General features: G+C 66.0%; 38 protein-coding genes, 1 pseudogene and 1 CRISPR repeat array. Of the genes and pseudogenes, 12 read left to right on the top strand and 27 right to left on the bottom strand.

Annotation, left to right across the window (positions count from 1 at the left end; all coding sequences use genetic code 11):
- Positions 1 to 1,481: 1,481 nt before the first annotated feature.
- A CRISPR array of direct repeats spans positions 1,482 to 2,252; the repeat unit is 37 nt; unit sequence GTTGAGATTCTCGCCGGAGCTCGCGTTCCGGCGCTGG.
- A 58-nt stretch (positions 2,253 to 2,310) separates the two neighbouring features.
- A complete protein-coding gene (locus ON38_RS38295; protein ID WP_373281258.1) occupies positions 2,311 to 2,577 on the bottom strand; it encodes a CRISPR-associated endonuclease Cas3'' in 267 nt (88 codons plus the stop codon).
- 626 nt (positions 2,578 to 3,203) lie between these two features.
- Between ON38_RS38295 and ON38_RS28090 the strand changes: the two genes are divergently transcribed.
- Entirely contained in the window at positions 3,204 to 4,151 is a 948-nt protein-coding gene (locus ON38_RS28090; RefSeq protein WP_051165333.1) for a hypothetical protein, read from the top strand.
- Positions 4,152 to 4,385: 234 nt separating this feature from the next.
- Here the strand turns inward: ON38_RS28090 and ON38_RS36390 are convergent, their stop codons facing one another.
- The 4 genes and pseudogenes from ON38_RS36390 to ON38_RS28075 form a co-directional block, all read right to left on the bottom strand.
- Positions 4,386 to 5,099, bottom strand: a complete 714-nt coding sequence (locus tag ON38_RS36390) for a hypothetical protein (RefSeq protein ID WP_157181947.1) — start codon at positions 5,097 to 5,099, stop codon at positions 4,386 to 4,388.
- 30 nt (positions 5,100 to 5,129) lie between these two features.
- Complete coding sequence (locus ON38_RS34440; protein ID WP_051165331.1) at positions 5,130 to 5,444, bottom strand: nuclease-related domain-containing protein; 315 nt, start codon at positions 5,442 to 5,444, stop codon at positions 5,130 to 5,132.
- 1,037 nt (positions 5,445 to 6,481) lie between these two features.
- The gene (locus tag ON38_RS28080) at positions 6,482 to 7,840 is read right to left on the bottom strand and encodes a flavin monoamine oxidase family protein (protein WP_039828063.1); all 1,359 of its coding nucleotides are present in this window, start codon (positions 7,838 to 7,840) and stop codon (positions 6,482 to 6,484) included.
- 43 nt (positions 7,841 to 7,883) lie between these two features.
- Positions 7,884 to 8,306, bottom strand: a pseudogene (locus ON38_RS28075) (transporter); the annotation flags it as partial.
- Between the two features lie 11 nt (positions 8,307 to 8,317).
- Here ON38_RS28075 and ON38_RS28070 point away from each other — a divergent pair.
- Positions 8,318 to 8,974 carry an alpha/beta hydrolase gene (locus ON38_RS28070; protein WP_306306703.1) on the top strand — a complete coding sequence of 219 codons (657 nt, stop codon included), beginning with the start codon at positions 8,318 to 8,320 and terminating at the stop codon, positions 8,972 to 8,974.
- A gap of 257 nt (positions 8,975 to 9,231) precedes the next feature.
- Here the strand turns inward: ON38_RS28070 and ON38_RS28065 are convergent, their stop codons facing one another.
- From ON38_RS28065 to ON38_RS28050, 4 genes are all read right to left on the bottom strand, one after another.
- The gene (locus ON38_RS28065) at positions 9,232 to 10,242 is read right to left on the bottom strand and encodes a MaoC family dehydratase (protein WP_039828062.1); all 1,011 of its coding nucleotides are present in this window, start codon (positions 10,240 to 10,242) and stop codon (positions 9,232 to 9,234) included.
- Positions 10,239 to 11,093 carry an HpcH/HpaI aldolase/citrate lyase family protein gene (locus ON38_RS28060; RefSeq protein WP_373281256.1) on the bottom strand — a complete coding sequence of 285 codons (855 nt, stop codon included), beginning with the start codon at positions 11,091 to 11,093 and terminating at the stop codon, positions 10,239 to 10,241. Before ON38_RS28060 ends, ON38_RS28065 begins: the two co-directional genes overlap by 4 nt.
- A 15-nt stretch (positions 11,094 to 11,108) precedes the next feature.
- Positions 11,109 to 11,906 (bottom strand): SMP-30/gluconolactonase/LRE family protein, encoded by a 798-nt coding sequence (locus ON38_RS28055; RefSeq protein ID WP_051165329.1) that lies wholly within the window; start codon positions 11,904 to 11,906, stop codon positions 11,109 to 11,111.
- A 115-nt stretch (positions 11,907 to 12,021) separates the two neighbouring features.
- The gene (locus ON38_RS28050; RefSeq protein WP_157181946.1) at positions 12,022 to 13,290 is read right to left on the bottom strand and encodes an MFS transporter; all 1,269 of its coding nucleotides are present in this window, start codon (positions 13,288 to 13,290) and stop codon (positions 12,022 to 12,024) included.
- Between the two features lie 402 nt (positions 13,291 to 13,692).
- On the opposite strand from ON38_RS28050, the gene ON38_RS28045 reads away from it, so the two are divergent.
- The 9 genes from ON38_RS28045 to ON38_RS28005 all read left to right on the top strand — a co-directional run bounded on the left by ON38_RS28045 (position 13,693) and on the right by ON38_RS28005 (position 24,356).
- The gene (locus ON38_RS28045; RefSeq protein WP_157181945.1) at positions 13,693 to 14,334 is read left to right on the top strand and encodes a TetR/AcrR family transcriptional regulator; all 642 of its coding nucleotides are present in this window, start codon (positions 13,693 to 13,695) and stop codon (positions 14,332 to 14,334) included.
- Between the two features lie 426 nt (positions 14,335 to 14,760).
- Positions 14,761 to 16,344, top strand: a complete 1,584-nt coding sequence (locus tag ON38_RS28040; protein ID WP_245564286.1) for a class I adenylate-forming enzyme family protein — start codon at positions 14,761 to 14,763, stop codon at positions 16,342 to 16,344.
- Positions 16,341 to 17,309, top strand: a complete 969-nt coding sequence (locus ON38_RS28035; RefSeq protein ID WP_039828059.1) for a cyclase family protein — start codon at positions 16,341 to 16,343, stop codon at positions 17,307 to 17,309. The genes ON38_RS28040 and ON38_RS28035 overlap by 4 nt, the downstream gene beginning before the upstream one ends.
- Positions 17,310 to 17,385: 76 nt before the next feature.
- The gene (locus tag ON38_RS36385; RefSeq protein ID WP_051165325.1) at positions 17,386 to 18,513 is read left to right on the top strand and encodes a thiolase family protein; all 1,128 of its coding nucleotides are present in this window, start codon (positions 17,386 to 17,388) and stop codon (positions 18,511 to 18,513) included.
- Between the two features lie 7 nt (positions 18,514 to 18,520).
- Positions 18,521 to 18,931, top strand: coding sequence for a Zn-ribbon domain-containing OB-fold protein (locus ON38_RS34435; RefSeq protein ID WP_051165323.1), 411 nt, complete (start codon positions 18,521 to 18,523; stop codon positions 18,929 to 18,931).
- Positions 18,928 to 20,322 (top strand): FAD-binding oxidoreductase, encoded by a 1,395-nt coding sequence (locus ON38_RS28020; RefSeq protein ID WP_039828057.1) that lies wholly within the window; start codon positions 18,928 to 18,930, stop codon positions 20,320 to 20,322. The genes ON38_RS34435 and ON38_RS28020 overlap by 4 nt, the downstream gene beginning before the upstream one ends.
- 67 nt (positions 20,323 to 20,389) lie before the next feature.
- Positions 20,390 to 21,847 carry an aldehyde dehydrogenase gene (locus tag ON38_RS28015; protein WP_039828056.1) on the top strand — a complete coding sequence of 486 codons (1,458 nt, stop codon included), beginning with the start codon at positions 20,390 to 20,392 and terminating at the stop codon, positions 21,845 to 21,847.
- Positions 21,844 to 23,064: an acyl-CoA dehydrogenase family protein gene (locus ON38_RS28010; protein WP_245564280.1), complete on the top strand. Its 1,221-nt coding sequence runs from the start codon at positions 21,844 to 21,846 to the stop codon at positions 23,062 to 23,064. The genes ON38_RS28015 and ON38_RS28010 overlap by 4 nt, the downstream gene beginning before the upstream one ends.
- A 62-nt stretch (positions 23,065 to 23,126) precedes the next feature.
- Positions 23,127 to 24,356, top strand: a complete 1,230-nt coding sequence (locus tag ON38_RS28005) for a CoA transferase (RefSeq protein ID WP_039828055.1) — start codon at positions 23,127 to 23,129, stop codon at positions 24,354 to 24,356.
- 38 nt (positions 24,357 to 24,394) lie between these two features.
- Here the strand turns inward: ON38_RS28005 and ON38_RS34430 are convergent, their stop codons facing one another.
- Positions 24,395 to 25,525 (bottom strand): PucR family transcriptional regulator, encoded by a 1,131-nt coding sequence (locus tag ON38_RS34430; protein WP_051165321.1) that lies wholly within the window; start codon positions 25,523 to 25,525, stop codon positions 24,395 to 24,397.
- Between ON38_RS34430 and ON38_RS27995 the strand changes: the two genes are divergently transcribed.
- Positions 25,485 to 29,195 (top strand): indolepyruvate ferredoxin oxidoreductase family protein, encoded by a 3,711-nt coding sequence (locus tag ON38_RS27995; protein WP_245564278.1) that lies wholly within the window; start codon positions 25,485 to 25,487, stop codon positions 29,193 to 29,195. The two genes, ON38_RS34430 and ON38_RS27995, sit on opposite strands and share 41 nt — an antisense overlap.
- Positions 29,196 to 29,593: 398 nt before the next feature.
- Here ON38_RS27995 and ON38_RS27990 read toward each other — a convergent pair whose 3' ends face one another.
- The 17 genes from ON38_RS27990 to ON38_RS27905 form a co-directional block, all read right to left on the bottom strand.
- Positions 29,594 to 30,427: a TIGR03621 family F420-dependent LLM class oxidoreductase gene (locus tag ON38_RS27990; RefSeq protein WP_245564276.1), complete on the bottom strand. Its 834-nt coding sequence runs from the start codon at positions 30,425 to 30,427 to the stop codon at positions 29,594 to 29,596.
- A 38-nt stretch (positions 30,428 to 30,465) separates the two neighbouring features.
- A complete protein-coding gene (locus ON38_RS27985) occupies positions 30,466 to 31,536 on the bottom strand; it encodes a Vgb family protein (RefSeq protein WP_039828052.1) in 1,071 nt (356 codons plus the stop codon).
- Positions 31,537 to 31,704: 168 nt separating this feature from the next.
- Entirely contained in the window at positions 31,705 to 32,115 is a 411-nt protein-coding gene (locus tag ON38_RS27980) for a Zn-ribbon domain-containing OB-fold protein (RefSeq protein WP_039828051.1), read from the bottom strand.
- Positions 32,112 to 33,245, bottom strand: coding sequence for a thiolase family protein (locus ON38_RS27975; protein WP_039828050.1), 1,134 nt, complete (start codon positions 33,243 to 33,245; stop codon positions 32,112 to 32,114). The genes ON38_RS27980 and ON38_RS27975 overlap by 4 nt, the downstream gene beginning before the upstream one ends.
- Positions 33,242 to 34,180: an alcohol dehydrogenase catalytic domain-containing protein gene (locus ON38_RS27970; protein ID WP_169333306.1), complete on the bottom strand. Its 939-nt coding sequence runs from the start codon at positions 34,178 to 34,180 to the stop codon at positions 33,242 to 33,244. Before ON38_RS27970 ends, ON38_RS27975 begins: the two co-directional genes overlap by 4 nt.
- Before the next feature lie 329 nt (positions 34,181 to 34,509).
- Positions 34,510 to 35,430 (bottom strand): TIGR03620 family F420-dependent LLM class oxidoreductase, encoded by a 921-nt coding sequence (locus ON38_RS27965; RefSeq protein ID WP_039828048.1) that lies wholly within the window; start codon positions 35,428 to 35,430, stop codon positions 34,510 to 34,512.
- The gene (locus tag ON38_RS27960; RefSeq protein ID WP_039828047.1) at positions 35,427 to 35,624 is read right to left on the bottom strand and encodes a hypothetical protein; all 198 of its coding nucleotides are present in this window, start codon (positions 35,622 to 35,624) and stop codon (positions 35,427 to 35,429) included. Before ON38_RS27960 ends, ON38_RS27965 begins: the two co-directional genes overlap by 4 nt.
- A gap of 137 nt (positions 35,625 to 35,761) precedes the next feature.
- Positions 35,762 to 37,093 carry an MmgE/PrpD family protein gene (locus ON38_RS27955; protein WP_157181943.1) on the bottom strand — a complete coding sequence of 444 codons (1,332 nt, stop codon included), beginning with the start codon at positions 37,091 to 37,093 and terminating at the stop codon, positions 35,762 to 35,764.
- A gap of 1 nt (position 37,094) precedes the next feature.
- Positions 37,095 to 38,444, bottom strand: a complete 1,350-nt coding sequence (locus ON38_RS27950) for an MFS transporter (RefSeq protein WP_245564273.1) — start codon at positions 38,442 to 38,444, stop codon at positions 37,095 to 37,097.
- A gap of 426 nt (positions 38,445 to 38,870) precedes the next feature.
- Positions 38,871 to 39,593: a TSUP family transporter gene (locus tag ON38_RS27945; protein WP_281004639.1), complete on the bottom strand. Its 723-nt coding sequence runs from the start codon at positions 39,591 to 39,593 to the stop codon at positions 38,871 to 38,873.
- A 758-nt stretch (positions 39,594 to 40,351) separates the two neighbouring features.
- Positions 40,352 to 40,645 carry a hypothetical protein gene (locus tag ON38_RS27940; protein WP_373281257.1) on the bottom strand — a complete coding sequence of 98 codons (294 nt, stop codon included), beginning with the start codon at positions 40,643 to 40,645 and terminating at the stop codon, positions 40,352 to 40,354.
- An 8-nt stretch (positions 40,646 to 40,653) separates the two neighbouring features.
- A complete protein-coding gene (locus tag ON38_RS27935; protein WP_039828043.1) occupies positions 40,654 to 41,520 on the bottom strand; it encodes an oxidoreductase in 867 nt (288 codons plus the stop codon).
- A 212-nt stretch (positions 41,521 to 41,732) separates the two neighbouring features.
- Entirely contained in the window at positions 41,733 to 43,184 is a 1,452-nt protein-coding gene (locus tag ON38_RS27925; protein WP_039828066.1) for a dihydrolipoyl dehydrogenase family protein, read from the bottom strand.
- Between the two features lie 50 nt (positions 43,185 to 43,234).
- Positions 43,235 to 43,681: a VOC family protein gene (locus ON38_RS27920; RefSeq protein ID WP_039828041.1), complete on the bottom strand. Its 447-nt coding sequence runs from the start codon at positions 43,679 to 43,681 to the stop codon at positions 43,235 to 43,237.
- A 320-nt stretch (positions 43,682 to 44,001) separates the two neighbouring features.
- Complete coding sequence (locus tag ON38_RS27915; protein ID WP_039828040.1) at positions 44,002 to 44,430, bottom strand: SRPBCC family protein; 429 nt, start codon at positions 44,428 to 44,430, stop codon at positions 44,002 to 44,004.
- A 229-nt stretch (positions 44,431 to 44,659) separates the two neighbouring features.
- Positions 44,660 to 45,706, bottom strand: coding sequence for an alpha/beta fold hydrolase (locus tag ON38_RS27910; RefSeq protein ID WP_039828065.1), 1,047 nt, complete (start codon positions 45,704 to 45,706; stop codon positions 44,660 to 44,662).
- A 144-nt stretch (positions 45,707 to 45,850) separates the two neighbouring features.
- Positions 45,851 to 46,646 (bottom strand): LuxR C-terminal-related transcriptional regulator (locus ON38_RS27905; RefSeq protein ID WP_039828039.1); only part of this gene is annotated, 796 nt, incomplete at its 5' end.

The raw sequence follows: 46,646 nt of genomic DNA, 5'->3' as shown, positions 1-46,646 counted from the left end.
CTAAGTACCCTGTGCCGTAGCCGATTCCGTCCACCGAGCATGTGGCGAACAATAGGTCCGGTAGCTGATTCGAGTCACACACGGCCAACCGTGGAAAAGGCACCGACACGGGTTTCGAGGAGGCGAGCAGCGCCGTACCGCCGGTCGGCATCTCACTGGCAGCGAGCAGGCGAGCAGTCGAAGTACTCGGTCCGCCACAGCCGGGAATCGGAACGCGAGAAGGCCAGTCAAGCAGTCCATGCCTATGCCCGCACATGCCCCCCTCACCGGCACGCTGAACAATCTTGTGCTCACTCGCCGACAAACACATGCCACGTCGGTGTCCAATGCCAGCTTGGTCGCGATCCCTCCTCGGGTATGCACACAACATGGCTGAAATGGCGAGCGAATCCGTGCCCTTCTACTGGAGGCTTTGCACCAAAGCCTCTCCTTCGGTCATCTGACCTACTCCAACTCTGAGCACGCAGCCCGGACAGGCACAGGCATGCTGCCCGAACCAGCGGCAGGGCGGTGCGAAGGCGACAATCAGCCGCGGCTTCGCTCCCGCAGAAGAGCCTGCAGCATTGACACGGGAGCGACCTGCGCCCTCGGTTCCGGCAAGACGCCCCGCTCCGGGTCTATAGATACAACATGAACTCGGACTCCCGTAAAGCCAAGATCACTGTCGTGACCCCGGAAGACCCGCCCGTCCTGAACCAGGAAGCAGCTCAGGCGCTACTTCGCATAATTATCGGATGCGCTGAACGGCAAAACGAGAATCACCGCAAAACAGGCAGCCGCAGCGAAGAGGAGCGACCTGAAGCTTGACTGCACGGGTCGATCCCGGAATAGCGCGGGGCTGCGCCAGCCTGACCGCCCGGGCAGCAACAATCGAATGATGGGCTCTCCTGAGCAGGAAGCCGGAAGCGTGGTGTCCTCGACAGGCTCGGACCAACTGGTATCCCCGACACGGTCGGCACCATAGACAGTCGGGCCCGATAAACCCAGGTGTGTGGTCATCATGACCTGGACGCCGACGCAAGACCGCAGTGCAGAGTCGCTGCAGGTGGTAGCGGAATGCGACTGGATGCAAGCAGACGCTAGCTAAGCCTGGCGATATCCCCCACCGACTTGAACCCCCACGCCCCCGACCTGCGCCGATGCCATAATCGACATATTCACCCAACAAATAACTGCAGGTCAGAGCTATATGATTTGTGTCCGGAGGGGGAATCGACCACTACGCCCACGCACTCACCAGGCAACAGGTCCTGCATATCCGATAGACGACAGATACACATGTAGCAACAGCGAGAGAAGCTCCTCCGTGGCACGCCTCCTTTGCCTCTAGACCATCTCGGAGCCGCTTAGCCGCGCCGACACAACCCGGGGGCACCGCCCAGCGCCGGGTGACCGCTGGGCGGTGCCACAGGGATCTTCGCGGGAGCTCGCGCGTTCCGGCGCTCGCGGTTGTCCGAGACTATCCGGACTTCCTCACCGTCGTTGAGATCCTCGCCGGAGCTCGCGTTCCGGCGCTGGATCACGCGGCGACGCAGGGCATCCAGGCCGCCGAGGTTGAGATTCTCGCCGAAGCTCGCGTTCCGGCGCTGGCGATGTGATCGTCGGCGGGAAGAGTCCCGGGTGGGTGTTGAGATTCTCGCCGGAGCTCGCGTTCCGGCGCTGGGCGTCCAACATGGCGCGGATATTGCCGAGGTTTGCGCACGTTGAGATTCTCGCCGGAGCTCGCGTTCCGGCGCTGGGCGCAGCTCCTTGGCGGGTCTCACACGCGCCCCGGTGTGTTGAGATTCTCGCCGGAGCTCGCGTTCCGGCGCTGGAGGTAGGTCTGATTCGTGTAGAGGTCGTTGTCGATGTTGAGATTCTCGCCGGAGCTCGCGTTCCGGCGCTGGCCTTCGCTACTTCGAGCTGGTCCACTTCGCCCTCGATGTTGAGATTCTCGCCGGAGCTCGCGTTCCGGCGCTGGCAGCCCGGGGTCGGCCTGCGTCACGTTCCGCGGGCCGTTGAGATTCTCGCCGGAGCTCGCGTTCCGGCGCTGGTGAGCTCGTCGGCGCCGGTGAGGTCGACTGCGGGCATGTTGAGATTCTCGCCGGAGCTCGCGTTCCGGCGCTGGTGGAGCGACCGCGGGATTACACGTGGTCGCGGGAATGGTTGAGATTCTCGCCGGAGCTCGCGTTCCGGCGCTGGGTGGTCAGATCACCGGCACGATCCTCGCGAGCGGGTTGAGATTCTCGCCGGAGCTCGCGTTCCGGCGCTGGCATCTCGACCACCGCGATGCGGGCGAGATCGGGGTGTTGACCCGCGAGCAGGTGCCGGTCAACCAGCGCCGGAACGCGACGCCGCCAACCCCACCGAACCGAACACCGACCGCGCACCTAACTCCTTGTGCGGCACCCCCACACGACCCCCCGTACCCTCCACCACCAACAACCGCTGCTGCCACCCACACGACGCCTTGCCCGCATCGTGAAACAACCCCAACGCATACGCCAGCTCCCCCGCACCAAAACCCGCCGCGAACCACCCCGCCCACCATGCTGTCGACCGGCAATGCTCACCCAAACCATGCCGAACACCCGACACAACACTCCGGCTATGCGCCCACAGTTCCACAAACGCAACCTAACCGGACGCACTGACACAGGCGAGCCGTCGAGAGTTCGGCACCGCTGGCCGCTGATCGCCCAACCTCGACGGCTCGCCCCGTCCCATCTCCGGCATGGCAGAACACCGGGCGATGGAGGCGATTTTGGAGACGACCTGCTCGCGAATCTCGACATCGGCCGATCTTCGTGGTCGCCATCGGGCGTCGCCACAGCCAGTCGGCCCATACGACGCCGAGGGTGCGCCGACCAGTTGCGGAAGGTCGGCCCGGTACGACGGAAAGGCTCCCACCTTGCCTCGGTGGTATCGAGATTCGCGACCATTGCTACCCGGAAGTGTTATCGGAATTCGCGACCAGGCGGGCAGAACACCCGGGGTCGCGTTCATCCCTTCGTCCCCGACTGGGCTCGTCGTGCGCGGCGAATTACCCGGACTACATCGAGGACGGTCCACCAGGCAGCGACGAGCATGGAAGTCAGAAACCCGCCATCGCGCTGTGGAAGTCGCGGAACACGAGTGCGCCGAGCCGACCTCGATAGTCCCGAACGCACGCTTTCGAAGTCGATGTTTGCCGTGCCCACCTGCGGTAGGGAAACCTCTCGGGTATGGAAGAAGCGATCGAACCCTCAGCGTTCAAGGCGGTCAGCCAGGTCGAGCCCGAGCCGATCCGCGAGCACTGGGTGAACGTCGCGGGCATACACTATCCGCCCAAGCAAGTATACCAACTGATCACCGGTTTGCCCCGCTCGGCGTATACATCGCATCGAGCCCTCGCCGAGTTGCGCAAGTTGGGGCTGTCGACCAGCGTCTACACGCCGCCGCGGACCGAAACTGCCCGAGCGGAGATCTCCGACGGGTCCAGCGCGACCGGTGGCGTCGATAAATTGTCTGAGTCGTTCGCGACGCTGTCACGTTTTCTCACCGACCATGACCTGACAGCACATCTTGCTGCCTCGGAGGCCGCCCTCCAGCACGCGGGCTCCGCAACGACTCGTGAGGTGATAGCCGAGTACGGATTCAGCGAGGACCTTCTCGACGCCGCACTGGCTGTGCGCGCACAGGTCGGACGCCTCAACGACGTCATTCATGCGACCGTCATCGCGCGCGTGTTACCCCTCATCTTGGAAGAGGGTGAGATTGTCGTCCGGCGGCCTTCGCTGGGAGCGGGAAACGATCGGTCACGACCGTTCGATCTGGAAACCGACCATCGGATCGCCGAGTTCAAAGTCGCACAGTGGAAGGGCGCCGACGCTGTGCGCAAGCGAGGCGTCGTCTCCGACCTGGTCCACTTGGCGCTCGATGAAAGCGGTCGACGTGCCCAGCTGTTCGTCGTCGGTGCGCGCCCGGTCCGGTTTCTTACGACATCCAAGTCGACGATCGAGTGGGCACTCGGGCGATCGTCTCCGCATACCAGGACCCGGTTCGAGCAACGCTTCGGACCTGCATCCAACTTCACCATTGCGGAATTCGTTCGTGTCCATGGTGAACGCATCGAACTCGTCGACCTGGAAACGCTCGTTCCGTCATTAGCCCTTCCCGCGGAGCTCATCTGATGACCGAGGCGTGCGGTTCTGCGGCTGGCGTGGTTCACGCCCTGAGAGAACGGGCAGACCGCTCCGGCTCTTGTGGTTCGATCGACTCTCGCAGCCGGCGCCGATTCGGCATACTTCGCGCCCACACCGACGTCATCGCTGTCGTATTTGTGGATAGACGGAACGAGTGAGTTCGGTACCATCCGTGCCAGTCCCCGGGTAAGAAACGGTCGGTACGGAGACCTCGCACAAGCGTCATCGGCAGTTCGGCTGGAATGGAAAGCAGCTTTCACCGGCCGGCACCGGAGCTCGCCGGACCTCTTCGGTGGGCGTGGGCAGTGGAGGCCGCACTGGCGGCTCCTCGGTGACCGAGCTGATCGGCTGTTCGTTCCTGATCGGCTTCGGATCGGGCTCACCTCCAGACTGGGCCAACAACCAAAGCCCGCCACCCAGCACTGCGATCGCGGCGAACGCCGCAGCAGTCTGATACACGCTCCGCCTGCTGGCGGAGGCCGGAGTGGACGGTCGCACCATCACCGGCCGCGGGACTGCCTCAGCGGGCTTGATCCACGCCGGCTGCGGTGAGACCGAAAGGCGTGGCACCGAAGCCTGAGCGGGAACCGGCGGAGCCGGTGGCGTAGAACTCGATCGTGACGTCGACAACGGCACAGCCGGTAACGGTTCCACCCCCCTGCGCGGAAACCCTTCTGCTGCCAGTTCGGCGACGGTGGTGCGGTCGCCGCATTCGAGTGCATCGACCAATGCGTAGGCCTGGTCCGCGGTCCAGGCGATGCCGCCGGAGCGGTGGGCTCTGTGGAACCAGGCCCGCAACGGATTATGGTTCTCGCACAGCAACACAGTGCAACCGTCAGGCGCCGATTTCTTGTCGAGCCGCATCGTCGAGCCGCGCGGAGGAACGACCACCACCAACCCCGGGACATAGGCGGCGCTGCCCACCCGGCTGACCACACGCTTCAACTTCAGCGCGCCGTTGCGGGCCTAGTCGTAGGGTGTGGTGTCGTTGGCGCGGACATGGACCGGGTCACCAACATAGCCAGGAACCTGCCATCGGCTGTTCGATGTACAGATCAGCACACCGTCGCCGGGAACCCCCGGCGCGGTTCCTTTGATCTCGATCACGACGGCGGTGAACGGGGTGATGACGATCAGATCGACCGCTTGACCGGCGACGTACGCGTTGGTGATCGCGATACCAGGGATCTTGAACTCCCCTGCCCACACCCTCAACCAGTCGAAGACGCGCGATTCGGTACCGGACTTGGGCTTATCGGCGATGACGAGCATCAGGATCACCCCTCCCTGCTACAGGTGATACCTATATGATATCGGCCCAATCCGACAGGATGCGCGACAATGATTGCGGCTCAGTATCTTTCGGACGAACAGCGAGGGCAGGCACCACTCAGGGTGGGCGGCCAGAGCATCGGGCACACCAGGTCGGCACGCCGGTCGACATGGCGGTTCGGGTGCCGGGCGCCCGAGCCGACTCCAGCTCGCACGCTCCACGCCGGCATCGACTCCCCGATCCCGACGATGCCGCGGTTGATTCGTCGCCACGGCCCCACTGATCACGCTCTACATGTTGCCGCCCACCCGGCCCCCCGACAAAATAGCTCACAGTCGGCGAGGCCCGCATCTCTTCCCCGCGTGGGGCGCGGATTCAGGCTTCCGGCAACGGCAACGCCGCGACGTGGGTTGGCCACCGCGAAAGGGCACATACGCAAATTGGCTATCAGGACTGTCTCAGCTGAACCCGACTTGAACCCCCACGCTGCTGACCTGCACATATGGTTTAAGCAATTGATACTCACACCAAATAACAGCAGGTAGAAAGAGGGAGATATGTGTCCGGAGGGGGAATCGACCAATACGCCCACGCGCTCATCAGGCAACATGTCCTGTATATCAATAGCGGACACATACATACGTAGCAACCGCTGGTTGGCAGAACGCCCTCCCACCCGAGGAGCATCCCGGGCCCGCTGAGCCGCGCCGGACCATAACCGACGGCGCCGCCCAGCCCCCAGTTGGCCGCTCTGTCGTGCCGTCGGCTTCCCCCGATGTCGCGTTCCGATGCTGGGCGACACAGTCCCAGGGCGGTATGTGAGCGCCGTCGCTGAAATTCTCGCCGGAGCCCACGTTCCGGCGCTGCGAGCCACAGGCCGTGGCCGTGGCCACGCAGCGGCCGAAACGAGCAGGGCTGCCGACCGATCGGCCCGGCCGGTAGGCAGGTGAGTCCCGGCCGAATGGGTGTCGATCGAGGTTCCCACGGCGGGTGGGGCGGAGGGAATTGGTGCGCAGCGCCCGACTTTATCGGATCCGACCCTTGGCTACCGTGAGCGACCCGGGCTTGTCAGAACGGCCAGCGCTGAACGCTCACCCGAAGTGGCGGCGTCGGCCAGCGACGGCACGTCGAGCTGGTAGTCGCCGGCGAGATAGATGGTGCCGAGCGGGTCGCGCAATGTGGGGAGCGTTTTGCGTCGGCCGGGCGCCCAGAAGGGGACGACTCGGCGGTGCCTGCGCAGGATGGGCTCCCCCAGCTTGCCTTCCAGTTCTGGTAGCACGCTGAGCAGGTCGTTCCTGAAGCGTGACACGATCTCTTCGTCGGGCAGGTCGAGCAACGCGTCGGCCTTGCCGCCACCGGCGAAACAGGCCAGGGCGCCGCCCGGCGTGCGGTCGCCACCGGTGCGCAGCGCCGCGGCGTGGTTGAACACCGCCTGAAACGACAGCTGCGGTGCCGAGATGCCGAAGTACTTGTCCCAGCGCTGCGGGCCGACCTCGTCGGTGAAGAAGCCGACCACCACGTAACGACCGTAGGTGATGTCGTTGAACGCGGTGCGGTACTGCTGCGGCAGGTCCGGAATGATCCGTTGGGTGATATCGGCGGGCGTGGTGACAATCGCGCGCTTGGCCTGCAACCGCTTGGGCACGTCACCGTCGAGATAGTCGACGATCACGCCGTCACCGTCGCGGCGCACCGCTCGAACCATCGAGTTCAGGCGGATGCGAGCGCCCAAATCGCCGGCCAGCACGTCGGTCAGCGTCTGGTTGCCGCCGACGGGCAGAGAGAAGTTCGGGACCTTCTCCGGGTCGGTCAGCGCGATGCCGACCGAGTACACGAACTGAGCGGCGGCCGTCTCCTCCGGATCGCATCCCATCCACTGCGCCGACCACGACCGGACGATCGTGGCAGCCAGTTCCGAGCGGACGCCGTTCAGCAGATACGACGCCGGCTTGGACTCGAGCCGGGCACGTACACGCTGGGCGAAACGGCTCTGCGATTCGAGGAACGGCGCGGCCGAGAGGATGCGCGCACCGACGATGGCGAGACCGAGCCGATCCATCATGGTCATGCGCGTGCGGAACATGAGCGCCAGCGGATTCGATGTATCGACCGTGGAACCGTTCAAATGCAACGCGATGCTCTTGCCGGCGAGCGAGCCCATCTCGATGTTGTGCCGTTCCAGCGCGTCGATCAGGCTGCCGGTGCCCTCGGTGAACTGGGTGCCGACATTGATCCAGTAGTCGCCCCGGCGGACGGTGTCAACGCGTCCACCTGCGCGGTCGGTGGACTCGAGCACGACCACATCAGTGGTGGGAGCCAAAGTGGTCGCGGCCGTCAAGCCCGACATTCCTGCGCCGACGACGACCATCTCAGTGGTTTCTTCCTGGATTTTCTGTGTTGCCATTTCGGCTCCTACCTGCGGATGGGTGGAACTGTGAACTCGTTGATTACGCCGTAACGGCGGCGTCACCGGTCACAGCCGGGGCGTCGACCTTCTTGTTGTAAGCATCGAAGGCGCGGTACGCGCGGTAGTAGGTGAACATCTGCAGGCCCCAGGTGGACAACGCGAAGATGTAGAAGATGGTGTGCTCCGCGTCGTCGCCCGGAATGTGGACGAAGTCGTAGGTCGCGGCGATCAAGAATCCGCACGCCGTCGCGACACCGGCCCCCACCGCGTGCCCGCGCTCACCGATCTCCCAGAGCCGCTGGGAGAAATAGATCAGGAAGAATGTCGTGAGGATGTTGACCACGATGTAGAAGATCTTGCCCGGAGTGCCGATCTCCTCGGCATAGACGCTCAAGGCGAAACCGACCACACCCGCCAGGGCGAACGCGCGGACGTCGACCGCCACCGAAGGCTTGTACCGGTTGCCCGGCGCCGCTGCAAGACTGCGTCGACGCCTACGCGTGGCTGCGCCGATCGGCCGCCGACCTGGGCATCGACCCGAATCGGATGGCGATCGGCGGCGACTCCGCCGGGGGCAATCTCGCTGTCGCCCTGTGCCTGTACCGCCGCGACAAGGGCAGGGACCTGCCCGTCGCGCAAGTGCTCGCCTACCCCGCCGTCGACGACACATTCTCCAAGCCGTCGTGGTCGGAATTCGCCGACGCACCGCTGCTCGGCGCCGCGGAGGGCCGCTGGCTCTGGGAGCAGTACGTCGGTGCCGAACACGCCGGTGGCGACCCGTACGCGGCACCGATGCGCGCGGAGTCGTTGCACGGTCTACCGCCCGCGCTGGTCATCACCGCCGAGGTCGATCCGATCCGCGACGATGCCGAGGCGTCTGCGCAGCGGCTTCGGCACGAGGGCGTCGCGGTGTCGTCGACCAGGTACACCGGGGTCTTCCATGGCTTCTTCACCGAGGTCGGCGTGTTCACGCAGACCGAGCAGGCGATCGGCGAGGTGTGCCGGCACCTGCGCGATCTCGCATCTCCGCAACGACGCGATCAGCTCTCGACGACCGAGCGGATCCGTCGCACCGCTGCGGGGGCGGTATTGTCGCAGTGGCCGCGCCAGTCGATCGCGATACACCGGTAACGGTCGCGCAGCCTGCCGACCTGGTGGCGAAACATCCAGCCGCCGAACTAGGTTCCGTGACCGAACACGACGGTCCCGCGGAGGGCAAGCCGGGCGGCGGCCCTGTGTCGCGGAAGGCGATAGTAGTGCCGGGCACCTCGACGGACGGCGTCGCCGGGCCATCGGGCCGTCTCGGTGGCGCGGAGCCAGCCTGGCCAGCGGCCATCATCGGTGTGGCGGGGGCGCGCCTCCCCGGGTGATGAGGCCTTTACCGCATGTCAAGCGAACAGAGCCGTGAATCGCCAGTCCAGTACCCGCTGTGATGGTGCGTCCCCGCGATGGGAGAGAACAATCGATCGCAGGTCGAGGGTGCCGCCGGTCGGCAGTATCGACGCGTTCTCGACGTACAGGTCGCTGGTGAGGGTATCCCCTTCGGCGACTGCGGCTGTGTGATCGCAGGATTGCCAGCCGAGTATTGTCACCAGGTTGGGCAGCGCCCGTGCCGCCTGATCGAGGGCGATGCCGATGGTGTGGCCACCGTAGACGAGGCGACCGGTCGGGCTCGTCCGCTCATCGTGGTGCGTGGCGGCGATATTGAGGGTGAGCCGGGCGAGTTCGGGTGCACTGCTGACGACATCGCCGCTCGAGGTGAACCTGACCCCCACCAGCGACGGATCGAAATGTGGTCCTGGCACTGCGGATCGGTAGGCATCGAGATCGATTCCTTCGGGCACTGCCCAGCCCGTTGCGTGCGATTCACCGATCGTGGACACATCGTCGGTGCGGGTCACCTCGGCCGGATCGACCGCGGGGTCGACCGGCAGCATGGCGCATCGATGGAAGTCCAGCACGGTCCGTCCGTGCTGGTCCGCAGTGCTGATACGCAATACGGCGAGACCCGTCGCCTGGCGACCGGATCTGATCGAGTTGCTTTTCAGGCCGACGACCGCGGTGGTGGTCGACAGCGTGTCACCGATCAATGGCAGGCGATGTAACCGCAGGCCTCGGTAGAAGAGGTTCGCTTTGACGTGGTGGGTGGCCAGAGTCGATTGTCCGATCGCGATATCGGTGACAAGCCCGGGGTGCGCGACCGGACCACCGGCGACCGTTGCAGCCAGCGACCTGTCGAGCGTCAGGCGCAATCGATTGCCGACGATCGCCTGGTGCGCGGCAGCGAGCCCGTCGGTCAAGGTGACGGCAGGGGCGGTATCGAAGACCTGCCCGACGGCCAACCGGTCGAAGTAGGGCCCGCCGACGACAACAGTCCGTGTGTGGTCGAGAGTTGTCATCGCCCGGCTCCGATCTTCATCAGCGTACGGCGGGCGGCGACGGCGAGAGCTTCGTCGAGCATCCGGCCGTCGAGTTGAATAGCTCCCACCCCCTGTTCCTCCGCTTGTTCGAGTGCGGACAGTACCCGCCTGGCGAAGTCGGCCTGTTCAACGCTCGGAGTGAACAATTCCAGCGTGGTGCCGACCTGCGCCGGGTGCACAACCCATTTGCCGTCGAACCCGAGATCCGCGGCCCAGTGGCCGGCACGGCGGAATGCCGGATCGTCGGCGATTCCGAGGAAGGGACCGTCGATTGCCTGCACTCCTGCCGCACGCGCGGCGTGTAGTACCCGGTCCTGGACATAGAGCCACTGTTCGGGCGGGGCCGCGGGCGACCGGCCCAGTGCGGCACCCAGATCGGCGTATCCGATGATCACGGCCTCGATCCGGGACCCGGCGGCGATCCGGTCGACATTGTGGATTCCGGCGGGGGTTTCCACCAGTGCCTGCAGTCGCACCTCCGTGCCGCCGGCTTCGTCGAGTATCCGGTCGGCGGCCTCGAGGTCCACGGTCGAGCCGACCTTCGGAATCACGATCGAGGACAGGGCATCCGCCACTTCGCAGAGTGCGGACAGGTCACGGCGGAACCATCGGGTATCCGGTCCGTTGACCCGGACGGAGACCGGCCGCCGGGGTCCGTACTCACCGACCAGCTCGGCCACGACCTCCCGCACCTCGTCCTTGCGACCGGCAGTGACAGCATCTTCGAGATCGAGAACGACCTCGTCGACAGAAGAATCGAGTGCCTTGCGGGCCTTACGCTCATCCGACCCGGGTGCGACCAGAATTACTCGCCGGCATGTAGCAATCACGATGAGTCCTGCCGATTACTTCGCGACGCGTGTCGGCGAATCGATAGTCACTGCTTCGACTCGTGACTCACGCAGTCGCAAGCATTCGGTGCTGTCCAGCGCCGGCGAGGCGCACAGGTAGAGCTGATCACCGTGAACGCCACCGGTTGCGCAGGCCAAGACGAGTCGGCTGGACCGTACCCGCTCGATTTCCCGGCCCTCCGCGTCGATTCGAACTGCGGCGCGGCCGAATACATCAGATACCCAGATATATCCCCATGTATCCATTCCGATGCCGTCCGGCGCGAAGTCGACGAACAGCTCCTTACGCTCGGTGAGACTGCCGTCGGGAGCAAGGCGGAATCGAGTCAGCCGGGCGCCGAACGACTCGGCGACGAATAGATACTTCCGGGTTTCGTCGACGACGATTCCGTTGCTGAACGCCAGCCCGGAAGCCGCCTCCCGGTATTCGCCGTCCATCTCGACCAGGAAGAGCCGGCTGGTCGCCGGCGGGGTGAACCGGCCGTGGCATACGTTGTCGATATCTTCCGGATCGGAGAGGAAGGCGTGGGGGTCGAATCCGGTTTCGCCGACGTAGCATCGACCGGCGGAGTCCACTGCCAGATCGTTCAGTGTCGATAGGACCGAATCGGAGAGGTCAGCGTGCACGACCAGTTCATCGTCGTCGAGCCGGAGGATTTTTCGCTCCTGCATGAGAACCACCAGGAGACGTCCGTCGGGCAGCCACCCGATGCCTCCGGGCGCGCTCGCAACCTCGATTGTGCGTGTATCCGAACCGTCCGGCCGAACCGAGATCACTCGGTTCAGATGCATGTCGACGAATCAGACGCGACCGTCGTGGTAGCGCGGGCACTCGGTGAACGAGTATCCGTCGGCGACGACTTCGAAGGAAAAGTTGACAGTCATCGAAAATACTCCATTTCCTGGATCAGGCTTCGGAACGCACGGCTGTTCCCTCGGCATCGGTGACAGACCGCGTTTGTGGCCGTCGCGGGATCGCGGCAGCGAGTATCGCACCGAGAATTCCGAATCCCGCAAAGACGTAGAAGCTTGTTTCGACGCTGCTACCGGCGGCGACGAGGAATCCGATCAATGTCGGGCCGCCGAGGGCTCCGACCCGGCCGGCGCACGAAATCCACGACAGTGCGGCGACTCGGGAGTTATCGGGATAGTCCGTCGCCACGAATCCGGACATCAGCAGCTGCGCTCCGAGAGTTCCGGCACCGGCGACGAAGACAAGGACATAGACCAGACCCAGCGGAAGCGCGATGCTCAGCGCGAGAATGCTCGCTGCGGCTGCGAGAAATACTGCGATCATCACCGTCCGCGGCCCTGAGGCGTCGGCGCGCCTGGCGAGTAGCGGCGGAATTATGGCCGCACCCAGATTGAGAGCAATCAGGAAGGTCAGTGCCGACCCGAGTTCGTATCCGTTCGCGCGCATCAGCTGCGGCAGCCAGGTATTCAGCCCATAGGTCAGCACCAGCCCACTCGCACTCATCAGTCCGAAGACGATGGTTCGCACCCATACTCCGTCGACGAACAACGCCTTCGGGCCCCGCGCAGTGCCGGAGCTCCGGTCGTCCTGCGATCCGTCTGCATAATCAGCGGGCCGGCGCGTTGCCGAGGATTCGGGAAGGGTGAAATACATCAGTGGCACCAGGGTGACCAGGGGTAGAGCACCGAGCGCGAAGAGGAAGCGCCAGCCCAAGGGCTCCAGCGCTACTACGCCGACGAGCGCGGCGACAACACCTCCGACGGGGTATCCGGACCAGGCGATGGCGCTGTACCGATTCCCCTTCCCCTCCGGCGCGAATTCCACCGCGAGCGCCGCCGCGAGGGGAACGAACGCGCCGATACCCAGCCCTGCCATGAAGCGGGCTCCGCCGAGCGTTTCTGCCGTCGGCGCCACGGCGCAGATTGCCATCCACGCGGAGAACCAGCCGCACGAGGCGATGGTCAGCATGCGCCGGCCGATGAAATCGGCCAGCGCACCGGAGACGAGGGAGCCGATCAACATACCTACGACCGTGAGAGTGCTGATCAGCCCCGCTGTCGCCGGCCCGATATCCCATCCCTGCGGGGACACCAACTGGGGCAGCACTGTCCCGTAGGAGACCAGGTCATACCCTTCGAATGCCAACCCGGCGAAACACAGTGCCAGTACCGGGATTCGGGATCTGGCGTTGACTCTGGACATGGTGACTCCCTCATATAGACGACATTCCGCGCTCCATATGCCGAGGCGTGCCGCGCTGTCGTCGCGGGCCTCCACCCCCGGCGGCCGAATCGGCCGAACGGGTGGGGGCTGGGATACCTCGCCGACGAACCGGTTCGAATCGGAGACTCCGGCCGCATATCGAGTAGCGCGTGGCAGCATCGGTCGGGGCCTCGGCTCGCGGCGATCGGCCGGGTTGTCTGCGCGGCGACCTGCGTGCACTGGCAAGTGCGTATGTCCAGAAGCGAGCCTAAGCACAACAGGTCGTTGTGTCAACCATCACTATGTCGAGTCAGTCCCGGATTTGCCCCGTTACGGCTGCTACCAGGGCGTCGCCCGACGCTGCGTCATGTCGGCGACAGCCCCCGGGTCTACGCTCGCAGCATGGACAACACTGCATCGACTGAGACGACAGAGCTGCTCCCGGTGCGTGAGCAGCAGCGGTTGATGACACGCCGGCGAATATTGCATGCGGCACGCACGGTTTTCGAAGAGCGCGGTTACGGGGAAGCGTCCATCGGCGATATCACCAAGGCCGCGAAGATCAATCGATCCACCCTCTACCTCCACTTCGCCAACAAAGCCGAGGTTTTCAACGAGGTATATGAGGCCGTCCGCAAGCAGCAAAGCGCACGCTACTGGTCACTGCTGAACGTCGCGCTCGAGGAGGGCACCGAGTCCGCGCTGCGGAATTGGCTCGACAACGCCTTGACCTGGTGGGAGGACCACGCGAAACTGCTGCCCGCGATTCACGAAGCCATGGCCGGCGATCTCGAGGTAGCCGCGCGCTGGAAGGACCAGATCGACCAGCTCGCGCACGAACTCGACGGATACCTGCAGACGATCCCGCCGGAACACCGTGACGAACGGCAACTGCGCATCGAACTGCTGATGGTGCAACTCGATCAGCTGTGCTTTCGATGCATCGTGCAGAAGGTCTTCCTACTGGAGCGCGCGACCCTGCTCGATGTGGTGACCGGACTGTGGGGCGACGCACTGAACCTGAAGAAGGACCGTAGCTCCTGACCGCTGCGCCGCCCGGGCTCTTCGGCATGCGGATACCCCTCTCGACGAGTCGCCACACCTTCACGCAATCGAGAACACGGAGCCGAGTCCACCTAACCGGCAACCAGACTCCCCTGTCGCCACAGCGTGACACCGAGACCGGCACATCGCCCCCGGCGGCGTGCCGATCATCGGCGCCTGTCCACAGACGCGACCACTCGCAATTAACTCGACATACTGTTGCTTGACTCACCATTGTGTTGCGCGTAATGTCCCTCACAGATGGTGAACCGGCGAACCCGCCGACGGACCGGCCTTTCGAAGCCGGGTTCCTGTTGCGCGCTTACGCCGATATCCGCGCGGTGCCATCGATCCGATGACGAACCGCCTCTCCGACCGGTGGCATGCCCACCGATGTGCACCAATCCGGAAGACAGGACCAGTCAAGTGAACGAGATCCAGATGGGTCGGCCCGAGACCTTCCCCGAGGCAATGGCCGCGCTGGCCGAATCATTCGCCGATACGGAAGCCGTGGTGGCGCCCGAAGGACGACTGACCTTCGCCGAACTGAACTCCCGCTGCGAAGATTTCGCCGGATCGCTGGCCGCGGCCGGTCTGCGTCCCGGCGACCGGGTGGGAGTACTGCTACCGAACGGCCTGCGCTGGCTCGTCGCCGTGCTGGGCGCCCAGCGCGCGGGACTGACTGCCGTTCCGATCAACACCTGGTATCGCTCCAACGAGCTGGCACATCTGATCGCCTCCGCGGATCTGCGGTTGATCGTGACCGAGAACCTCGTCTTCGGCAAGGACATCCCCGCCGAACTCGCCGCCGCCGGATATTCCGGAACATACACATCCGCTACCCGCGCCGCGCAGTATCTGGGGGCATTGCTGTGGCCGGCCGCCGACCCCTTTCCGCCTGCCGCGCAGCGCGGACCTTGCCCACCGCAGACGTGTGGACCGTCGGATACGGCGATGATTCTCTACACCAGCGGCAGCACAGCGCTTCCCAAACCAGTGCCGCTCGAGCACGCCAAACTGCTGCGCAACGGTCGCGCAATGGGTGATCGCATGCATGTGGTCCCCGGTGATCGACTGTGGTTCGCGATGCCGTTGTTCTTCGGGTACGGCGCGTGCAACGCGCTCCCCGTCGCGCTGGCCCACGGGATCACCCTCTGTATCCAGGAGAAGGTCGAAGGCGATGCGGCCCTGGAATTCATCGAGGCCGAGCGCTGCACTGTGTTCTACGGCCTGGCCACCGCCGTACGCGCCCTGCTGGCTGCGCCGAGTTTCGGACGACGGGATATCTCGTCGCTGCGGACGGGGCCGGTCGGATTCAATGCCGAGGACAAGCGACTGGCAATCGAAGGCCTCGACATCACCGAAGCGTGCAGTGCCTACGGGCTGACCGAGTCATACGGCTTCGTCACCATGTCCGACGCTCACGACGACCTCGCCACCAAGCTCAATACGCAGGGGAAAAGCCTTCCCACCCAGGAAATTCGGATCACCGACTCCACTGGAGCCCCGTGCCCGCCCGGATCCGTGGGCGAGATCGAGATCCGCGGTTGTGTCATCCCCGGCTATCTGGGTGGCACCGAGATCAATGCCGGTACACGGACCGCGGACGACTGGTTCCGCACCGGTGATCTCGGTGTGCTGGACGCCGACGGCAGATTGTCCTTCGGCGGGCGCTGGAAGGAAATGCTCAAGATCAAAGGGATCAACGTGGCGCCGCTCGAAGTGGAGGAGATCATATCCGGCCACAGCTCGGTGGACCAAGCGTACGTATTCGGGTTGGAGACCCCGGAAGGTGACCAGGAGATGGCCTGCGTTGTGGTGCCGGCCGTCGCTGTCGGCGACCACGAAGCGCTTGCCCGCACGCTGACCGAGTACATCCGCGCTCGTGCCGCCAGTTATAAGGTGCCCGGCCGTTTCGTCGTGATGGAGTCGGCGGCGGTACCGCAGACTGCCACCGGCAAGGTGAGCAAGCTGAAACTGCGCGACATGCTCACCGAGGGCGTGCGATGAGCACCGCCGAAACAATCCGGCGCACGCCGCGCTTCGCCGAGCTTCCGGTACTGCCGGACCGCGACGAACACCACGGCTGGGATGTATGGGGCCGCCACGACGAAATCGGCACGCTCAACCTCATCGGACCCCGGCAGCGGCTCGCCGCAGCCCGCACCATCCGGACCGGCGAGATGATCTCGCTGTGCCTGCCGTTGGACGAGCCGAATCCGGGCTTGTTCGGCGAGCGCGCTCCCTACGACCATATCGTCGAAGACACCGCAGCCGGGCACGACGACCGGCTGGACCACTTCTATCTGCAGGGCTCCTCCCAATGGGACGGGCTCAGGCATATCCGTGCCGGACGGCACGGCTACTGGGGCGGCCGGCAGGAATCCGACCTCGCCACCACCGACACCCTCGGAGTCGATCACTGGGCGGCCCATGGGTTCGGCGGGCGCGGAGTCCTGGTCGATATCGCCCAATACCTCGCCGATATGGGAACCCCGATGGTCGCGGACGAACCGGTCGTGATCACCGCAGCCATGCTCGACGCGGCAGCGGCCGCCCAGGGAACAACCTTCGAGTCGGGCGACATACTCGTGATTCGCACCGGTTGGACCGAGTGGTATCGCACGCGCCCCCTACAACACCGGCTCCGTATGCGGGACACAATCGGTGCGGGGTTCGCCTGCCCGGGGCTGGATTCATCGAAACAGATGGCCGGCTATCTCTGGGACAACGAGTTCGCCGCGGTGGCTGCCGACAACGTAGGCGTGGAAGTCTTCCCGGTCGACCGCCGGAAAGGATTCCTGCACCGCCGCCTGATCGCACTGCAGGGCATGCCGCTGGGCGAGTTGTGGGATCTCGAAAGGCTCGCCGCCGCGTGCGCTGACCGCGGTCACTACGAATTCCTGCTGGTATCCGGAGTCCTTCCCTTGCCACGCGGAGTGGGCAGCCCCGCGAACGCCCACGCCATCATCTGATCCGCCTTCACCGAGGAAAGGAACTTCCGCTGTGCCACTCGGTCCGCTCCGACAGGTAGCCATAGTCGGGATCGGGATGACCGAAGTCTCCCGGCGCTCCCCCCGCACCGCACTGGATTTCGCCGCCGAAGCGTTACGGCTGGCACTCGATGATGCCGGCCTGCGCGTACACGAAGTCGACGGGCTGTTCACCAATGTCGGCTATCCGTTGGCCGTCGACTACGACCGGATGGCCGAGGCGTTCGGGCTCGGAATCCGGGCAGCGGTGCAGACGTGGACCCATGGACGCTTCGTCGGACCGGCTCTGCAGGCGGCGGTGCAGTCGGTTGCCCTGGGCATGTCCGATATCGCGGCATGCGTGGCGGGCGTATCTTTCTCCGGACTCGGCATGGTCGGTGGAGCCGGAGATCTCGAAGGTATGCGCCAAGGTGGCGGGTCGCACGGGGAACTTCCGCACTACGGTATGACGGCACCCGGCGCCGGAGCGGCGATGGCCTTCCAGCGCTATTGCACCCGATACGGCTACGACCCGGAACTGATCGCCGCGGTGCCGATCGCCTTCCGCAAGCACGCCCGTCTGAATCCGGCCGCCCAGATGACCGATGCCCTGGGACCCGACGACTACCGACACCAGCCCTTCGTCGTCGAACCATTGCGCCGACCCGACTTCGCCCTACTCAGCGACGGCGGCGGCTGTCTGCTCGTCACCACCGTCGAACGTGCCCGCGACCTCCGGCAGCCGGCCGTGGTCGTGGCCGGAATGCAAGGACTGCACGCCGGTCGCAACGAATTCATCTTCGCCCCACCCGGACTGGGGGTCTTCTCGCAGAGCGACTCCCGGCGCGTCGAGCACAACACCGTCTACACCCAGGCGGGGTTGACGGGACCGGCCGATATCGACTCACTGCAGCTGTACGACGCCTTCTCACCCAATCTGGTGTTCGTCCTGGAACGCTTCGGATTCGCCGGAGAGGGACAGGCCCTCGACTGGCTGCAGAACGGCCGGATCGAGCTCGGCGGTGAGCTCCCGACCAATACCGCCGGGGGTCTGCTCTCCGAGGCACATATCTGCGGGTGGGGTCACCTGGTCGAGGCGGCCCGCCAGCTTCGCGGTCAGGCCGGTCACCGGCAAGTGGCCCGCTGCGAAACCGTCCAGTGGGCCACTCCTTTCGGGGATTCGCTCATTTTCACGAAGGACAGGTGATCAGACAGTGTCGGACCGACGCCCACTCCCCCTCCGCTATCCCGAGGACATCGAGCACCTCGACGGGGCGGCGAATTCCCTACTGCGTATCCCTCGATGCGGCACCTGCGATCGGCGATTCTGGCCACCCGGGCCGGTATGTCCCCACGACTTCAGCAGCGATATCGGCTGGGACACCGATCCGGGAACCGGTCGTGTCAACAGTTGGGTCCGGTTCCACAAACAGTATTTCGCCGGTGACGACGTTCCCTACATCGTGGTACAGGTCCGGCTCGACAGCGGACCCAACATCACGACGACATGGGCCGGCGACACGGACCCGGTTATCGGCGAACCGGTTTCGGTGTCGTTTCGGACGGTGGGCGAGCACACGACCCTGCCGGAGTTCGGACCGGTGGTCAGCGAAGGTTCGCGATGAGTGCCGCTGTGATCGAGGACCTGCGCCGCGCGCTTCCACCCGGCCGGACCATCGACGACCCCGGCATTCTCGACAGCTACGCACACGACCAAGCCGTATGGGCCCCGCACAGTCGGCCGGTGGCCGTAGTGCGGCCGCGTAGCGCGGAAGAGATTCAGCAGATCGTTCGCATCTGCCTGGAACACCGCGCACCGGTGGTGGCCCGTGGCGCGGGAACCGGGCTGTCCGGCGGTGCCAACTCGGTCGACGGCGCCGTCGTGCTGTGCACCGAAAATATGACGACGATCAAGGAGATCGACAAGACTGAACAACTCGCCGTCGTCGAGCCCGGTGTGGTGAACGACGATCTCCGGAAGGCATGCGCCGAGCACGGCCTGTGGTACCCGCCGGATCCGGCGAGCGCCCCGTGGTCGACCATCGGCGGGAATGTCGCGACGAATGCAGGCGGTCTCTGTTGCGTCAAGTATGGCGTCACCCGCGATTACGTACTCGGCATGCAGGTGGTCAACGGTCGCGGGGAGCTGGTGCGGCTCGGCCGCCGCACCGCCAAGGGGGTCGCGGGTTATGACCTGGCGGGTCTCATGGTCGGTTCAGAGGGAACGCTCGGCATCATCTCCGAGGTAACGGTACGTCTGCGCCCGGCACGTCCACCGGACCGCACGATCGCCGGCTACTTCGACTCACTTGCCGCCGCCGGGCGCGCAGTTGCGGCGGTCGGGACGGCAGGTCTCATACCGTCGGCGCTCGAACTCATCGACCGCCACACCCTTCTCGCCGTCGACGCATGGAAGAACATGGGGCTGTCCGACGAAGCGGATGCCGTACTGCTCGCGCGCACCGATACCCCGGGGGCCGGCGGCGACGAGGAAGCCGCGGCGATTCTGGCCTGTTTCACCGAGTCGGGTGCGAGCTGGGCGGCGATCTCGTCCGACCCTCAGGAGGCCGAAGCGCTGTTCGCGGCCCGCCGGCTCGCGTACCCGGCCCTCGAGCGGCTCGGGCCCGTCCTCACCGAAGACGTCTGCGTTCCCCGTGCCTCCGTCCCCGAGATGCTCACCAGAATCGAGGCCATCGGGCAGCAGAACCGAATCACCATCGCCAACGTTGCCCACGCCGGTGACGGGAATCTGCACCCGCTTCTGATCGTCCCTGCCGACGACGCTCACGTGCGGCGACGGGCCGAGTATGCCTTCGAGCGGATACTCGATTCCGCGATCGAGCTGGGCGGCACGGTCACCGGCGAACACGGTGTCGGGCTGTTGAAACGCAACGGGTTGACCCGGGAGTTGACCGAGCCGGTTCTGGCCATGCATACAGCGGTGAAGCGGGCGCTCGACCCACACGGCATTTTCAACCCCGGAAAAGTGATCGCACCGTGCGCGCCGCAGTGCTGACCGGCCGACAAGGTTCCGGCCCGCCACACCCACCATCCAGTAATCGATCACTCGAGGAGAGATATCAATGAACAGCACCGAACTCGACCGCACCCGCTTCTACATCGAGGGACAGTGGGTGACACCGCGGGCGGACGATACTCAGGTATCCCTGGAAGCTGCCACCGGAAAACCATTGGGGACGGCGGCTCTCGGGTCGGCAGCCGATATCGACGTCGCCGTCCGCGCCGCCGAACGAGCATTGCACGGTCCGTGGGGCAGCACGACGGCCGCTGAGCGAGCAACCATCATGCGCCGGTTCGCAGACGCGCTCGCTGCCCGGGCCGACGATACCTCGGCCCTGGTCAGCCGGGAGAACGGCATGCCCATCGCACTGTCCCACGCCTTCAACGGTGCGGCGCCCGCGGGACTGCTCCAGATGTATGCCGACACCATCGAGTCCACACCCCTGGAACGGGCGCGGCCCAGCCAGGCCGGGTCCACCCTCGTGCGTCGCGAACCGGTCGGTGTCGTCGGGGCGATCACACCGTGGAACTATCCGCAGGTTCTGGCGATGATGAAGATCGCTCCGGCGCTCGCCGCGGGCTGCACGGTCGTGCTGAAACCGGCTCCGGAAACGGCGCTCGACGGCTACGTTCTCGGCGAGGCCGCCACCGAGGCGGGTCTGCCGCCGGGCGTGCTGAACATCGTGGTGGCGGGGCGGGAGGCAGGTGCGGCGCTGGTGTCGCACCCACTGGTGGACAAGATCGCCTTCACCGGATCCACCGCGGCCGGACGGCTCATCGGCGCCGAATGCGGCCGGCTGATCCGCCGCTGCACCCTGGAACTCGGCGGCAAGTCCGCTGCCATCGTGCTCGACGACGCCGATCTCGCCACCTTCGTCGCCGGGCTGGGCGACGCCACATTCCAGAACAACGGGCAGACATGTACTGCGCAGACGCGCGTGCTCGCGCCGCGTTCCCGCTACTCCGAAGTCGTCGACGCTGTCGCCCAGTACGCGCGCGATATGGTGCTGGGCAACCCCTTGGACCCCGCGGTGACCTGCGGACCGATGGCCAGCGAAGCCCAGTTGGAGCGCGTGCTCGGCTACATCGACCTGGGCAAGAAGTCCGGCTCCCGGCTCGTGGCCGGCGGCGCCCGCCCGGCCGGCCTGTCGGATGGCTGGTTCGTCGAACCGACCGTCTTCGCCGATGTCGACAATTCGGTGCCCATCGCACAGGAAGAAATCTTCGGGCCGGTTGTCACCGTGACGCCCTACGACGATGACGACGATGCCGTCCGGCTGGCCAACGACAGCGAGTACGGCCTCGGCGGATCGGTGTGGACCTCCGACGAAGACCGCGGTATCGCCGTGGCACGCCGGGTCCGCACCGGCACCATCGGCGTGAACTACTACATGCAAGACCTCGGTGCGCCCTTCGGCGGCATGAAGAGCAGCGGCATCGGACGTGAACTCGGGCCGGAAGCCCTGGACGGTTACCTCGAGTACAAGTCGATCTACGCCGGCGCCGCACAGGCCGGTTGAGCCGGCGCCCCCGAAGGAGAAACATCGTGCTTGCACAGACTGCGGGACTGTCCGACGTCCAGACCGAGATTCTCGCCACCGTACGAGCTTTCGTGAACAAAGAAATCATTCCCAACGCACCGGAGCTCGAACGAGCCGACTGCTACCCCGCCGAAATCGTCGAGGCCATGAAGAAAATGGGCCTGTTCGGCCTGACCATTCCCGAAGAATATGGCGGGCTGGGCGAGTCACTGCTCACCTACGCGCTGGTTGTCGAGGAGATCGCCCGCGGCTGGATGAGCGTCTCCGGGGTAATCAACACACATTTCATCGTCGCCCACATGATCGCTCAGCACGGCACCCCGGCCCAGAAGAGCAGGTATCTGCCGCTGATGGCGACCGGCGAGATCCGGGGTTCGTTCTCGATGTCGGAACCCGATCTGGGCTCCGGCGTCGCGGCGATCAAAACCCGCGCCCGGCCCGACGGCAACGACTACATCATCGACGGCGCCAAGATGTGGCTCACCAACGGCGCCTCGTCCAACCTCATCGCGCTGCTCGCGCGGACCGGCGGGGACGACCTGAAGCCCAGCCGAGGGCTGACCACCTTCCTTGTCGAGAAGCCGGAGGGGTTCGGCGAGGTCGCGCCCGGCCTGACAATTCCTGCGAAAATCGAGAAAATGGGATACAAGGGCGTAGACACGACCGAAGCCGTCTTCGATGGTTTCCGGATCCCGGCCACCCAGGTCCTCGGCGACGCACCGAATCGAGGATTCGCCTTCATGATGGACGGCGTCGAGGTCGGCCGCGTCAATGTCGCGGCGCGTGCCTGCGGAGTCGCTATCCGGGCATTCGAACTGGCCATCGACTACGCGCAGCAACGCAAGACTTTCGGGAAACCGATCGCCGAACACCAGGCCATCGCCTTCAAACTCGCCGAAATGGCATCCAAAATCGAGGCCGCACACCTCATGATGGTCAATGCCGCACGCTTGAAAAGCACCGGCGAACGCAACGATATCAGCGCCGGTATGGCAAAACTACTGGCCAGCGAATACTGCGCCGAAGTCACCCAGGAATCGTTCCGAATCCATGGCGGCTACGGATACTCGAAGGAATTCGAGATCGAACGACTGATGCGAGAAGCGCCTTTCCTGCTGATCGGTGAAGGGACCAGCGAGATCCAGAAGACCATCATCAGCCGGGGCCTGCTCCGCGAATACCGGCCGAGAAACTGAACGCAGCGCACTGGTAAATCCACGGCTCGCGCTACAGCCCACCACCGACAGGATGGAATTTCATGTCCCTCGACGCCGACAAGCTCCCCTTATCCGGACTTCGAGTCGTGGAGGTATCCAGTTTCGTCGCCTCGCCGCTGTGCGGGCTGACCCTCGCACAACTGGGCGCCGAGGTGATTCGTGTCGATCCGCTGGGAGGCGCGGCCGACCACACCCGATTGCCTGTCACCGGCGACGGCACCAGTATCTACTGGACCGGCCTGAACCGGGGCAAGCAATCCGTCGCTTGCGATATGCGCAGCCCTGAAGGACAGCGCGTCATCCAGCGGCTGATCACCGCACCGGGCGACGGCGGTGGCATCCTGGTGACCAACGCCGGCGGACGGAAATGGCTCGGACACGATGTCCTCGAACGGATCCGGCCGGATGTCATCACCCTGGAGATCCTCGGCCGGCGCGACGGCACACCCGGCGTCGACTACACCGTCAACGCGGCCGTCGGGTTCCCGTTCCTCACCGGCCCGGCCGACAATCCGGAACCGGTCAATCACACACTTCCGGCATGGGATATAGCGTGTGGCTTCTACGCCGCATTCGCGCTCACCGCAGCGGTGCTGCACCGCACGAAAACCGGCGCGGGCACCCACATCACCCTTCCTCTCGAGAATATCGCGTTGTCGCTTGCCGGAACTCTCGGATACCTCACCGAAATTCAGATCGACGGCACCGGACGACCTCGGACGGGTAACCATGTGTACGGCACCTACGGAACCGATTTCGTGGCGGCTGACGGTTCCCGCTTCATGATCGTTGCCCTCACGCCGCGACATTTCCGCGGGCTCGTCGCGGCGACCGGCACCACTGCCACCGTCGAGGCGCTCGAGTCGGCACTGGGCGCGGACTTCACACAGGACGCCGACAGGTTCCGCTACCGCGATCTGCTCACCGCGTTGTTCGCCGATTGGTTCGCACAACACACCGCCGACCGGATCACCTCGACATTACGTGGATGCGGTGTCCTCTACGAGCGGTTCCGGACCTTCGCCGAAACCTTCGCCTCACCGGATGTCCAGGACAACCCGCTCTTCGCCGAGCTCGACCAGGCCGGCGTCGGAAATTACCTGGCAGCCGGCACGGCAGCCCTGTTCGACAACCGGCACCTACACTGCGGAGTCGCACCCGAGCTCGGACAAGACACCACAGACGCTCTCACCCGTGTCACCGGACTGCCCGAGTCGGAGATAGCGGGACTGGTCGAAGCGGGGATTCTGGGCATGGCTGCGCGCGGGTGAGGTGCGCACTGGTGCGTTCATACCGAAGAACCGGCGGGTCACCGCGTCGATGGAACCGACCGTGAGTCCGCGAGCGCACATGCGACGACCGACCGAGTGAGGCCGGAGAAGGTGCGCGGGTCCCACCCGGTCAGTTCGCGCCAGCGGCCGAGTCGGTAGACAACCGTGTTGGCGTGCAGGTGACTGGTTCGTGCACAGAGGGTGATCGACATATCGGCCTCGGCGAACGCAGTGACCGTCTCGCGGAGGGACGGGTGGGCGCCGGCAATCTCAGCGGCGTGGTGAACCTCGTGATCGAGGAGGTCGGCGAGGCTCATCACGCAGTTGATCAGCCAATCCGAGCCGAAGTTGCTGACGGGGTTCCGGGCCGATGTCGCGGACAGGGCGAGCTGAGCCTGCCGCAACGACCGTGCGGCTCCGGCGACCCCCGGATGACCGGAACCGACGCCGACTCTGAAGGCGGCGATCTCGAAGGACTCCAGCACCTGAGCAATGCTGTTGTCGTCGGCTTGGACCACGAGAACATGTACAGCGCCGATACCTCCCCGAGCGATCACCAGCCCGTCAGCGAAATGCGGCCCGGGTTCGACAGCGCTGTCCGATTCCCCGCGCTCCCGGGCGTACGCGAGCCCTACAAAGGGCCTTGCGGAGTCGAATCCGAGGTACTCCGCCAACCTGGCGGCTTCGGCGTCGAGGGCGTCGGTGTTGAGTAGATCGATCAGTCGCTGCGATACCGCCATATGCACGCGATCACGGGCACGGGTCTCGGATCCATGTGCCAGGGCAAGGGTGGATGTCACCGATTGCAGTGATTCGAGCATCAGCGAAGCCAGTTCCGGCAGCAGTTTCTGCACCTCCCCGGGGGCCGCACTCAAGTGCCGCCAGAGCTCTCGGTCACCGACGTGATACGCCCTGATGACCACATCGAGGGCGATCGCCTGGCGAGCGCGGCGCCGGGCCAGCGCCCGCACCTCGCCGAGATCATCCTGATTCCAGGTTCGCCGTTCCCCGAACGCTACGAGTCTGCGCCGGAGTTGTTCCCGGACAGCTTCCCGGTGCTCGTCGTAGGGAACCAGCGCGAAGTCGGCGAGTTCGGTGCGAATCCGGGCGACGGCGTCATCGGCAATCGTGTCGAGCCGGTCGAGGACCGAGTCGACGACGTCGACCACCGGCCTCCAAGACGCTTGGCTCACGGTTATCTCCTTTTGTGTAACTATCACAATACTAGCGGCCGCGAACATCGATATTTTGCGGATTTCGCCGTGGAATGGCGCCGTAATCCACGGAAGAATCTCACAAAGATATCCAGATATCCGGGCGGCGCGGCTCGGCAGACAGGAGGCGGTTGTGACCGAGTTGCACACGCGAGATTTCACACTGAGCGACCGATACAACATGACGGACGGCGAGCTGTTCCTGACGGGCCTGCAGGCGCTGGTCCGCGTGCCGTTGGAACAGAGCCGCCGGGATACCGCGGCGGGACTGCGTTCGGGCATCCTGATCAGCGGCTACGAAGGCTCACCGCTGGCCGGCTACGACTTGGAACTCAACCGGCAACGTGAGCTCCTCGACCAGCAGGACATCGTCTTCCGGCCGGGCGTCAACGAAGAGCTGGCAGTCAATGCTGTGCAAGGTTCGCAGCTGGCCGCCGCCTCGCCGAACTGCGAATACGACGGCGTGATCGGCGTCTGGTACGGCAAGGCGCCGGGGCTGGACCGGGCCAGCGATGCACTGCGCCACGCGAATCTCGGCGGGGCCGCACCCAACGGCGGTGCCCTCGTTCTCGTCGGCGACGATTCGATCGCGAAATCCTCGACAGTACCGAGTAGTTCGGAGACGGCGATGGCGGAGCTCGGCCTGCCGATCTTCGTTCCCGCGGATCCTCAGGAGGTACTCGACTTCGGATTACATGCGATCGCGATGTCGCGATTCAGCGGCCTGTGGGTCGGGATGAAACTCGCCACCAATGTCGTCGACGGTGCAGCGACAGTGCAACTCGACCGTGCACGAGTAGCCGCGACCTCGCCCAGCCGTGTCATCGACGAAACCGAGTTCACGCATCAGGTTTCCGCGGATTTTCTCCAGCCGAGTCTGGCTCGGCTGGAAAAGAGCCTCATGTACGAGCGGTACGAACTCGCCACCCGGTATGTCCAGGTCAACGAGATCAATCGAGTTATCGGTGACAGCCGCGCGAAGCTCGGGGTGATCACCGCCGGCGCACCCTTCCGGGATACCCTCCAGGCGCTCGAGCGCATCGGGATTTCCCAGGCCGATCTCGAACGATCCGGAATCCGTATCCTGAAACTGGGCGTGATCAACCCGCTCGACCGGGATGCCGTACGCGACTTCTGCACGGGCCTCGACGAGGTCGTTGTCGTCGAGGAGAAAAGGGCCTTCGTGGAATTGGCCGTCAAGGACGCCCTGTACGGTACCCCCGGCGCACCTCGGGTCGTCGGGAAGCGAGATGGGAATTCCCGTCCGCTCCTTCGCGCAAATTCCGATCTACCGCCCGAATTGCTGGCGGAGACACTGGCACGACGCATCCGGACAGTGGTTCCGGGGAAAGTAGCAGAGCTCGGGTTGACCGATATCGAGCGACGACCAGCGCGGCTGGCCCTCCCGTTACTCACCCGCACCCCCTATTTCTGTTCGGGCTGCCCCCACAACCGCTCGACCGTCGTGCCGGAAGGTTCGCTGGTGGGCGCCGGGATCGGCTGCCACACACTTGCCAAATTGATGCCCGAAGATCGCGTGGGCGATATCGCCTCCCTCAGCCAGATGGGCGGCGAGGGTGCGACGTGGATCGGCATGGAGCCGTTCGTCAGCGACAAACACATGTTCCAGAACCTCGGTGACGGCACGTTCCACCATTCCGGGAGCCTCGCCATCCGCGCCGCGGTGGCCGCCGGGGTGAACATCACCTACAAGCTGCTCTACAACGATGCCGTGGCCATGACCGGCGGACAGACGGCCGTCGGAAAAATGTCCGTACCCCAGATCGTCCAAGAACTGCTGGCCGAAGGCGTCACCCGCGTCGTGATCACTACCGATCAAGTTGAGAAGTACCGCAAGATCAAGCTGCCCAGATCGGTGAAAGTGCTCAACCGAGCAGAACTGATCCCCATCCAGGAGAAGCTGGCCGCAACACCAGGGGTGACCGTACTCATCCACGATCAGGAATGTGCGACCGAGCTGCGCCGCAAACGCAAGCGCGGACTTGTCGCCGAGCCGTCGACCCGGGCCTTCATCAACGAACGGTTGTGCGAGGGCTGCGGAGATTGCGGGCAGAAGTCGAATTGCATGTCCGTTCAGCCGGTCGAGACCGCATTCGGCCGAAAGACCCGCATCGATCAAGCGTCCTGCAACAAGGACTACTCCTGCCTCGACGGCGACTGCCCGTCATTCGTCGCTGTCGAACCCGGCACCTCCGCGCGAAAGAAAACCGCCGAGCCGGTAATGCCCGAGTTGCCGGAACCGGCGCCGAAGGTGAACCCCGAGGCATTCAACGTACGGATCACCGGTGTCGGCGGCACCGGCGTGGTCACCGCGGCACAGATTCTCGCCACCGCCGGCGCACTCGCGGGCCTGCACGTCCGCGGTCTCGACCAACTGGGGCTGGCGCAGAAGGGCGGCGCAGTCGTCTCCGATCTGAAATTCTCGGCCGACCCGATCACCGGCACCAACAAGCTCGCCGACGGTGAATGCGATCTGTACCTCGGCTGCGATCTGCTGGTCGCGGCCGACGAAAAGAATTCGAGAGCCGCGTCGAGCCAGCGAACGATCGCGGTGATCTCGACAGCCCAGGTGCCCACGGGCTCGATGATCCTCGACCCGGGCGCCGACTTTCCCTCGGCGGAATCGATCCGGAAATCGCTCGATGCAGTCAGCCGCGCAGACGATTCGGTCTACACCGACGCCCGCGAGATCGCACGCCGCGAATTCGGGTCCGACCAGCTGGCCAATATGGTGCTCGTAGGGATAGCCGTGCAGACGGGCGGCCTGCCGATTCCCCTGACTTCGATCGAGAAAGCGATCGAACTCAACGGAGTCGCGGTCGCCGCGAACCGCAGTGCGATCGCGGTCGGGCGCAGGCATGTGCTCGAGCCGCACACCGGTACAACTGCGAAACCCCGAGCGAAGAAGTCCGGGATAGCCGGTGCCTCGGCCGAGTTGCACCGGGCTATCACGCAAATCGACGGCATCAGCGAAGCATTGAAGGACCGGGTGGGATTCCTCGCGACGGACCTCGCGGACTACCAGAATGCGACGTACGCAATCTCTTTCATCACCTTCATCCGAGACACCGCCGCTCGGGAAACCCGGGCGCTAGGAACTCCCGGCGCGCTGACCGCGGCGGCCGTGGAGTCGATGTTCAAGCTGATGGCCTACAAGGATGAATACGAGACAGCACGCCATTACCTGGATCCAGAATTCGACCGGGCGGTGCGCGAACAATTCGGCGACGACGCAACCTACCGCTACAAACTACATCCGCCCGTGTTCCGCGCGATGGGACTGAAGAACAAACTCTCACTCGGGCCGTGGTTCAAGCTCGCGCTGCACATTCTGCGCCGCAGCCGCGGGCTCCGGGGCACCCCGCTTGATTTGTTCGGCTACGCCCGCGTGCGGAAGGTCGAACGGGCACTGATCGAGGAATTCGCGGAACTCACCGCGGAAATGGTCCCGCTCGCCACACCGGAGACCGCCGACCGAGTCGAGGCCATTCTGGCCATGCCCCAGGAAATCCGGGGATACGAACACATCAAGCTGGACAGCATCGCGGAGTATCACCGGAAGGTGAAGGAGGCACGCGATCTCATTCCGGCTGCGTCCGCGTAACCCGGCCCCGACCGGATCGCCGCCGGGCCGAGCAATCGCGACCAAATCGCCCCGGGTTCGGTGCGCACCATGCCGCGCGTATCGGGCCCGGGGCGGCTCGGCCTTTCTCGATCACAGCACCGAAGGTGCCAACGAGGCCACCGAGTAATCGGCAGTGGTAAGCACTGGGGCGGGCCGCGTCGAACCAGGACTCCACGCCTCGGCGACAGCTCGGACGGAACACGAATCCTGCGCAGGCAGGTCGGTAACTCGGGCAGACCTTGGACCCACGCCGACCAGTACACGCCGGATTACGCGTAACTTGCCGACGTGCTTCCCGCCTCGAGACTTGGCGTGGTGCAGTTCAGGCGGTGTGGCGGTCTCGGGCAACGGGCCGCAGTCCCCCGTTTATAGCGTCGTCAGCGAAGCTGAGACAGCACCTCGGCAAATGTATCCATCGCCGGCTCCGGCACTGTGATGTAGCTGATCCCGGCTTCAGCTCGGAGCCGGTGCAACTCTTCCGCAATCCGGGTCGGTGCCCCGATGAGCAGACTAGGAACATCCGCGAGCTGGTCTTCGGTCATTGTGTCGTCGAAGCGACGCAACCCACGGACGACTTCCTTGCGGGTGCCGTCGAGGGAAACCGCGTGAATCAAAAGGTTGAGCTCCGGACCGGGCGCACGGCCTCTGACGTGTTCGGCGATATGACCGAGTCGTTCACCGAGTTCGTGGCGGCCGAGGAAACGGTGCTTGCCCGGCCGTGAACCGGCTGCGGAACCGCTGAGGGCGACGGTATCGGCGTGCCGGGCGGCCAATCGCAACACGCGGTCACCGTTCCCGGCGATAGTGAGCGGAACATGCTCTTGCACTGGTCGCGGTGCATGCCCTGGATCCTCGAGGAGCCTCCGTATCTCGAGCACCGTGTGTTCGAGGTGGTCGACGCGCTCGCGGGCTGTCGGGAAAGGTATGTCTGCGGCGTCGAACTCGGCCTTGGCGTATCCGGCGCCGAGCGCGATATCGAGCCGCCCGTCGGTCAGCTGGTCGGTCGAGGCCAGGTCACGCGCGAGCAGAGCCGGATTGTAGAAGGCCGCGTTGAGCACGAAGACCGACAACCGGGGTCGAGCCGTGACTTCAGCGGCGGACACCAGCGCCGGAAATGGGCTCGGCATGCCGAGATGGTCAGCTACCGCGATGACGTCGTATCCGAGAGTTTCGGCCCGACGGCAGCGCTCCTGCCACTCCGCCCGGCCCACCGGGCTGAGCAGGTTGACCCCGAACCTGAACGCTGCACTCATCGCGCCTGCCCCACGACGCAGGCCCCGGACAGCCGCCGGTTCCGCCCTTCGAGGGCTCGCTCCCGCCAAGCGTGTCGAATCGCAGTGCGGCGGTCTCCGAGCTGCTGTTCGGCGCGATGCCGATGAGAAGACCTGCGGTCCCCTGTCCGTGCGATAGCGACACGGCGAGGTGCACCGAGATCCGTGCCGACGACGGTGACGCCTCCGGCTTCGGGGTCGATGGCGAGCACACGCCCCTCGGAAGCGTCGGTGACGAGGATCCGGCCGTCGCCGGCGACTGCGAGCCCGGTCGGGGTGCCGAGACCCTCTGCGATCGGTCGAGGCGCGGCGGCGCCGCCGTCCACCCGGAGCAACCTGCCGTTCGAGGGCTCGGTCACGATCAGAACTCCGTCGTCCTGCTCGATGGCGTGGCCTGGCTGCTGGAATCCGGCCACCTGGCGCAGAGGATGGCCGGTTCGGTCGAGGACCTGGATCGATCCGATCAGCGCAGAGGTTGCGTCGGGACCGAAGGCGAATGCGTTCGGCTTGCCTGCATCCTCGGCGATGAGCCGTTTCGGCGACGCACCGGTGGGATCTATCTCCCAAAGCCCGCTGCCCAGGTAAGTCTGTCCGACGAAGAGCCGGACTCGCGCACGGTCGTAGGCGATGGAGTTTGCCCCGGGTAGGTCGTCCACGACAGTGCTTATGGTGCCATCGGTTTCGCGGCGCCGTACGACACCGCCTGCGGGATCCGTCCAGATCAACTCCCCGGTCGGGGTGACGACGGCATCATCGGACCTGCCATCGGGTGAGCCGACCAACGGGGTGAAAGCACCGGTCGACGGGTCGATCTCGGCGATCGTCTCGCCTGCCGGGCTCGTGGCCACCAGCGTCCCGTCCGGACGAATAGTGATCCCGTTGATGCTGTGCAGCGCGGTACCGGTGACGACCCGCTCCAGCCGGTAGCCCTCGGCTACCTTGGGACCGTCGTCCACGACGACCGAGCCCGGCCCGCTGGTCGAGCAGGCGGCGACCACGGCAGTGGTACCGATGATCAGGCCGGCTGCCAGGCGTTGTCGAGTGAGCATGTTCTGTCCTCTTCTTGTCTGACCAGCGGTCCAGCTGGGCGGCACTCACATAGCTGCCACCGGTTTCGGCCGGTATAGGGCGGGGGATTGTCTCGGCGAGCACCTCGGCAGTCCCTACGGCAGGGCCGTGGCTGCCGGGCGGGAGCACACGGTTTCCACCCGGGGAGTTCATCGCCGCAGCGTGACGGGTCGGAACCGAACCTCCGGTGCGCCATCGGGTCCGAATACAGGGTCTACCGAATCGCCGATCCGGAGGGTGTGCGGGTCTACGTCGACGATGTTGGTGACCATCCGAGGCCCCTCGGCCAGCTCGACTACCGCGACGGTGTACGGCGGCTGCGGAGCGGGCGGTGGCAAATAAGCCTTGTGGAATACGCAGAAGGACCAGATGGTGGCACGGCCGCTTGCCCGCTCCCAGGTGAACGGCTCACCCGTATGACACTCGGGGCAGGATGACCGCGGCGGTAGCTGCGCTCGCCGGCATACGGAGCATCGGGTGATTCGGATCTCGCCCGCACGCAGGCCCTCGAGGTGGTACCGGATGCGAGCGGACAGGGGCTCGGGCTGCACGGTGGTCATAATTCCTTCCCGTAGATCACCGAGGTGACGATCGGCGCGGAGCAGGCCCACTGGATCAGCGACGCGCCCGCGACCTGTCGTGGTCCGCACTCTCCGCGCAGCTGCCGGACTGCCTCGACGCTCAACGCCCAGCCCTGCATGTAGCTCTCGGACAGATGCCCGCCCGAGGTGTTGATCGGAAGCTCGCCGCCGAGGCCGATCCGACCTCCCTGAATGAATTCCCCGGACTCACCCGGTGCGCAGTAGCCGAGGCCTTCCAGGGCGAACAGTACGTTGGGACTGAAGTTGTCGTAGATCATCAGGGCGTCCACATCGCGCTGGTCTCGCTCTGCGGCGGCCCAGGCGCGGGCGCCGACGGTCGACAGCGCGCCGGCCCAGAAGTCGTCCGGCGGGAAATCGGACTCGACGAGCTGCCCGGCCTGAGCGGCGCCGAGGACAAATACCGGAGGCCGGAGATGATCGGAGGCGGCCTCGGGGACCGTGAGAATCATGGCTGCCCCGCCATCGTTGATCAGGCAGTAATCGAGTAGGTGCAGAGGCTCCACGACGAACCTCGACGATCGGTATTCCTCCAGCGATACGGGCTTGCGCATCACCGCGTTCGGGTTCAGCCCGGCATGCTCGCGGAAGGTCATCGATACCGTGGCCAACTGCTCCTCGCTGGTCCCGTAGAGCGTGCGGTGGCGTTGCAGCATCATGGCGTAGAACGCCCCCGGCGAGGTCATCCCGTAGGGAGTGACGAGAGAGCCCGAGGTGCCATACGCCTCGCCTACGCCGCCGCCGTAGGTGGCCCCGGCGGAGGCCCCGTCGTTGCCGTAGACGAGTGCGACAGTTCGGCATTGTCCCGTCGCGAGGGCGACCAGCGCGGTGTGCACGGCCACTCCGGCCATCCGGCCCTCGGGTGGCAGATGTGTCACCCAACGGGGCTGGATGCTGTGGTCGGCTGCGATCGCCTCGTAGCTGCTCACCCTGCTGGTGATCAGCCCGTCGATATGTCCGGGAGTGAGTCCGGCATCGTTCAATGCCTCGCGTAGGGCCCAGCCGCCGAGGTCGTCGGCGGTGCGTCCGGGCAGTTTGCCGAAGGGCGTCAGACCGACGCCGACGACGGCGGCACGGAGCGTAGTTATCATATCGGGCCTCCTGCGGACGGAATGAGAACCGCGCGCCCGGTCACGCGGCGGTCGTCGAGGTCGCGGAACGCGCGGCCTACGTCGTCGAGCGGGTATCGGGCCACAAACGGGGTGACCCGGCCATCCGCGACCATCGCGAGCGCTTCGGTGAATATGGCCATCGAGGTGGAGCCGGACCCGGTGATCACCGCGTCCTTGGCGAAGAGGAAGGCGGGGTGTACTCGCAGCGGGGTCGGGCCGACCTGCCCGGTCAGGACATAGCGGCCGCGGTCGGCGAGGGCGCGGAAGGCTTGCCGGAAGATCTCTGGATGCCCCACGTTGTCGAGGACGATGTCGGCTCCACGCCCGTCGGTGATGTCGAGGATCTCCTGCCAGGCGGTGTCCCCCGTGGTGATGACCTCGTCCGCACCGAGCTCGCGAAGCGAGGCGGCCTTGTCCGCGTCGCCGGTCAGCGCCACCGGACGGGCACCGAGTGCCGCCGCGACCTGCACCCCGTGCAGGCCCAGTCCGCCGCCCGCGCCCGTGACCAGCACTGTCTCCCCCGGGCGCAACGCGGCACGGGTGCTCAGCGCCTGCAAACCGGTGCCGACTGCGCAGGCGACCACCGACGCGGCGACGAGATCGGCCTCGGGTGGCACGGCGAGCAGGGAGGTCTCGGGCAGCACCGCGTACTCGGCGTATCCGCCGTAGGTGAAAGTACGCTCCGGGCAGCGCAGCTCGTCACCGTCACGGCAGGATGAGCAATGCCCGCAAGTTCCGAATTGCTTGGCGGCAACTCGGTCGCCGGGGACGAACCGGGTCACCCCGATACCGACGTCCGCGACGATGCCGGAGATCTCGTGGCCCAGCACCGCGGGTAGCGGGATCTTCAGCAGGCCGGCCCGGTCGGCCTGATCGTGACCACAGACCCCACATGCGATTACCTGTACGAGCACCTGTCCGGGCCCCGGGACGGGCCGGGCGAACTCTATCAGGTCCAAAATCCCGGTCCCATCGGTACTACTCAGGACCGCGGCTCGCACCCGATTGCCTTCCCTGGAATGCCGACGCGCCCAGCGGCAGGATCAAGTACCAGGCAGGAGGCGAAGGCCGCAGTTCTCAGACGCGCGCGTACGTCGTTCCGTCTGCTGCGGCACGGGCGTGTGATCAGGTCCTGCTCTCCCGTCGGATACCTCAGTCCTTCGGTGATGTGTCGGGAGATCTCGTGGGCATGGCAGGTCCGGAGATGGGTATTCATCGGTGGTCCTTCGTTCGCGGGCAGCGCTCAGTCCTGGGCAACGGCGCGGATCAGCTTCGGTGCGAGCTGTCGAAGCTGGGACAGGAGCCCGGCAGGCCCGGCTGCGGCACCGACGAGTGGGTGCACGGCCACGTGGTCAGCGCCCGCAACGAGGTGTGCACGGACCCGCTCAGCCACCGTGTCCGCGTCTCCCCAGGCCACCAGGTCATCGATCATGCGGTCGCTTCCGGAACCTTCGAGGTCGGCCTGGGTGTAGCCGACCGCTTCCAGGTGTGCCACGTAGTTGCGCAGCCGCAATCTGCTCGAGACGTGTGCCCGCGCGATCCCGCGAGCCACCACAGGATCCGGGTCGACGACAACGGCCTGCTCCGGAGCGAGGAACGCGCTCGGACCGAGCCGCTCACGCACCGCAGCAGTGTGCGATGGCGGCACGAAAAATGTGTGCACCCCGTCGGCGCGGTCGCGACCCAGCTCCTGCATGCGTGGTCGCAGCGCAGCGAGCACCGTCGGCACCGCGGCCTCCGACACCGGACCCCGGTAGGGCCGGGTATAGAGCACGTCGAGGTATTCGCGTAGCGCGGTGAACGGGCGGTCGTGCCCCTGCCCACGCCCGGCCTCGGCATGGCTCGCGCCCAGGCCGAGCACGAACCGACCCGGGTAAGCCTCGCCGAGGGTTTGGGCGGCGCAGTCTGCGGCAACGGCGTCCCTACCCCAGATGGTGGCGATACCGGTTGCGACGACGAGGCGCTCCGTGGCTGCGAGCAGCAGGCCCGCATGAGTGAAGACCTCCTTGTGCGCAGGCGACTCACCGATCCAGAGGGCGCCGTACCCGAGGCTCTCGATCGTCCGCGCAGCATCGCTGGCCTGGTCGGCCGAGATCTCCGCCAACGCCGCGAGCCAGACGCCGACAGGCCCGACCCGGGCCGCCAGCTCCCGACCACCCGTCATGACCGCGCCGGTCCGAACTCGGGCCGCGCCCCACCATCGGCGACCTCACTGGACGACACGGCGACCGCACCGACGATTTCCGGGTCGTCAGGGCCGACCCACGTAATGGTCAGCTGCGGACCGCTGTCGAAGCGGGCCTGCACAACCACACAGGGCACATCGTCACCCGCGACGACGGAACCGCTGCGGGTCACACCGGTTCCGCAACCGATCTGAAATGAATCCGAGGAGTGCACGTTGAGGTCCTTCCTGACTGGATCTCGGAGCAGCGTCCGCTGGCCCGCACCAGACGCAACAACCTGTTGGTTCAAACAACATACTGCCTATATAGCTAGGTCAAATAGCCTATGAGGTCACGGGCAGTCCACTCACTACTACAGCCGAGCAGCCGGATGACTTTCTCGGACACGTCGTCTCCGAGCTCCGCGCCGGCATGCATGCGAAATTTGTCGAGAACGCTCGCAGGTGCGAGGTCCACTCGATCAGCACTGACCGCCCAGGCCTGCCCACCATCGATTTGCAGTAGCTCCACTCGTGCGTCCAGACGAGATGGATACGTTCGGTCATAGTCCGGGTCGACCACCACCCGAGTCCGCGCGGCAAGTGCAGCGAGCCGGCTATCGATCGTCCCCTCGTACCGGCGCGGCTCGAGCCGCCCGTCGACCAGCGCGGCAGCCACCGCGAACTGAAGGCTCATCTGGCGTGAGATCGACGTATCGAGCGAATCCGGATTGTCGCAGCCCGGATACGTTGCAGCCGCGGAGGAGGTGTAAACCGTCACCCCGGCGACGGTGGCAGGTTCGATACAGCGGAGGTGCAACTGCACCGCAGCGTCGATGGCAGCCTGGGTGAACGCGCAGGACGGGTGAGCCTTGAAGAATGACCGTTCGATCGCCGGCCGGTCCGCCGCGATAGCGGGCCCGAGCACCCTGTCGACTGCCCCAGCGAATGCGCGACGGAGACCAAACGGCCCATCGACAGCGCCGGCCGCCCCGGAGGCGCCGGCACGCGCCAGCAACACCGCGACGATCCCGTCCCGGGCCGCCGCCGCCGGCTGGAAGTAGACCTCGGTCGTTCCGTCCTGCGCCCACGCACAAACACCGGAGGAGAAGCTGGCGGCGATACCGAGAGCGTGCGCCGCCTTCGAGCGATCCAGCCCGTACAGGTACGCCGCGGCAGCGACAGCACCGAACGGCCCGAAAACACTGCTCGCCCGCCAACCTCGCGCGACGAATTCCGCTGTCATCGTGCTCGTCGCCACCTGCGCAATCGCCTCGTATCCGAGCACCACGGCCCTCATGACGTCTGCCCCGGGCGCGTCGACCAGTTCACCGACGCCCAACGCAGCCGGAACCACAACGGTCCCGGGATGGACCCGACTCTCCGCGTGTGTGTCCTCGTACAGCAGCGAATGACATCCGACCGAGTTGGCAAAGACCGCATCGACGAGTCCGCGACGTGTTCCGCCGCTGGCCCACACGCTGCTACCACCCGCACCTCCCGCGTCTGCGACGGCCCGCGCCTGCGCGACCCACGGCATCCTCCGGCCGCCATAGACGCAGGCCAGAGCGTCGAGCACGCAAAGACCCGCCCGCTCGAGGTGCGAATCCGACAGCTGTGGAGCGAGAGCCTCGAGCTGCCCGGCCAAATCGTCGAGGTACACCTCAGACCCCCTCTGACGCACGGTCGGACAGCACGGCTGTGGGCATTCGGTCAGCGAGCAGCACCGTCGGCCGCCGGCGGCGGACCGCCAACGCCGCAACCAGGCTGAGCACCGCGCCGAGCATTACGAAGAAGGCCGGCGCGCGCTCGTCGCCCGTTGTTTCGATGAGGAATTGGCTGATGTAAAGGGCAGGCCCGCCCAATAATGCGGCAGCCAAGGCGAACCCGACCGCGAAGATCGTGCCGCGCACCTCGGCAGGCAGGATCTCGATATATGTCGCCGGAGCTACCGACGTATACAGAGCCGGCAGAATACCCAGTGCCACCGTCATCAGCGTGAGTACTGGCACGCTCCTAGCCGAGGAGAGGCCGACGAATAGTGGGTATACGACCACGATCATCGCGCCGGAAAGCCCCAGGAGCATCGGCCACCGGCCCACCCGATCAGCGATAGGCCCACCGACCGCGACAAGTACGACGGCAACTGCGATGCTGATTGCCGTTGCGAGCGTGGCCTGCCCGTGCGTAAAGCCCAGCTCGATGATGTAGGACTGCGCATAGGTGAAGGCGACGTAATATCCGATCTGCTGGAATGCCGCGACCCCGAAGACCAGTATGATCAAATTCCAGTGTCGGGCAAAGGCTTCCTTCGCAGGTGAGGACGGGACCTCACCTGCCTTCGCCATCGCCTGGAACTCCGGCGACTCTTCGAGCCGGGTACGAATGTAGATGCCGAACAAGCCCATCGGCAGCGCGAGCAGAAACGGAATCCGCCAGCCCCACGCGGTCATCGCCTCAGCGGGAAGAACGGTGTTGAGCAGCAGTATCACGCCCGCCGCCAGCAGCAAACTGATCACGCTGCCGAGTTGGACGCGACTGGTCATCGCGCCGCGTCGGTTCTGCGGGGTGAACTCGGCGGCGTAGACCATGGCAGTGCTGTACTCGCCTCCAGCCGCCAACCCCTGCAACAGGCGCATGAGGACGAGCAGAGCCGGGGCGCAGACCCCGATCGAGTCGACCGTGGGCAACAACCCGATCATCGTGGTCGCACCCGTAACCAGCACGAGTGTGCCGAGCAGTGAGGTGCGCCGACCGAAACGGTCGGCGATTGTGCCGAACAGCAAGGAACCGAGCGGCCGCACAAGAAAAGCGACGCCGAAGACTGCGAACGTGGACAGAAGCGCAACGCCGGGATGAGTGTTCGGAAAGAAGAGCTTCGCCAGGACGACGGCCAGAAACCCGTAGACAGCGTAGTCGTAGGTCTCGATTGTATTGCCTGCGGCGGCAGCCCACGTGACCCGTCGCATCGTTCGTGCGGATGGGAGGGGGGATTCAAAGTACTCAGTGGACATCGGTGGCTCCCGAGTTGGCAGTGACGAAAGACCTGACCGGCAGCGACATCCACGGCCTTCGACCGGGGACGACTGACAGATATACGCGGCAAAACAGCGAGTCCACCGCGCGCCTCCTGGAACCACCCTCGTCGACGGAGCGTGATCCAGGTCTCACCGAAGCTACAGACATCACCCTGTCGAGTCAAGCGTCACTTTGTCGATTTGAATGGTGGGTGTGCGACTACCGAAGCCACAGAGCGCCAAGCCAGAGAAGCCCATACCCGCCTGTATCGCTTCCTGCGGGTAAACAGCTCCCGCGCGGAGACCGCGCAGAAGCATGTCACGCAGCTCAGCGAGCAGACGGGGTAAGACGAGGCGCTCGACGACATGGTCGAGACCCGGCGTGGGCCTGCTCGCTTTGAATGGGCATGGGCCCATCGCTGCTCAGGTCAGCGGGAGGAGCATTGCCGTCAGCACGACGGCGAGAAGGCCGACATAGAACCAGGCGTGTACCCGGTCAGGGATGCTCGGGGGGCGGCGGCGAAGCACTACGATGACCGGGATCGCCCCTGCCAGGAGGAACGCTGCGGCGCCGAGATCGACAATCCCGACCGCGAACACCGCACCGTGGAGATCCGCCGCGTGGCGGGCGGCGAGGAACACGACGGCGGCGGGGGTGCCGATCGCGAGGGTCAGCGGGTTCGCGAGCGCTGCGGCCTGACCCATCGGGAGACCGGCGCGGCGCAGAAGCGGGACGGTCATCACACTGCCGCCGACGCCGAGGAAGGACGCGATCGCGCCGATCGGCGCGCCGAGTCTGGTCGGGATCGCGGGCCGTGAGACATCTTCGTGAGCGGCGTCGGCAGAGCGGAGGAATCCAGGGCCGGCGAGCACGTCGATGATTGTGACCGCAATATAGATCACGAAACCCCAGGAACTCACTTCTGCTGGGACCGCCAGTGCGAGCGCGGCACCGAGGAGCCCACCGATGGCGAGCAGACCCAGGATCGGGCCCCGGCTACGGAGACTAGCGGCCCGATACTGCGCCGGAGCCTGCTCGGCTATCGCCTCGACGACTACCTCGACCAGGAAGGCCGTCGAGGCTGCCGCAGCAGCTGCCCACGGTCGGGCTCCGCGGCCACCGTCGCCCTGGCCCTGACGCGCCAGCGCGTTGGGTTCGCCGGTGAGATGCGCAAGGACGGTGGCAACTTTAGCTGTGGTCGCGGTGGTGTCGATGCCCGTGCAACTACACAGTTGCCAGGGCAGAATGCTACGAAAAAGTGTCCGGAGAGGACATGCCCCCCACCAAGCTGAACTGCGGATATGTCACAAAGGTAGTTATGGAACCTGAATATAATCTCAGGTCAGAGGATGGAAAAAGTGTCCGGAGGGGGATCAGAACACTGGGTTTGCAGCAAGTGTGCACACGTTTGGTGCGCATGCTGCGATCGTACACGTTCCAGCGAGTATTCTTTTCGCGTTTGCGCCCCGATCTGGCTTCGCCGCGGGCCGGTGGGTGTGATCGCCCAACGACCGCTACAAGCACTTCTGCCCCGACCAGAGAATTTTCAAGATCCGCATCTTCACGCAGGGAGGCACTGAATTCGCTGCCCAAGGAGAAGTCAACTCGTAGAGCGAGGCGTTCGCAAGCTCCACATCGCCTCATCGGGTGCCTCGCTATCGAGCAGCCGGCAGTCTAGCCACAAGAAATCGTTCGACGGACTGATGCCGGTTCACCGTGCTTGCTCGTAATCCGGGCCGTCGCAACGTTCGACCCAGCACCAACCACCCGCCAGCTCCATGGTGGGGCACACCGGGGTCCCGAACCCGTTGTACGGTCCCGCCTCCGGCGTGCCGACGAAGTGCCCGTAACCGTAGGTGTCCTCGAATACTTCGACGTAATCGGCGGCGTACCGAATCGGTGCTCAGTTGCTGTAGCCGAGGGTGGCGAGCCGGCAGTTCGGTGCGACGACGCGCTGCAGCAACCGACAGTCTCCGGGAGCCACTGCGAGCAACAGCCCAGCCACAGCCTGGGAGTAGTCATGCACCCCGAGCCGCTCGGCATCAGCGACGTTCTGCTCGTACAGACCGATGGCCTGGGCCAACCGTCCCAGCTTTTCATTGGCGCCAGCAAGGCTGTTGCGGTACTGCAAGGCGCCAAGTGAACCGGGCCCCATAGCACGATCGCAGTCGGCGAGGTTCTGCTCGTAGAGACCGATGGCTTCGGTCAGCCGTCCGAACTCGCGCGTGCGTGCTCCGGGAAGTCGGCGTTACGGCTGACCGCGGCCCAGCGCCGGGCTTCTTCGTCGCGTTTTGCGCCGGCGGCCAACGCCTGTTCCACCGCGCCGCCGCCCAGCAGCAACCGTCGAGGGGGCTCGGAATTGCCGACGATATCGACGATGATCCCCGCTGCCCGGGCGGGGTCGCCGGGCTGCTTCCCGTCGGTCGCGCGGCGCATCTCATGCATCCGTCCGACTGTTTCGCGATAGTCCGGCCCCGGCTCGCGCATCCGCATGGAGGAGCCCTGCCAGTCGGTGCGGAACGCTCCGGGCTCCACGATGATCACCTTCACCCCGAACGGCTGCACTTCGGCGGCCAGGACCTCGGAGAACCCCTCGACCGCGAACTTCGCGGTCTGGTACGCCCCCATGCCCGGTGTTCCGCCGACCCGGCCGCCGACGGAGGAGAACTGGACGAAGACGCCGGAGCGCTGGGCGCGCAGTACCGGCAGGGCGGCGCGGGTGACATTGACGACCCCGAACAGGTTGGCCTCGATCTGGGCGCGGAAATCGTCGGCGTCCATTTCCTCGATCGCGGCACTGTCGGCGTAGCCGGCGTTGTTGACGACCACGTCGATCCGCCCGAATTCGGCGACGGCGAACTCGACGGCGGCCGCGGCCGCGGCCGCATCGGTGACATCGAGCGGGAAAGCCCGGGCTCGACCGTCACTGCGGTCGACGACCGCCCGCAGTCGTTCCGGGTGTCGTGCCGTGGCGACGACCCGGTCCCCGTGGGCGAGCGCCGCGCGGACCAGTTCCGCGCCGAACCCCCGCGAACTACCGGTCACGAGCCAGACCTTCGAAGTATCGGACATTTCTTATGCTCCTTTTCGGGTGGAATCGCATGTCGTGAGATCCGTCCGGGTGCGGACGGCGTCGCTGATGTTCCCGGCACCGGACGACGGAAATATCGATGTATACGATCCGGTACCGGGTTGCCGGGGATCACCGATGCACTGCCGATACAACAGGTCGTCGCCATCGCCGTGCTGAACGATGCCGGATGGGCCGGCAGCGGTGAAGGTGTTCATCGGCGCCGATCGCGATAGGTCTCGAGCAGGCGCAGCCAGATCTCGCTGATGGTCGGGAACGACGGGACGGCGTGCCAGAGACGATGGATCGGTATCTCGGCGACGATTGCGACGGTCGCCGAGTGTAGTAGCTCGGCCACTCCCGGCCCGGCGAAAGTCGCCCCGATGATCACGTGACGGTCCGGATCGATCACGATTCGCGCTCGCCCTCGGTACTCCGGGAGGTACTGCAGGGCGCCCGCGACGCCGCCGATGTCGTAGTCGACCACGTCGACCGGTCGCCCGGCCTGTTCGGCCTCCTCGGTCGTGAGGCCGACGGCGGCAACCTCCGGATCGGTGAACACCACCTGCGGAGCCGCCACCAGATCGGCGGTGCCCCTATGCCTGCCCCACGGTTCGGGGTCCAGGGCGCGACCGCGGGCTCGGTCGGCGATGACGGCGCCCGCGATCCGCGCTTGGTACTTGCCCTGGTGGGTGAGTAACCCACGGCGGTTGACGTCGCCCACCGCGTACAGCCATGCACCGGCGACCGTCGGCACGGTGAAGGTGTCGTCGGTGTCGAGCCACTGCCCCGAGACGAGTCCGACGCTGTCCAGTCCGATGTCCTCGGTGCGCGGATCGCGCCCGGTCGCGAGCAGTAGCTCGTCGGCGATGATCCGGCTGCCGTCGGTGAGGGTGAGGTGCACGGTATCGTCCGGCCCGCCGGCGCGTTCGGCGTGGGTGATGGTGGTGCCGAACCGGAGCTCGGCGCCCGCTCCACGCAGCCGCTCGGCGACCAGTTCGGCGGCGAACCGCTCGGCGCGCGGAAGCAACCTGTTCTCCCGGGCGATGAGCGCGACCCGCGAGCCGAGCGCCTGCCACGCCGTGGCCATCTCGGTGGCGACCACCCCCGCGCCGAGCACGGCCAGCCGGGCCGGCACCGCGCGGGCACTGGTGGCTTCCCGGCTCGTCCACGGGCGCACCGAGTCCAGCCCCGGCAGTGGCGGTAGCGCTGCGCGGGTGCCGGTGCATACGACGACCGCGTACCGCGCGGTCAACTGCACGACCGGTCCGTCGGGTGTTTCCACCGCGACCCGCCGCTCGCCGGTGATCCGGCCGTGCCCGCGGAACAGCGTTATGCCCGCGGACTTCAGCCAGGCCACCTGATGCCGGTCGTCCCAGTCGGCGGACATCCGGTCCCGGTACGCCAGCACAGCATCGGCATCGATCGGCCGGGTGAGCGCCGCGCCGACCCCGGGCATCCGCGCTGCCTCGGCGTAGAGCAGAGCCGGTCGCAGCAGCGCCTTGCTGGGTTCGCAGGCCCAATAGGAACATTCGCCGCCGACGAGTTCGGATTCCACGATCACCGTACGCAGTCCGGCGGCACTCGTCCGGTCGGCGACGTTTTCGCCCACCGGGCCCGCCCCGATGACCACGACGTCGTAGATCCGGGAAAGGTTGTCGCTCATCTCGATCTCGTCTCTCGCAGTGTCGAACATGATGTCTGTCGAACCGTTGGTCACCGGCCGGGGAGCCGCTGGGTGACCTCCTGCAGGAACCAGCTGTTCCCATCGGGGTCGGCGAACGCGGCGAACGAGCCGTAACTGGCACGCCGCGGATGCACACCGGCCGAGCGGTGCGCGGTGCCCGCGTGATGGAACACCCCGGAATCGTCGTGGAACGGGCCCTGCACCTCGACGCCGCGGCCGCGCAGATCGGCTACCGCCCCCTCGATATCCGCGACGACCAGATGCAACCCCTGCAGTGATCCCGGCGCCGCGGTGGTCACGCCGGTGCCGAAGAGGATCGAGCAACCCGAACCCGGCGGGGTCAGGTGGACAACGCGATATTCCTCGTTTGCGGTGTGGTCGACGTCGAGCCGGAAGCCGACACATTCGGCGTAGAACCGTTTCGCGCGATCGACATCGGCGACAGGCATAACGACGACTTCGAGCTTCATATCCATGATCTGGTTTCCTTCGTGTGGTTTCGATCCGCGCCCGCGGGTCCGGCGCGACGGACGCCGGCAGTCACCGACTGCGCGACGGCGCCCTTGTGTGTGCTCGGACGAGCGGGCGCAGGCCGCCGTCGAAGAAGGCGGCGAGTTCACCGATGCCCGGGCCGAGGTAGCGGTCGGCACCGTGCTCGCCACCGGTCGCGTAGGCCCGCTCGGCGAATTCGGCGAACAGAACCAGCGGTTCGGGGTGCCGCCCGCGGCGGCGCTCGAACGAGTCATGAAAGCGTCCGTTCAGGATCGAGGTGACGAGAATTCGGAGGGCGCGGACATCACACGACGCGCAATGGCCCGGCGAAGGATTTGCGTAGCGAGGACGGGCCGACCACGGGCAGCAGCGCAGCCAGGATCCGGCCCTTCAGCGTTGTCGGAGTGCGGGTCAGTTCGACCTCGACCCGGGAGCCCGCGTCCTCCGGGACGGCACGGAAGATCCAGCCGCCGCCCGTGCCGAAGAGCTTGGAGTCCAAGGTGCGGATGGTGACGGTGGTGCCCGCCGGATCCCATTCGTAGCGGGCGCGCTCCCACGCGGCCGCGGTGCCTTCGGTGACGTCGGCCCAGGTCTCGCCGCGGTCGTGCACCGTGAAGTGCTCGGCATCGATGGTCGGCCACGCTTCGGGACGGGTGGGCCCGAAGTCGGTGAGCACTCCCAGCACCTCGGCGGGGCTCAGGGTGGACTGCAGCTGGAAACGGATCGTGGTCACGGTGTTACTCCTCGATATCTGATGTGGGGCCGGGTGGCGCCGGACCGAGCCTGTCGCCGGTGGTGCGGCGGTTCCGTCTCGGCGGTTTCCGGGTACCTGCCGAGCATTGCCGCCCGGGGTGGGGCGACGAATCCGTCGGATGACGCTGCGGTGACGTATCCCGGGTACGTCCTGCGGCGGGCATCGGGGCAGGACGGGCAGTACGTCGCCGGTGTGCGCCGCAGGGCTCTCAGAGTTGGTCGGCGTCGATGATCGCCCGGGCGAAGGGCTGCGGCGCCTCCTGCGGCACGTTGTGCCCGATCCCGTCGAGCACGCGGTGCTCGTACCGGCCGGTGAACCTGGCACGGTAGGCCGCCCCGTCCTTGGCTGCACCGTCGAAATCGGACGACAGGGTGATGGTCGGCACGGTGACGGCAGGGGCGGCGGCGAGTTGCTGTTCGTAGCCGTCGTACTGCGGCTCGCCCGGCGCCAGACCCAGCCGCCAGCGATAGTTGTGGACGACGATATCGACGTGGTCCGGGTTGTCGAACGCGGCGGCACTGCGATCATAGGTGGCGTCGTCGAAATCCCATGCGGGAGAGGCGGTGCGCCAGATCAGCTTGTTGAACTCGTGCCGGTTGCGGCGGTAGCCGAGCCGGCCCCGCTCGGTGGCGAAATAGTACTGGTACCACCAGCCGAGTTCGGCCTGCGGCGGCAGCGGCTGCTGGTTGGCGGTCAGCGAGGTGACCAGATATCCGCTCACCGATACCAGCGCCTTGCAGCGGTGCGGCCACAGGGCTGCGACGATATCGGCGGTGCGGGAGCCCCAGTCGAAACCGCCGAGGATCGCTGCGTCGATATGCAACGCGTCCATGAGCTCGACGACATCACGGGCGATCGCCGACTGCTGACCGTTGCGGACGGTGCGGTCGGACAGGAACGTGGTCGGTCCATAGCCGCGCAGATAGGGCACGATCACCCGGTAACCCGCCGTCGCCAGCAGCGGGCCGACATCGGCGTAACTGTGTGGATCGTAGGGCCAGCCGTGCAGCAACAGCACGGGGGTGCCGGTGGCGGGACCGTACTCGACGTATCCGACGTTAAGCAGCCCCGCCCGGACCTGTTGCACCGGGGGCAGGCCGGTAACGGCCCCCGATCCCGCCCGCAGGGCGGCGCCGGGCGCGGTGGCCGGTGGCACGGACTTCTCGGCCGAGCAGGCGCCGAGCGAGGTCACCGCGACCCCGGCCGCGCCCACCGCGAGGGCTCCGCCGAACAGTCGTCGTCTGCTGATGGCCATCACAACTCCCTCGTCGAACACACGATTCGTGACCACATCGGTCACATCGATGACGCTAGGGAGCCCAGGGGCGGAGCCGCGTCCGTCGGATGACGTAATGGGTGACGGTATGCCCGGCGATGCGCCGGTCACCGTCGCACCGACTCACCCGGTGCCGGGCGCGGCCTGCAGCACGGCGGCCAGTTCGGTGCGGGAGCTGACGCCGAGTTTGGGGAAGATTCGGTGCAGATGGGTGCTGACGGTGCGGTGCGAGAGGTAGAGCCGCTGCCCGATCTCACGATTGGTCAGCCCCTGGGCGGCCAGCCGCGCGATGGCGACTTCATGCGGGGTGAGCCGTTCGCCGATATCGGCGGCCCGGTCCGGACTCGCCTCGCCGGCGCCCCGCAACTCCAGGCGCGCCCGTTCGCTCCACGCGGTGAAGCCGAGCGCGTCGAAGGTTTCCCGGGCGGTGCGCAGCGGGTTCCGGGAGTCGACGATGCGCCGCTGCCGGCGCAGCCATTCGCCGTAGGCCAGATGCGCTCGCGCGCGTTCGGCCGGCCACCCGGTGAGGTCGGCCGCCAGCGCCTCGGCAAACCGGTCGTCGGCGGTCTCGGTGGCGATCAGGGCGCGGGCGTAACGCAGTCCGATGTGCAGGGCCGGTGAGCCGGTGCGTACCGCGGCAGGCGTCACGGAGTCCAGCAGTTCCCGCAGGGCCGTGGTGCGGCCGGAGCGGACCGCCGCGTCGGCGAGGTCGGCGAGGAAGTACGCGCGCAGCGCCGGGGTGTGGGCCGGATCGGCGGGATCGTGTATGCGGGCGAGGTCGGCGTAGGCGTCGTCGGCACGGCCCTCGCCGAGCGCGGCCAGGCCACGGGCCAGCGCGACCGTCGCCAGTACCGGCCGCGCACCGGAGGCCAGCCCGATCCGTTCCGCGTCCGCGGCCAGCGTCGCGGCCCGCGGGTAG

Source organism: Nocardia testacea NBRC 100365 (assembly GCF_000308775.1).
GTDB lineage: Bacteria > Actinomycetota > Actinomycetes > Mycobacteriales > Mycobacteriaceae > Nocardia > Nocardia testacea.
The sequence above is the reverse complement of the archived record's forward strand: the minus strand, read 5'-3'. Positions and strand labels throughout refer to the sequence as shown.

Coding starts and splice junctions, on each gene's coding strand:
- ON38_RS28090 (WP_051165333.1), top strand. CDS start 3,204: ATGGAAGAAGCGATCGAACCCTCAGCGTTCAAGGCGGTCAGCCAGGTC.
- ON38_RS28080 (WP_039828063.1), bottom strand. CDS start 7,840: ATGGCAACACAGAAAATCCAGGAAGAAACCACTGAGATGGTCGTCGTC.
- ON38_RS28065 (WP_039828062.1), bottom strand. CDS start 10,242: ATGACAACTCTCGACCACACACGGACTGTTGTCGTCGGCGGGCCCTAC.
- ON38_RS28055 (WP_051165329.1), bottom strand. CDS start 11,906: ATGCATCTGAACCGAGTGATCTCGGTTCGGCCGGACGGTTCGGATACA.
- ON38_RS28050 (WP_157181946.1), bottom strand. CDS start 13,290: ATGTCCAGAGTCAACGCCAGATCCCGAATCCCGGTACTGGCACTGTGT.
- ON38_RS28045 (WP_157181945.1), top strand. CDS start 13,693: ATGGACAACACTGCATCGACTGAGACGACAGAGCTGCTCCCGGTGCGT.
- ON38_RS28035 (WP_039828059.1), top strand. CDS start 16,341: ATGAGCACCGCCGAAACAATCCGGCGCACGCCGCGCTTCGCCGAGCTT.
- ON38_RS36385 (WP_051165325.1), top strand. CDS start 17,386: ATGACCGAAGTCTCCCGGCGCTCCCCCCGCACCGCACTGGATTTCGCC.
- ON38_RS28020 (WP_039828057.1), top strand. CDS start 18,928: ATGAGTGCCGCTGTGATCGAGGACCTGCGCCGCGCGCTTCCACCCGGC.
- ON38_RS28015 (WP_039828056.1), top strand. CDS start 20,390: ATGAACAGCACCGAACTCGACCGCACCCGCTTCTACATCGAGGGACAG.
- ON38_RS28005 (WP_039828055.1), top strand. CDS start 23,127: ATGTCCCTCGACGCCGACAAGCTCCCCTTATCCGGACTTCGAGTCGTG.
- ON38_RS27985 (WP_039828052.1), bottom strand. CDS start 31,536: ATGCTCACTCGACAACGCCTGGCAGCCGGCCTGATCATCGGTACCACT.
- ON38_RS27980 (WP_039828051.1), bottom strand. CDS start 32,115: ATGACCACCGTGCAGCCCGAGCCCCTGTCCGCTCGCATCCGGTACCAC.
- ON38_RS27975 (WP_039828050.1), bottom strand. CDS start 33,245: ATGATAACTACGCTCCGTGCCGCCGTCGTCGGCGTCGGTCTGACGCCC.
- ON38_RS27965 (WP_039828048.1), bottom strand. CDS start 35,430: ATGACGGGTGGTCGGGAGCTGGCGGCCCGGGTCGGGCCTGTCGGCGTC.
- ON38_RS27950 (WP_245564273.1), bottom strand. CDS start 38,444: ATGTCCACTGAGTACTTTGAATCCCCCCTCCCATCCGCACGAACGATG.
- ON38_RS27935 (WP_039828043.1), bottom strand. CDS start 41,520: ATGTCCGATACTTCGAAGGTCTGGCTCGTGACCGGTAGTTCGCGGGGG.
- ON38_RS27925 (WP_039828066.1), bottom strand. CDS start 43,184: ATGAGCGACAACCTTTCCCGGATCTACGACGTCGTGGTCATCGGGGCG.
- ON38_RS27920 (WP_039828041.1), bottom strand. CDS start 43,681: ATGGATATGAAGCTCGAAGTCGTCGTTATGCCTGTCGCCGATGTCGAT.
- ON38_RS27910 (WP_039828065.1), bottom strand. CDS start 45,706: ATGGCCATCAGCAGACGACGACTGTTCGGCGGAGCCCTCGCGGTGGGC.